We start from the raw sequence: 57,671 nt of genomic DNA on the forward strand, positions 1-57,671 counted from the left end.
ACCCCCTGTGTCAGACTACTTGTCGCCTCTAATTTTCATTAGAGGTAATAAAAATGAGTGTAAAATTCACTGAAGCATTTAAGATACAAGCAGTCCAAAAGGTACTTAACCGATCGGATAACCGTAATATTAAAGATGTGGCTGACTCATTAGGAGTGGGCCTTTCAACCTTAACCCGATGGGTCCGACAAGCCAAAAAGCATGAATTTGAAATGGCTTCAGACGCGGAAATAAAAATGATGTCAAATGAGAAGCGTCCACAAGATTGGACCTTAGAAGAACGATTTGAAATTATCCTCCAGTGTAGCGGCTTAAATGAACAAGCTGTCAATCAATTGTGCCGTGAACGTGGCATTTATCCTCATCATATTGAGCAGTGGAAGACGGATTTTATTACGGGTAAAAAAACGGCGTCAGTCACACCACAACCTGGTGAAATCAAAGAGTTAAAAGTAGAGAACAAAGCCCTTAAAAAAGAATTAAATCGAAAAGATAAAGCACTGGCTGAAACGGCCGCCTTGTTAGTACTCCAAAAAAAAGTCAATGCCATTTGGGGTACAAACGAGGACAACTAATCGAAGAATGTGAGCGTAAAGAGATCCTAAGTTTAATCGAGAAGGCTCAAATCACGGGAGCAACTCAATCTAAGGCATGTGAAATTATTGGGATCACACCGAAAACGATACAGCGCTGGAAATCGCATGACATGACTCATGATCGACGCAAAGATAATCGACGGACGCCAAAAAATAAATTAACAGACTTAGAAAAACAGCGAGTTTTAAATGTTATAAATGATAAGGATTATGCTCACTTACCTCCGAATCAGATAGTACCTGCGTTAGCCGACTTGGGCATTTACCTTGCATCTGAATCGACATTTTATAGAATTTTAAAAGAGAAAAATTTGTTAATTCATCGGAATGCCGATAAGCCACGTAGAAAAGTTGCTCGTCCGCAACCTTTGGTTGCCACGGGTCCTAATCAAGTGTACACCTGGGATATAACGTACCTTCCTACACGTATAAAAGGACTCTTTTTTTACCTTTACATGGTAATGGATATTTACAGTAGAAAAATCGTTGGGTGGCAAGTACATGACAATGAATCCAGTGCCCTAGCGGCCGATTTGATGACAGATATCTGCCAACGAGAGGGTATCGAGTATGGGCAAGTTGTCCTTCATTCAGATAGTAATAATGTCACTGCTTTGTTTTATGGTGGCAATCATTCATTAATGGTTCATGCTTGAAACATGGTACCAACAATGTATTAGGCTTTCTGACCCTCATTCTGATCGACCAATTATGTGTCATTCCTTGGATCTGTCGATTGTCTAATATCCTTGCTTGGTGAGGGCAACCTCGCCTATATTTGTGACTCAAGAAGGGCCTGCTAAATACCTCATTACTGTCATGTCCAAATGTTAGGTTCAGTGCTCTCGTCCATAACGAATGAAACAATGGAGAGAAGTCATGAATAAAATTAACAAAATAGATCGTGAATGTATTGTTGGGGGAGTCGATACTCACAAGGATATACATGTCGCTGCCGTTGTAAATGAGTTAAATCAAGTACTATCTACCGAAAGCTTTCCAACAACTAGGCATGGATATAAAAAAATGCTTATGTGGATGTCATCATTTGGCCGTGTTTCACGGATCGGAATTGAATGCTCAGGTACATATGGCCTTGGTTTACTACGATACATGCAAAGCAGTGGGATTGAAGTGTTAGAGGTTACCGCACCAGACAAATCTGACCGTCGTAAACGAGGAAAAGATGACTCATTAGATGCTGAAAATGCGGCACATGCTGCTTTTAGCAAATTGAGAACAGTTACACCAAAAACAAGAGATGGAATGGTGGAATCTCTTAGAGTCCTAAAAAGTTGTCGAAAAAGTGCGGTATCGGCTCGAACAGTAGCTTTACAAATGATAAGAACAAGTATTGTATCTGCTCCAGATGAGTTACGTGACACCCTTAGGCATATGACTCGAATGAGCTTAATCCGTACGCTTGCATCTACCCGCCCTGACTTAACCAATTACAGAGACATTAGCACTGCGTATAGAATAACTTTAAAATCTCTTGCTCGAAGATATATCGAACTTCATGATGAGATTGCTGATTTAGATAAAATGATTGCAACAATTGTCGAAACATTAGCACCACAATTAATTGAACAAACGGCAGTGGGATATGAATCGGCGGCGCAGCTACTGATCACGTTAGGTGATAACCCAGAGAGACTGCGATCAGAATCGAGTTTTGCTGCCCTCTGTGGAGTTAGCCCTATTCCTGCTTCATCAGGTAAAACTAACCGACACCGATTGAATAGAGGTGGAGATAGAGCGGCAAACAGTGCACTTCATATAATTGCGATTGGCAGACTTCGTATCGAAAAGCGTTCACAAGAATATATTAAAAAGCGCGTAGGTGACGGGTTATCAAAAATGGAAGCGTTGCGATGCTTGAAAAGATATATTGCAAGAGAAATTTACTATCTTCTTAAAAAGAGAAATATGTTGATTAATGCAGTCCAAATTACTTCTTGACACTTAGAAGGGCATCAATGGCAGTCCAATGAAAGGGGCGACTATGTTGGCGACACTACAGGAGTTAGGGATAATGCCTTCGCTAAGTCGCCCTTCTGTAAGCAACGACAACCCGTATTCAGAGTCGCTATTTAAAACTTTAAAGTATCGACCAGAATACCCAGAAAACGCGTTTGAAAATATCACCGCAGCGCGGTGCTGGGTAGAAGGATTTGTGAGTTGGTATAATACTGAACACAGACATAGCGGTATAAAGTTAGTGACGCCAGAAGAACGTCATACAGGCAAAGATATTGAGATTTTATCCGCCCGAGTTATCGTCTATAAAAAGGCACAAAAACGACATCCAGAACGCTGGAGTGGCGACATAAAGAATATGGAACCGATGGGTTCAGTTTACTTAAATCCATCGAACATAAAAGCTGAGGGTAAAGGTTTTATAGCAGCTTAAAAATTAACTAACAGGCGACAAGTAGCTTGAAAATCACCGCTCTTGTTCGACCTGATTTAATATTGGTACAAGATTTTTTTCTGTCCAGCCACCTTTTAGACGTGTTTCAGTAAACTGAATGACTTTAAGACGACGTAATACTTCTTGTTGAGTCTTTTCAGGGAGTGTATCGATGGAAGGAAGATACGATGTATCTTCTTCAAATAAGTCACGAGGTATTTGGGCTGCTAATTCCGCTTCTTGAGCAGAAGCTTCCATTTCATCAATAAAACCAAAAACATCATCAAAGTCTGACGTCATACCTAACACCAAACATAACTATTCAGACCGAAATCAGAACTTCTAATATCTGTTCTAACTCTACCTGACGATAGCCAGCAGAGCGTTGATATAAGAGTTTCATGCTCAGATAGTTCAAAGTATTCAGATACTTCGCGTAACTGCACTTTTTGTTTACGTTGTATAAACCCAAGAACAGACTTTTGAACTTTTGTGACGGTATGCAAACCAGAATAACGATGTAATAGTTTGAGGTTGCTAAAAATAGGGTCAATGCGAATTTGTTTTTCTGTGACTAAAACAAGACGCTTACCTTGTTCTTCAAGTGCTACTCGCTGTTTTTCAGCGAATCGCTGTCTAAAATCAGGTTTTAAGATTTGGCTTGAGTGCTTAATTTCAATAAGAGTAGACTGATCTTTATAATCATCCGCTAAGAAATCGGGCGTATAACGACACTTGCGACCATTAAAGTAGTAATAAAAACCGTGTGGTTGAGATATGTACCCTTTAACATCAGGGTTATATTCGAGGTGAAAGCAAAAATCAAACTCTAAAATCGAGAGGGTTCGAACGACAGCGTCATTCTTCAAGCTCATGAACTTGCAGATGTTGTGAACGTGGGATGATTTTTTTGTTTGGTCGTACATAGTATGATGACTTTTGTTGTAAACCTACAACAAAAAATAGACTATGCTGACTTATAATGCAAATTTGCTAACTTCTTCGCAATTTATGCTAAGTTATTTTGCAAACATCAGATGGGTGGAAGCCCCAGCCACATCCCGGCACACAAGTCACTCGCCCTGGCTGCTTCCTTCCGGACCTGACCAATTAAACAAGGTATTGTTGCGGGAGGACCAGGGCCTCCATAGATTTTTTTTCGATAACGCATTGGTTAACGAGTGCGAAGGATTATCGGCTATCTATTAATGCTTTGCAAGTCATCTGTATCTGAATTATTGCCTTTATTTGTTAAGTGTTCATTTATTGCACGGTAACACTCCGCCGAATAATTGGATCACAATAATTTCTTCTCTCTAAGCGCTTGAAGTACCTCAACTTCACCACAAACCTGAACACTAGTAATGCCTAACGATTTCGCTGCTTGAATGTTTTGTTGGTTATCATCTAAAAACAAAATTTTATCTGCCCTAACAGCAAGCACTTGCAAAGCATGTTTAAATACTTCGGTATCTGGCTTTGCTTTGTGCATGTGGTGGGAAACAAAGATGGTATCGAAATACTCCGCTATTGCGAACTCGTCTATTAGTCGAGGAAAGTGAAGCTCATTGGTATTACTCAGGACGGCCAAATGATAATTTACTCGTAAATCGGTTAGAACATTAATCAAGTTAGGGTATATACCGATAGGCCACTGAACAAAAGCGTCCATAATCTCGTCAGTACTTTGACTTAACATAAACTGGTGTTTAAGTTGAGTAACAAACTCTAATGCGGTTATCTGCCCTTTCTCGAACTGCCGCCCAACATGCGAACTTAACCACTGCTCTACTTGTGCAGAATTATGTTTACTTAACCAGCGCTCCGGTATCGGAGATGGCCCCAAATCCACGACAACTCTTCCTAAATCAAATAGAATAACTTCAAACATGAAAACCTATTTCCTATAGCAAGACTAAACTTGAACAGTATGAATCAATTTTTAGCACAAATCTTTGTGGTCATTCACCAAATTCCACAAGGAAAAGTATCGACTTATGGTGACATAGCAAAAATGGCAGGTTATCCCGGTTATGCGAGGCACGTGGGTAAAGCATTATCAAACTTACCTGAAGGTTCAACTTTGCCTTGGTTTCGAGTAATTAACAGCGCAGGAAAAATATCATTGACCGGTGAAAATTTTAATAGACAAAAAGTTCGCCTTGTTAAAGATGGCGTGGTTGTGAGTGAAACTGGAAGAGTCAATTTAAGGCAATTTAAATGGCAGCTGTAACCCTGCCATTTATGCTATGGTTTTAAATAACTATCAAAACATTATTTAACAGAAACCAACTGCAAATTTAATTGCTGGGTATTTTTATCATCGGTAATCACTAAGTTGACCGTATCGGTGGTAAAACGTAATTTACCGTCAACACGAATCGTTGCTCTTACGCTGTACCGATGATTTGCTTCTATTGTATTAGCGTCATAGCTCAATTCAAAATCGAATGGCACTTGTGCTCCATCGGATGGAAAAGTTTGTTCGGCAATTTTTTTAGCTACCGCATCCATCCTAGACACATCTTCTAACGTGACAGTAATGACCGCTGTTGGTGGTAGTGCAATTCTTTCTCGGTAAGCGATATTACCTTTAATTGCGGTCATCATAACGCCTTTTTTATCCACTGCTTTCTCTACCGGTTCAGTGGTAGTACAACCGAGAAGATTAGAACCCATTATAACGGCCACCATCAGCATTATTATTTTTTTCATAACATTTATCTCTATTCGTTATCTAGTTGCGAGTAAGTATAAGAATAACTTAAAATAAAATCCTGTTAATTGCATATAATTAACAAAACATTGACGGAGATGATATGAGTAAGCCGCTAAATGAGCTTCTACAACTGTTACAGTTAGAACGATTAGAACAAGGACTTTTTAGAGGCCAGAGTGAGCACTTGGGTTTACCACAAGTTTATGGTGGCCAAGTGATAGGACAGGCACTATCTGCTGCAAGATATACCGTGCCCAACGATCGAAAAGTCCATTCATTTCACAGCTATTTTTTATTACCAGGGAATCCTGATAAACCCATTATTTATGATGTGGAAAACCTAAGAGACGGGAAAAGCTTAAGCACAAGACGAGTAAAAGCGGTGCAAAACGGCCGGCCAATTTTTTATTTAACTGCCTCATATCATGGAGATGCAGAAGGGTTCGATCATCAAAATAGCATGCCAAATATTCCTGGCCCTGAAAATTATGCTTCGGAATCAGAACTCGCAAGTCAAATCGCTGACTTTTTACCCGAGAAAATCAAACAAATTTTTTGTGGTGAAAAGCCAATAGAAGTGCGCCCTGTTACGGTGATTAACCCACTTAAACCAGTTAAAGCAGAACCCAAACAGTATCTATGGATCAAGGCCAACGGCAGCGTACCAGATGATCAACTTATCCATCAGTATTTGCTTGCCTACGCTTCTGATTGGGGATTTCTTGTTACAGCAATGCATCCACATAAAACCACGCTAATGACTCCAAATTTTCAAGTGGCAACCATTGATCACTCCATGTGGTTTCATCGACCGTTTAAAATGGATGATTGGTTACTGTTTGCCATTGAAAGTCCAACTGCGAGTAATGCTCGTGGTTTAGTTCGTGGAGAAATATACAATCAACAAGGCCATTTAGTTGCTTCTGCCATACAAGAAGGCGTAATGAGATTTACTAAATAACTTATTAGTTAACGATTCATATAATCGACAGAGCATTCACTGTTATTTGGTTGCTCTGTTTTTTTATTTCATTAGTTCAATAATAGAGCCACAAAATATAATAATTATTACTTTAAGAGAAAATTTTTCTCTTAAAGGTGCAAATCACACTAAACAAAGCAAATTATTACTCCAAAAAAAACACTATTCTTACTGTATACACCGACTTGGTTAAGAATAGGGACCGTTATGAACAAGCATTTATGGAATGATTTTATAAAGATAGTACAACAAGAAGTTACACCAGCTTTAGGTTGTACGGAACCAATAGCGATAGCTTTAGCGGCTTCAATTGCACGACAAAAATTATCGGGACAGCCTATAAAAATATCGGCAAAAGTCTCACCCAATGTAATGAAAAACGGTATAGGCGTCGGTGTTCCCGGTACGGGGATGGTTGGTCTACCAATAGCGGCGGCAATCGGTGCGATTGCGGGCAACCCAAATGCTGGTTTAGAAGTCCTTGAAGATGTAACTTTTGCTGATGTCCAAGCGGCAAAAACGTTGCTCGATAATGGTTCGGTTACGGTTGATGTTGCCGATGTAAGTAATATCCTCTATTCAAAAGTTACCATATATGATGGCGATAAAACCGTGTCAGTGACGATCGCTGATGGCCACACTAATGTCGTTTCTGTCGAAGAAAATGGTATTGCTATTTACGTGCCTTCGCTCAATATCGATCATGACCAAAGCCATCAAGATTCAATCAACCCCTTTGAGTATGCCAATGCGAAAGATATTTTTGATTTTGCTATCCACGCACCGCTATGCGATATCGAATTTATTGAAGCCGCCGGCACATTGAATGATAAATTATCGGTTGAGGGATTAACTAATGATTATGGCTTACAAATCGGTGCAACGTTTCAGCGCAACGTAGAAAGAGGGTTGCTCTCTGGAGGTTTGTTAACCGAAGTATTAACTCGTACCTCTTCCGCCGCTGACGCTAGAATGGACGGTGCAATGTTTGCAGCGATGAGCAACTCAGGATCGGGTAATCAAGGGATCGCAGCTTCAATGCCTGTCTATGTTACCGCCCAGTTTTTAAATGCAAGCAGGGAACAAACTATTCGCTCATTAATGTTAGCTAACTTAATGGCTATCTATATCAAAAGCCAGCAAGATAAACTGTCGGCGCTGTGTGCGACAACAACGGCGGGAATGGGTGCAGTGTCAGGTATGACTTGGCTCTTAGGCGGGAATTTCATACAAATTGGTTACGCTATCTCAAACATGATTGGTGATGTTTCTGGCATTATCTGCGACGGAGCGAAACCGAGCTGCGCGATGAAAGTCTCCTCATCGGCTGGTGCAGCAGTTAAAGCGGCATTAATGGCTATTGATGGCGTAAGAGTAAGTGGCAACGACGGCATCGTTGCAAACGATGTAGAGGAGTCGATCAAGAACCTTTCTGCTCTAGTTAACGGATCGATGAAGCAAACCGATACTCAAATACTCGACATTATGGTTAACAAATAATTAGCTTGGTAACGGCAACGCGGTGGTATATTTAAGAGGCTCCATCGCGAAAGTCGACGTTACATTGGAGATGCCTTCTACACTATTAACCAGTTTTTTATAAAATTGGTCGAAGCGTTTCATATCTTCAACTTGCACTTTCATCATGTAATCATATTCTCCTGCCATACGATAAAACTCCATAATTTCAGGAAATGGGCCGACCGTTTCAACAAAATGCTTGTACCACTCGTGTGAATGATTAGCCGTTTTTATCAGTACAAACGCGGTGAAAAGCAGCCCTAACTTCTCTGGGTTGAGTAACGCAACACGCTTGCTAATTACACCCTTTTCTTCTAGTCGTTTTAACCGTTTCCAGCAAGGAGTAGTTGTTAAGTTAACCGCTTCTGCCAGTTCATTTAAAGAGATCGTACTATCTTCTTGTAGCATCGATAGTAACGTTTTGTCGGTTTTATCTAAGTTCATTGTCTACTTTTCTCTTTAGAGGAAAATTTTTCCTATAAAAACTACTTTTAAAAAAATAATTTTATTTAGAATATTGTAACGAGAAAGATAACAGCAAGCGAATGGCTAGTGTTCCTATTACTTATGCGAATAGGAACACTGCCAACGTGCTTGATTTCTAACCGTGATTTTTTCTCGTCAATGTTTCCATTGAAAGTTGCTTGTTTAGCACATCTTCAACATGTCCTGGAGATTGTGTGGAAGCGGAAATCAATCGATACATGGCAGGAATAACAAACAATGTCACTAATGTGGCAAACGCCATACCAAAGAAAATCACCGTACCAACAGCGATACGACTTTCGTATCCAGCCCCTGTGGAGATAATAAGCGGAACAGAACCGGCTAACGTTGTAAACGCTGTCATTAGAATTGGACGTAAGCGTCGAGCCGAAGCATCAATGATCGCTTTTTCAAATTCGATGCCCTTATCTCGCAACTGGTTGGCAAACTCAACGATTAAGATGCCATTTTTGGTCACCATACCAATAAGCATGATCATACCTATTTGGCTGTAAATATTAAGTCCTTGCTGCATGATGAAAAGACCTAAAAACCCACCAAAAACCCCCATAGGGACAGTAAACATAACCACCAATGGGTTAATGAAACTCTCAAACTGAGCCGCCAAAACTAAATAGGCAACTAGTAGAGCTAAAGCAAAGACAATTAATACTCCTGCTTGGTTCTCTTTATAATCTTTAGATTCACCAGAATAGTCGACAGAAATATCACCCGGGATAAGCTCTATCGCTTTGGCATCAAGAAAATCTAATGCGTCACCCAATGTGTAACCTTCCACTAAGTTTGCAGAAACCGTCACTGCTTTCTTCTTGTTATAGTGAGAAAGACGCGTGGCTGAGGCTATCTCCTCAATTTTAGTAACCGCATCTAACGTCACCAATTCTCCAGAATCTGTACGCATGTATATTTGACTCAGATCGTTGGCGTTATTAAAACTATTCTCGTCTCCACGCAAGTAAACATCATACTCTTCGCCTCTCTCAACAAAAGTAGTCTCACTTTTCCCTCCTAACATTATTTCCAATGTATCAGAAATATCCGTCACCTTAATGTCAAGTTCAGCTGCTCGCTGTTTATCTACAGTAATCACTAACTCTGGCGTTTTTTCCGAATAATTTATTTCAGCCCCTTCCATCATCGGACTTTCTTCGGCTGCATTTTTCAACAACTCAGCCCATTTCTGTAATTCGGGGTATTCTGAACCACCCAAAACAAATTTCACTGGTTCACTCGACCCGCCTCTAAAACCAGGCACAAAAGGGAAAACTCTCGCATCAGGAATACCAGAAAGTGCTTTACGAATAATAGCTAACGCTTCACTAGAAGATTCTTCTCTTACATTCCAATCTTCTAAAATCATAATAACAAAGCCCGTTTCATCACCAGCATTACCACCAAAAGCAGGGGTTTGAATACTGAATGATTTCAATACACCTTTACCTAATAACGGGATTAATTTTTCCTCAACAAGATCCATATTTGCCGCCATACGATTGTAACTCGTGGCATCAGCACCACGCACAAACGCAAACAGCACACCTCTATCTTCTTGTGGCGCAAGCTGTTGAGGAATATTGTCCATCAAATAATAACTGCCTCCAATACAACCAAGAATAATTATCGGAGCAACCAATCTAATTCTCATCGCTTTGCGCAGTAAAAATTTGTAGCCATTTTCTAATTTAGTAAACAGCCATTCTACCAATCGGTTAAAACCATTCGGCTTCCCCTGACTTTTTAGAAACTTACTGGCTAGAACTGGCGTTAGTGTCAATGCAATTAAAGAAGAGAAAATCACCGACATCGACAACAATACCGAGAACTCGGTAAACAATAACCCAACCATTCCATCCATAAAGGAAATAGGCAAAAACACCATCACTAACACTAATGTCGTGGCGACAACGGCAAAACCTACTTCTCGAGTCCCTTTAAATGCCGCAACCAACGGGGATTCGCCTTGTTCGATATGATGAAAGATGTTCTCAACCACTACAATGGCATCATCCACCACTAAACCAATAGACAGAATCAGTGCCATTAAGGTGATAAGGTTAATAGAAAAACCAAAGAAATAAGCCGAAATAAACGCAGAAATAAGGGAGACTGGAACGGTAATGGCTGGAATTAATGTGGCACGTGCTTGACCGATGAATATATATAACACCAGAATAACCAATCCACCGGTAATAAACAGTGTATTGTAAACTTCTGAGATCGATCTATCGATAAACACGGTAGAGTCGTAATCTATCGCTAATCGAGTGCCATCTGGTAAAAACTTTTGTATATCTTCTACTTGTTTATGTACTAATTGCGCTACCTCTAGCGGGTTAGCATCCGATTGCGGCACAATCCCCATACTAACGTTGACTATACCGTCACTTTTAAAGGTCGAGTTTTCATTCTCAGCACCAATGAACACATCAGCAATATCCTTTAAATAGATCGGCGTTCCATCGCTTGCGCGCCTAACCACTAAGTATTCAAAATCACTGGTTTGTGTGTAACTTCTTGCCGTTCTTACTGACATCACAACGGCGTCATTTCTCACTTCACCACCAGGACTTTCTAAGTTTTCTTCTCGAAGTGCAGAAGTGATGTCCGAAACAGTAACCCCACGCCCAGCCATAAGATCAGGTTTAAGCTTTACGTACATAACTTTGTACAAACCACCGGTAATATCAACAGAGCTTACTCCGGTAATTAAACTGAACCTATCAATCAGTGCTCGTTCGATATAATCGGTAAGTTGGGTTCTATCCATTTCAGTAGAACTTAAATTAATATAAACCGACGCTTCTCCACTGCCATTGTTTTTGTAAACCAACGGTTCGTCAGCTTCATCAGGTAAACGGCTTTGTGCTCGTGCTACTGCATCTCGAACGTCACTCACACCGCTATCTAAGTCGTAACCTAGATTAAAAGTAATGGTTATACGTGAAGAGCTATTTCGCGTAGTGGAAGTAATTTCATCTATACCGCTAATACCGGATAATTGGTCCTCAATAACAGAGGTAATTTGGCTCTCAATAATAGTGGCCGATGCTCCCTCATAACGCGTTGTGACGGAAACAACCGGATTTTCAACGTCTGGCATTTCTCTTACCGCCAGCCGGTCAAACGATACAATACCAAACACCACCAGTAGCAAGCTAAGTACCACCGCTGCTACTGGTCTTTTAACCGAAACATCAGATAACCACATTATTTAGCTTCCTTTGCTGTTTTATCTTCTTCCGTGCTGTCTTTTTCTCTATCACTTTTGTCTAGGCTGTCTTTGGCCGATCTAGTTGCTTGTTCTTCAACTAAAGAGCCATCTCGCATGTTAACGATACCTTGAACAACGATACGTTCACCTATTTGTAAGCCTTTAGTGATAACCACTTCATTTTCAATACGAGCACCAAGAACAACTTCGGTTTTCTTGGCTTTATTTTCCGAATCGACAACGTAAACGTAACGCTTGGTACCTGAATATTGCAACGCTTGAACTGGAATAATTGGTGCATCAATTGCTGGGAACTCGATTGTCGCTGACATAAGCATGCCAGGTTTTAATTGATTATTTGCATTGTCGAATTTAATACGAACACGAAGATTCAACGTTTCACTGTTAATACGGGTATCAATGCCGGTGACTTCACCTTCAAAGGTTACTCCTTGCCATGCGCTACTGGTCGCATCAACAATCATTCCGTTAGATAACATAGAAAGAAAACGTTCTGGAACCTGAAGGTCTAAGCGCATACTGGATAAGTTATCCAACGTAAGCAACTCGGTCCCTGAGTTAACCATTTTTCCGCGGCTGAAATCAATAAAGCCGATAGTGCCAGCGAAAGGAGCTGAGATATGTAAATCTTTCAATTGTGCATAAACAGCATCTAAACGAGCGTTGGCGATATCTACACTCGCTTTTTGAGCGTCTATTTCGGTTTGAGTAATCGCGCCCTTTTTGGCTAATCGTTGATATTCGGTGAGTTTTCTTTTTTCATCTCGAAGATAAGCACTGGCTTCTGAAATGGCCGCCTTAGCTTTATCGTCATTTAACTGAACAAGTAGATCACCTTGTCTTACTTTTTGATTAGCTTTTACGTTAATCACATCAATTTTTCCAGAAACCTCTGGGGAGATGACCACCGATTCTTCCGCTTCTAACTTACCAACTAACGTTAACGTTTGCGCAACTTGATGAGTTGCCACTTGTTCGGTAACCACTAATATACTTTTAGGTTTAGAAGAGCGTTGAGGCCCTGCCGCATAACTGGCAGTCGTGGTCGAGGCAATAAATGAAACAATAAAGGCCACTAGTTTGATATTTTTCATGTACATAACTCATAGACGTCGTAAAGCTTGATTCTAGCAAGTAATTTATCATAGCAACGTAAAGTAATGTAAATGTTAACAAAGAAACCCATATGACATGTGCTTGAGATAAAGCAACTCAGCTAAAACAAAACCACTTATTACGCTACAAAAAAGTACAGAATGTCGATTTTCTAGCATCTTTGCTGAAAAAGGCATCAATCGAACTAAAAATCTAATAAAATACTTTACAGCATTAACGAGTTTGCTATTATGCAGCTCCTCGGTTAGAGGCGGTATTGAGACACAAATAGAGAAATTAATATTTACTTTGTTCTTAATACCAAACGGTTAGTATTGGGACTGACCAAGGCACTAGAAAATATTATTTAGTACCTGAATACCCTGGAGGGGTTCCCGAGTGGCCAAAGGGAGCAGACTGTAAATCTGCCGGCTCCGCCTTCGATGGTTCGAATCCGTCCCCCTCCACCATATTTATATTACAAGTTTCGCGAAGCAACGAATTTTGTAATTGACCAATCGCGGTCAAGCAGTTTTAAGGTTACATTTGGGAGTAACCATAGATTTTAAAAAAATCTAAAATACCCTGGAGGGGTTCCCGAGTGGCCAAAGGGAGCAGACTGTAAATCTGCCGGCTCCGCCTTCGATGGTTCGAATCCGTCCCCCTCCACCATATTTATATTACAAATTTCGCTAAACAACGAATTTTGTAATTGACCAATCACGGTCAAGCAGTTTTAAGGTTACATTTGGGAGTAACCGTAGGTTTTAAAAATCTAAAATACCCTGGAGGGGTTCCCGAGTGGCCAAAGGGAGCAGACTGTAAATCTGCCGGCTCCGCCTTCGATGGTTCGAATCCGTCCCCCTCCACCATATATTAAAAGACCAATTCTTCGGAGTTGGTCTTTTTTTTACTCTACTATTTAGGCGACTGTCCCTATTACTATTCTATTTAGACGACTGTCCCTACAACACTTCTATAAGAAAAGCACTTAGAACGGGTGCCTGTCCTTAAAACATTTACCTCCACACATAAAAAAACGCAGCGATGAAACGCTGCGTTTGAACTTGTTACTGACTAAATCGCCTGTATTTTATTCGCAACTTAGCTTACATGGATACACGACACAGCATGCTGGTCTGTCCCTTTAAGCTGTGGTTTTTGTTTGGCGCATTCGTCCGTTGCTATTGGGCAACGTGTGCGAAAAACACAACCAGATGGCGGACTAATAGGTGACGGAAGATCACCTTCAAGCATTTGAATAACTTTTTCACGTTCTAACTTTGGATCTGGGATAGGCACCGCAGACATAAGCGCTTTAGTATAAGGGTGTTTTGGCGTGGCAAATAACTCTTTCCCTTCAGCAAGCTCAACTGCATTACCTAAATACATCACCAAGACACGATCGGAAATGTGTTTTACTACCGATAAATCGTGAGCAATAAAGACTAGACTTAACCCTAATTCTTGTTGTAGCTCTTTTAATAAGTTAACAACTTGCGCTTGGATGGAAACATCCAAAGCCGATACAGGCTCATCACAGATAATCATCTTAGGCTTAAGAATAAGCGCACGTGCGATACCAATACGTTGACACTGACCGCCAGAAAACTCATGCGGATACCGGTTGACTAAGTTTGGTAACAGCCCCACTTTATCCATCATTTCTTTCACGCGAAGTTTAACTTCTTGTTTAGTCAGTTTAGGATAGAAAGTTTGCAAGGGCTCAGCAATGATATCGCCAATATTCATACGTGGATTTAATGATGCCAACGGATCTTGGAAAATCATTTGAATATCTTTACGTGTTTCACGACGTTGAACATCTTGCATTTTGGTCAAGTCTTGACCTAGCCACAATACCTCACCATCGGTTGCTTCAACAAGGCCGATAATTGCACGTGCGAATGTCGATTTACCACAACCCGATTCACCCACCACGCCCAACGTTTCACCTTCATATAGGCGAACATTAACACCATCTACCGCTTTCAGATTTGATGGTTTAGACCATGGCCACGCGGATTTAGAAGCAATGCTGAAATGAACTTTTAGATTCTTGACATCTAGCAGTAATTTTTTCTCTGTATTCGTTTGGTTACTCATTTTTCCCAAGTCTCCCATTCAGAAAAACAGGCACGTTGACGATCATTACCAAATGGCAGCAATTTAGGTGCTTCGGTCATACAACGCTCGGTTACACGGTGGCAACGCTCTTGATACGGGCAGCCAGGAGGCAGTCGAAGTAAGTTTGGCGGATTACCAGGAATAGTCGGTAACACCTCGCCTTCTGTATCTAAACGGGGAATCGCTCGCAGTAATCCTTCGGTGTATGGATGACTTGGTTTGTAAAATATTTCATCAACCGAACCGTATTCCATAGTTCGACCAGCATACATCACTAACACTTTGTCACATGAGCCAGCCACAACACCCAAATCATGCGTAATCATAATAATAGCGGTGTTAAACTCTTTTTTGAGCTCATTAAGCAGGTCCATGATTTGCGCCTGAACAGTAACATCTAGCGCGGTAGTTGGTTCATCGGCAATAAGTAGCTTAGGACGACACAGCAGTGCCATCGCTATCATTACTCGCTGACGCATACCTCCAGAAAACTCATGTGGATACATGGTAATACGTTTACGCGCTTCAGGAATTTTAACCGCTTCTAACATACGAACCGATTCTTCGAATGCTTCTGCCTTGCCCATGCCTTTATGCAGCATTAATACTTCCATTAGCTGGTCGCTAACTTTCATATATGGGTTTAGTGAAGTCATAGGGTCTTGGAAGATCATTGCAATCTGTTCAGCACGGACTTTATTCAGTTCGACTTCTGGCAGATTAAGAATATCTTTTCCTTCAAATTCCGCTTTACCTTTGATAATGCCGTTTTTCGCCAGTAAACCCATAATGGCAAACACAGTTTGAGATTTACCTGAACCAGATTCACCCACAATACCTAAGGTCTCACCTTGTTCTAAGGTGAAATTTAAATCATTAACTGCGGTAACAATACCATCTTGAGTGGTAAATTCGACACGCAGGTCTTTGACATCTAATAAACTCATTTTTCTTTCCAGTATATTTTAAGCGCTATGCTTATCTGTCTTTAGGATCCAACGCGTCACGAAGACCGTCGCCAACATAGTTAAAGCAAAATAGGGTCACGATCATAAAGCACGCTGGGAATACCAACTGCCAAATCGCCACTTCCATAGTTTGCGAACCTTCTTGCAACAATGCGCCCCAACTTGTCATTGGCTCTTGAACACCAAGACCTAAGAAAGATAAAAATGACTCGGTCAAAATCATGCTTGGGATCAACAGTGTTGAGTAAACAGCAACAATACCAAGAACATTAGGCACAATGTGACGGGTAATAATTTTCCAATTACTCACCCCACTAACGTGCGCCGCTTCAATAAATTCTTTACTACGCAAACTTAGTGTCTGGCCACGTACAATCCGCGCCATATCAAGCCAAGCAATCGCACCAATGGCGACAAATATAAGTACGATATTGCGACCAAAGAACGTCACCAATACAATCACCAAGAACATAAATGGAACGGCGTACAATATTTCAAGAATACGCATCATGACACGGTCAGTTCTACCCCCGATATAGCCAGATGTCGCGCCATATAAAGTACCAATTAGAACTGCAACAAACGCACCAAGTACACCAACCATTAACGATATTCGACCACCAATCAGAGTTCGAACATAAAGGTCACGCCCCAAACTGTCCGTGCCAAAAAGATGAGCAGCGGAAGGTGGCTGATGTAACGCATACCAATCGGTATCGTCATAAGCAAACTCAGCAACCATAGGTAAAAATATCACCGCTAAAATCATTACGGTTAGAATAGCAAGACTCACCATGGCTGCTCTATTACGCATAAAGCGAATTCGTGCGTCTTTCCATAAACTGCGACCTTCAATTTCTAAGTTTTCAGAGAACTTTTCGATCGCATCAAGGTTTTCTTTTTTCGTTAACATAATATCCGTACCTAATTAATAACGAATCTTCGGATCAATAGCCGCAAGCAAAATATCAACAACAGTGTTGAATAAGATAAATAAGAAGCCGATTAAAATAGTGACTCCCATTACTAGCGAATAATCTCGGTTAAATGCAGCATTGACAAATAGCTTACCGATACCTGGCAAACCAAAAATGGTTTCAATAACAACCGAACCGGTAATAATACCAACAAAAGCAGGTCCCATATAAGAAACAACCGGTAACATAGCTGGCTTTAACGCATGCTTAATAACAATGTATCGATAGCTCAAACCTTTTGCGCGAGCGGTACGGATAAAGTTACTATTTAATGTCTCAATCATACTGCCTCGAGTAATACGGGCAAATGTTGCCACATAGAGCAGTGACATACCTATAACAGGCAAAAACATATATTGGAATGACCCATCTAGCCACCCACCCGCAGGAAACCAACCTAAATTTATTGAAAATAAATAGATAAGTGCGGGAGCTAACACAAAGGACGGCATGACAACCCCAATCATGGCGGTGGACATTATCATATAATCTACCCAAGTATTTTGCCGCAGTGCAGCAATGGTACCCACCCCAACACCCATAACCATAGTGAAAAGAAAGGCAGCAAAACCAACTTTAGCTGATACAGGTAATGCACCGGCTACCAGTTCATTAACTGTAAAGTCTTTGTACTTGAATGACGGTCCAAAATCACCTTGTAATACGTTGGTCAAATACGTGGTGTATTGTTCAAATACAGGCTTATCTAAGCCGTACTTAGCATTAATATTTGCCATTACTTCCGGCGGTAGTGGACGTTCTGTAGAGAACGGGTTACCGGGAGCAAAGCGCATGAGAAAAAAAGAGATTGTAATCAATACCAATAAGGTTGGAATTGCTTCAAACACTCTTTTTGCGATGAATTTAAACATAAACTCACTCTTTTTAGTCTGTGACAATATTTATAGTAGTAAACAAAAAGACGCTGCATGTGGCTTCACATGCAGTGTCCAATAATTATTATTTTTATATAGAGGGTTTACTCTTTGATATAAAGATCTTTCGAGTAAATTTTATCTTCAGCATTATTCACTGGGAAACCACCAACATTCGGGCTAACTAAACGTGCCTTCACATATTGATAGATAGGTGCGATAGGCATGTCTTTTGCCAGTAACACTTCCGCTTCAGCATACAATGCATTGCGCTCAGTATCATTTGTTGAAAGCAGTGCTTTTTGCATTGTTTCATCATAAGTTGCGCTATTGTACTTAGGATCGTTAGAGCTGTTGTTACTTTGCATCAAAGAAAGGAACGTTGATGCTTCATTGTAATCGCCACACCAACCTGCACGAGTGACATCAAAGTCACCTTGACGACGTGTATCTAAGTACGTTTTCCACTCTTGGTTTTCTAATTCAACTTTAACACCTAAAGATTTTTTCCACATAGATTGAATTGCTGCTGCAATTTTCTTATGGTTTTCAGACGTGTTATATAGAAGCGTAAACTCAAGTGGATTGTTATCTGTGAAACCCGCCTCAGCAAGAAGACGTTTTGCTTCTTCGTTACGTTCTGCTTGAGTCATTTTACCGTAAGCTGGAAGATCAGGGTTAAAGCCAGCAATAATTTCAGGCGTTAGGAAATAAGCAGGTTTTTGACCTTGGCCGAGTAAGAACTTAGTAATAACGTCACGATCAATAGCATAGGATAATGCTTTACGAACACGAACATCGTCAAACGGCGCTTTTACGTTGTTAAAGCCATAATAATACGAACACAAGTTACCTTGAATAGACACTGATTCTGGGTGATCTTTCTGTAAACGCTTAAAGTGCTCGTTTGGTAATTCATTGGTAACGTTAATCTCACCAGAAAGAAAACGGTTCATTTCCGCAACTTGGTTTTCGATAGGAAGATACGTGACTTTGGTTAACACTGTATGAGCATTGTCCCAGTAATTTTCGTTCGGAACCATTTCAATACGTTCGTTCACAACCCACTTGCTCATAACGAACGCACCGTTACCAACAAAGTTTTCTGGTTTCGTCCACTGGTCACCAAATTTTTCTACTGTCGCTTTATGGACAGGTTTCACCGTAGTGTGGCCCATCATCATTACAAAATAAGGTACAGCAGTTGTTAGTTTTACTTCCAACGTATACGGGTCAATCGCTTTTACACCAAGTGTTTCTTTATCAGCTTCGCCAGCAATAATTTCTGCTGCATTCACCATATTGGTCATTTCTAAATACCAAGAGTATGGAGACGCAGTCGCTGGATCAACAGCACGCTTAAAGCTATAGACAAAATCTTCCGCTGTTACTGGATCGCCATTAGACCATTTTGCATTGTTACGTAAATGGAAAATAAACGTTTTGTTGTCTTCAGTTTCCCATGATTCAGCAACACCAGGAATTGTATTGCCATCTGCATCTTGGTTCACAAGACCTTCTAGAAGATCACGAATAACGTGAGATTCTGGCACACCTTCTGTTTTATGTGGGTCAATCGACGCCACTTCAGTGCCGTTACCACGAACTAGCTCTTGGCTCTTAGCAAGTTTAGTTCCTTCAGGAACGTTAGCTGCAAGCGATGAAAAAGAAGTCGCGGCAACAGTTAAGCTAGCACCCAGTAAAAGGGCTTGTGTAATTTTATTTTTAAACATGCAATTAACTCCAAATAATTTTATTTTGCATCCATGACGTCTTAATTAGGGGACTCGAACGATCGGCAGTTTGGGTAAACTAGTACTGTAAAAATCCCAAAGCCCTAAAAAAGATTGCGGAATAAGGTAGCAATAATAAAAATTATTATCCATAAAACGTGATAACTAACGCTTTATTTTCTCGATTACATCAATTTTTCTGATAAGTTGCTTCAAAAACGTACTTACATCACTAACTATCAAACACTTACTATTTATGCGGAATAATAGCTATAAATATTCAAAAATAATGGAACACTAGCAATCAATAAATTATTTAACATAAAGTTATAGGTAAAAACACATTTACTTCCTGCGTATTTATTCAAATCTCACAAGATATTTAATAAAGAAAACACATTATTAATCTGTTGTTTGTATTTTAGTCATCATAATTATTTTATTTTTTATAATGTAAATTAAATTTTACACGTTTAGCGTAAAAACGTAAAAAAACCAAGCGATTAGTCGATTTGGTTTTTTTATATAAAATAGTGGGATTAGCTAGAATTTAAAAAAAGTGCATAAAACAATCAGATCGATATAAAAATAGACAGGTGAGGTTATTTCTCCCATCGAGATGCGGCATTTTGATCGGATTCTTTTGCTTCTATCCAGCGATTTTTTTCACTGGTCCGCTCTTTTTTCCAAAAAGGCGCTTTTGTTTTTAAAAAATCCATAATGAATTCACACGCATTAAACGCGGCTTCTCTATGCGCACTCGTTACGCCAACAAAAACAATTTGATCACCAATATCCAATTCGCCAAATCGGTGTATTACGCGAATGTTTAATAATGGCCAGCGCTGAAATGCTTGATCACAAATATCATTGAGTGATTTTTCTGTCATTCCTGGGTAATGTTCAAGCGTAAGCCCTATCACACTATCACCAAGATTCATGTCCCTAACTTTTCCGGAAAACATGGCAACGGCTCCTGCCGATGTGCCTTCAGCTAATTGAGCATATTCGTCAGCAACAGAAAAATCTTCCGTAATTACTGAAACAGAGTAGTTCATGTTAACCCCCAGTTACTGGCGGGAAGAAGGCAACTTCGTCGCCCTCTTTTATTTCGCTGTCTAAAGCACAAATCGTTTGATTAATCGCGACCAGTAGCTTTGCAGCATCCAACGCAAGCGCCCATTTGTCGCCTTTTTTACATAAATCCGCTCTAAGCTGTTCTGCAGTTGAATATTTGGCTTCGATTTGCAGTTCATCAACAGCAACAATTTCTCTAATCTGAGCAAAAAATAGCACTTTTATCATTATTTCACCTTGATGTAATCGTTGTACTGCGAAATCATTGTTCCACTTTGAAATGACCCGATTTACCACCGGTTTTTTCTAGTAAACGAATTTGACCTATTACCATATCTTTTTGCACTGCTTTGCACATATCGTAAATCGTTAACGCTGCAACGGATGCGGCAGTCAATGCTTCCATTTCCACGCCTGTCTTACCCGCTAATTTGCACAGTGATTCAACTCGAACCAGATTATCTTCCTCAACGGCATGCAAGTGAACTTCGACTTTAGACAAAAGCAATGGATGACAAAGTGGTATTAAGTCCCATGTCTTCTTTGCTGCTTGAATACCAGCAATACGAGCGGTGGCAAACACATCTCCTTTGTGATGGCGGCCGGACACAATTAATTGCAAAGTTTCAGGAGCCATATGAATAAAAGCTTCTGCTCTTGCTTCGCGTACTGTCTCGGCTTTCGCCGATACGTCTACCATGTTAGCTTCACCAGAAGCACTAATATGTGTAAATTTTTGCATAGTATTTGACGGTCCTTAACCGAATAGAATTTAAACCGCTAAATGAGGCATGAAGTTACAGGGACGATGACTTGCATCTAGCTGTTGTTTAATAATTTTAGTCCAGGCTGTTTTACACGCTCCTGTCGAACCAGGCGTTGCAAATATCACAGTATGGTTAGCAAATCCGGCTACCGCTCTAGATTGAATGGTGGAGGTCCCTATCTCTTGATAAGAGACATAACGAAATAACTCACCAAAACCTTCAACTTGCTTGTCAAAAAGAGGCAATAATGCTTCCGGGGTGTTATCTCTTGAGGTAAAACCTGTACCGCCGGTAATAAGTACCACCTGTACATTTTCATCCGCTATCCATTGAGAAACAATGGCACGAATTTTATATTTATCATCAATAACTATTTTTTTCTCCGCAAGATTATGGCCTGCATCTTTAAGTTGATCGGCATAATATTGGCCAGAGGTATCATTGTCTTCAGTTCGAGTATCAGAAACCGTTAAAACGGCGATATTTGCAGGTTTAAATTCACTAACTGCGTGTCCCATTTTTTCACCTATGTTCGATTTTTATCCGCCAATTGAAGCGAGGTGTGGTGTCATTCCCGTGTTGCCATCTTGTAAGAAGTGGCTTACGGATTTACTTTGAAGTTGCGTTTGAATGCGATCCATTAACGCGTCAGCTTGCTCATCTTGTTGTAACAGGTCTCTAAGCTCAACACCTTGATCACCAAAAAGACAAAGGTGTAATTTACCTAAGGCAGACACTCTTAATCGATTACAGCTTTCGCAAAAATGTTTTTCGTAAGGCATAATTAAGCCAATTTCGCCCTGATAATCAGGATGAATGAACACCTTAGCTGGACCGTCATTTGCTTCTCTTACCTTGCTGACCCAGCCTTCTGCTATTAGCTTATTTTGTATACTAACGCCTGACTTGTGGTACTTGCTAAAGAATGAATCCATCTCACCCGTTTGCATCAGCTCAATAAAACGTAATTGAATCGGTCTATCTTTGATCCAATTAAGAAATGCTGGCAATTCTCCGCTATTAAGGTCTTTCATCAAGACAACATTGACTTTGACTTGTTGATATCCTACTTCAAACGCCCTATCAATACCGGACATCACTTTCGAAAATTTATTTTCACCGGTTATTTGGTAGAACATTCTTGGATCAAGACTATCTAAACTAACATTGATATGCGTTAAACCCGCCTTTTGCCAGTTCTCAACTTGTGATTCCATTCGATAACCATTGGTTGTGGTTGCAACCTTCTCTATTCCTGGAGTATCGGCAACCACTTGAATAATTTCATTAAAATCACGACGTAGACTTGGCTCTCCGCCAGTAATACGCACTTTAGAAGTACCGCTATTGGCAAACGCACTAACGATTCGTTTTATTTCAGCTATAGATAAAAAAGACGAGTTTTTCAGCCCAGATGGTTTATAACCATCAGGCAAACAATAGGTACATTTGAAGTTACAGACATCTGTAACAGAAAGGCGCAAGTAATAAAACTTGCGCTTAAATTTATCTTCGAATTGTATCGCCACGGAACACCTTTCCAAACACGGGAGGCTGACTCATTTCTAAGTGAACCCTTGTGGCAATATGCCACTGGCCTTGATCGCTTATTAAAAGTTAATTGTTCAATAAAACATCTCAAACGAATTAAAAACTAAACTTAGCAATAAAGGCTCGGAGTTATGGCTGCTAATCATTGCGTTAGATTAACTGCTGGCCACTAAAATACTTAATTCCTAAATATAATTCTACCGCTAATCACAATTTTTTTGTCACTAAGCACACTTTATTCAAGATATACTACTTAAGATGTAGTCAATGAAATATCGGCTTCGGTACGTGATTTATGCAAAGATAACGTATGGTTATTAGTAGGCTTGGCTATAAAAAACAAGTGTCTAGAAAATTAATATAAGAATAAAACTCGATGAATGTATATAAAAACAAAAAAGTGGTCGCAATTGGTGGCGGGCACGGCTTAGGCCGAATGCTCGCTGCGCTTAAAAACTTTGGTGGTAATGCAACAGGCATCGTTACGACCACCGATAATGGCGGCTCGACAGGACGTGTACGATCTTGTCAAGGTGGCATTGCATGGGGAGATACCAGAAATTGTATTAATCAGTTAATTACCGACCCATCTGTTGAATCAATGATGTTTGAATACCGATTTAAAGGTGCCGGGGAACTTAACGGGCACAATTTGGGTAATTTAATGTTGGTCGCATTAGATAACTTATCGGTACGACCTTTAGAGGCAATACGTTTAATCCGCAACATGTTGAAGGTAGATGTCAATATCGTTCCTATGTCTGAACACCCATCCGATTTAAGAGCTTTGTCATTAAATGGTCAATGGGTAGTAGGCGAGACTAATGTTGACGAAATGCAAACTGAATTGCAGCGATTGGATTTGGAACCAGAAGTTCCCGCAACTAAAGAAGCGTTACTCGCTATCGATACTGCAGATTGTATTATTCTTGGACCCGGAAGTTTCCTAACAAGTATAATGCCACCACTTCTTCTTCCTGAAATCGGTCAAGCTATTTTCAAAAACAAACAAGCTAAGCTAATTTTTATAGAAAACCTATCACCAGAACCGGGCCCTGCTGGAAAAATGACATTAGAGCAAAAATTACAATGGTGTCAGCGAGCATGTCGAGGGCGTAAAGTCGACATCGTATTGGGAGAACAACCTCACCCTGAACTAGAAAAAAATTGGCGATGTATCATTGCTGACTTAGCATCACCAAATAGAGAATGGCGACATGATAGAGATAAGCTAACAGAAGTAATATTGTCGCAGCTTCAATAACTCTTACCAATTACATTACCACAAGAAAGGTGAGATTAATCATCGATTAAAAATCACTGAAATTTAGTACGATTAACTTAGCAAACTCTCGTAGGCTGTTATGGTTTCTTTCAAGCTATTCAGTATTAAATTTTGATAGTAATCTGTTGACACTGGTTGGCCCGTTTTTGATATTGCATCAACCTGTTTTGCTACATTACAAAGATCATCAGCACCAAAACTGGCCGCGCTACTTTTTAATGCGTGGCTCATCTCACTTAAATGTCTTTCTAAATCTTGACCATCATCCAAAATAAGCAAACGATATTCACGTAGTTCACTTAAAAAAATATTTAATAATGTGGGCAGGTTGTCATGGCCAATTTCATTACATAAATTATCTATTTTTTCTGAGTTCATATATGTAATCACTGTCTTTGTTCTCCTAGCTATGACTGATTCAACTCGAGCAAACGCCATCGAACCGATAAAATATCATTTCCACGCTTGGCGTTTTCTATAAATAGTAGATGGACTCACTTCTAAGGCATTGGCTGCTTTAGGTATATTGCCATCAAAAGCGTTAATCGCTTGTTCAATAAACTGTTTTTCTGCTAACCACAGTGGAACGATGTTATCCGTTGATATAGATTTACCCTCTGACAACGTTAGTTCAGCGTTCACTGTTAAATCCAAATTTTCGACTGAACTTTGTTCGTTCGCGTTGTCAGAAGCAATTTCTGTGCTCATTTGATTAAGTGGCGGTGGTAACATACTTAATTCAATTTCTTTTCCATGGTTAAGTACCACTGCATTCCTGATAACATTTTGCAATTGGCGAACATTTCCCGGCCATTCGTAGCCAATAAATCGTTCAATCACATCTGGCGTAAAACGCATAAATGATTTTTCTTCTTCTAGCGAAATATGACCCAATAAAGAATAAGCAATCTCGACCACATCTTCACCTCTGTCTCTCAGTGGGGGAAGATGCAACGGAATGACATACAAACGATAGTAAAGATCTTCTCTAAAGCGGCCTTGTTGTACTTCTTTCCATGGATCACGGTTAGTGGCGCAAACAAAACGTACATCAACACTTTTCATTTTTGATGAACCTACTTTTTGAAACGTACCAGTTTGTATGAATCGAAGCAGCTTAGTTTGCAGATCTAGGTCCATTTCACATAATTCATCTAGAAATAGAGTGCCACCGTTAGCCATTTCAGCTGCTCCTTGACGCTCTGTTGCTGCACCAGTAAACGCACCTTTTACATGGCCGAATAGCTCACTTTCAATCAAGTCTTTAGGGATTGCTGCACAATTAATCGCAATGAATGGTTTGTCTCTTCGCTTACTCGCAGCGTGTATTGCCTCTGCGCATACTTCTTTTCCGGTACCACTTTCTCCGGTAATAAAGATACTCGCTTTACTGGTTGCGGCCGAATCAATAGTTTTGTAAACAGATAGCATCATCTGGCTACTGCCAATAAATCCTTGATAATTGTTTTGACTACGCACGCTTGACATATCTTCACTGCCAACGCTTTTGGTTTTTTCCGCTTTACGAATCGCGTTATTCACTGTGACCCTTAACCTATCGGCTTCACAAGGTTTTATCAGAAAATCTTGCGCGCCATGTCGCATCGCATCAACGGCAGTATCAATTGATCCATGCGCGGTCATAAATATAATCGGCACATCTGGATACAAACGGCTCACTGCATGCAAGACATCCATACCTGTCATATCGGGCAAGCGTAGATCCAATAAAATCAGATCGGGAATTCCCTCCGTTAACATCTCTAAGGCAGCTTTACCTGAACCGACTATTTTTACGTCGATCCCTAATGGGGTAAGAAAAGACTTGTATAAAGCCGCTACTGAAGCCGTATCTTCGACCATCAATAAATATTTTGTTTTAGGAGCAAGATCTAATTTGTTCATAAGATGGCCTTGGCTAATATTTTATATTCTGAATATTTTTAAACTGAGGTGATTTTTTTACATCAACTAACTTTTTTACATCAACCCACCATTTTTTGCATCGACTACCCATCAAGTTGGTCAGCAATTGTGTTGCAATATAAAAATAATTGCATTTTGATATGCAGAATGCAATTTAAAACGAAAATATATTCGCTTCATCGCGATACAATTACTATATGAAAGGATTTTTAAGTTGGCATGATAACTGCTATATAAACTAAGACCCTATTGGGTCCCTAGCCAACTGACGTTGTTAGTGGATCAAATTTCCACAAAATGAAGCCAACCGGAGCGATTCCAGTTGGCTATTTTTTTATCTAATTTTTGTATCCGAGACAGCAACTCTCAATAATTAATTGCCTTAGTATTAATGGCTACACTAATAAAAGAAGTGAATTAGCTATTAGCAATGAACTGCTTCCTTAACGTATCAATTTGATCTCGTTTGTCCGCCGCAAGTTCAAACTCTAGGTTTTGTGCATGCTGGAACATTTCTGTTTCTAATTTGATCATTTCTTTCTCTAATTGCTGAGGAGTGAGAACTTGATAATCTTTAGATGGTTCTGCCACTTTAGATAACGGCACTTGTTTTGACACTCTTTGATTTCGGGTCTTGGCTATATCACCAATTTCCATAATATCTTTGATATTTTTCTTCAACGCTTGTGGCACGATATTATTTTGAGCATTATGCTGTTGCTGTTTGTCTCTACGTCGTTCAGTTTCATCTATTGCCTTTTGCATTGATTTAGTAATTCGGTCGCCATACAAGATAGCCTTACCTTCTAAATTTCGTGCCGCTCGGCCAATAGTTTGAATTAAGGAGCGCTCCGATCGCAAAAAGCCTTCTTTATCAGCATCTAAAATAGCAACCAAAGAGACCTCTGGCATATCGAGCCCTTCTCGCAATAAGTTGATTCCAACTAAAACGTCAAATTCACCTAAGCGTAAATCACGAATTATTTCTACACGTTCTACCGTATCAATATCGGAATGTAAGTAGCGAACTTTTACCTCATGCTCACTAAGATACTCTGTTAAATCTTCGGCCATTCTTTTAGTTAACGTGGTAACAAGAACACGCTCATTTTTGCTACTTCTTATACGTATTTCAGACAGCAAATCATCGACTTGAGTGGCAACAGGCCGCACTTCAATATTTGGGTCTAATAAACCAGTAGGACGAACGACTTGATCGGCGATATCGTCAGCCGATTTCTCTAATTCATAATTGCCAGGTGTGGCTGAAACAAAAATAGTTTGCGGCGCTAATGCTTCAAACTCATCAAATTTCAAGGGTCTGTTATCTAGCGCAGAAGGCAAACGAAAGCCAAATTCAACTAAGGTTTCTTTTCGCGAGCGATCGCCTTTAAACATTGCGCCTATCTGAGGAACGGTAACGTGAGATTCATCAATAACAAGCAAGCCGTCTTTCGGTAGGTAATCAAATAATGTCGGAGGTGGCTCACCCTCTGCACGACCACTTAAATACCGTGAATAATTTTCTATACCAGAACAAAAACCAAGCTCATTCATCATTTCCAAATCAAACTGTGTTCTTTGGGAAATTCGTTGTTCTTCAAGCAATTTATTATTTTCTAATAAATAAGCGGTACGTTGCTTTAATTCCACTTTTATTTGTTCTATAGCCTCAAGAATCTTTTCTCTCGGAGTAACATAGTGGGTTTTGGGATAAATAGTAAAGCGAGGTAAGTCTTTCTGGCTAACCGCACCGGTTAGTGGATCAAAAATGCTCAAACACTCTATTTCATCGTCAAACAGTTCAATACGAACCGCTTCTTGATCCGATTCAGCAGGAAATACATCAATCACTTCACCACGAACTCTAAACTGACCACGCTCAAACGTAACATCATTTCGAGTATATTGAAGTTCAGCAAGCCGGCGAATAATGTCTCTTTGACCAATATGGTCACCTCTGGTCACATGCAACATCATTTTCAGATAGGAATCAGGATCACCTAAGCCATAGATAGCCGATACTGATGAAACAATAATGGCGTCTTTTCGCTCTAATAATGCTTTGGTTGCCGAAAGCCGCATCTGTTCAATATGCTTGTTAACCGATGAATCTTTTTCGATAAAAGTATCGGTAGTTGGAACATAAGCTTCAGGCTGATAATAATCATAATATGAAACAAAATATTCAACCGCATTATTAGGGAAAAAAGCTTTCATCTCACCATAGAGTTGCGCGGCAAGTGTCTTATTGGGAGCAAGAAGAATAGTCGGTCGCTTAGACTGAGCAATAACATTCGCTAAAGTAAATGTTTTTCCTGATCCAGTAACGCCAAGTAAGGTTTGATGCGCTAAGCCATTATCTAATCCATCGAGTAATTTCTGTATCGCAGTGGGCTGATCTCCCGCCGGCTGATAATCGGAAACCAGGTTATATTGTTTGCTCATAGTCTACATTCTTATATTTGGCTTAAATGACGCTGATAATCGTAGCACTCATCATGAGTTCGATCTCGCTTTTAAATAAGATAACCACTTTACAACAACAACGCGATGCCTAATTTATTCCGTAATAAATACCTCATAAAAGTAGTGTTTATTGGTTTACGAATAGAAATCAATACTGAGAAAAGTAATAATTGAACATAAACAAATAAATCTTAAAAAATAAAAGAATAAATGCTCTCTGAGCAGTAGATTAAACTCAATATTTTTGATAGAATCGTCGCCCCTTCGCGCTCCAAACATTTATTTTTCATTTATTTAATCCACTTGTTGTCCCCAATTTAGTGCATATTAAGCACTTTTTTAGTCTATCGCCAATTTGAACACCAAATCATCTCTTCGAAACAAAAGCCATTAATAGCCTTAAATTCAACAACTTAAATGAAAATCACTTTATTTTGATCAATAGAAAATTTATGTTTAATTTTTAGTAAGAATTAATCCACAGACTTATCCACAAAATTAGTGGATAAGTGGCCCGAGCCTTTTATTTACGAGGCATATAGAAAAATCAAGAAAAATCATAAATTTTTTTTTGATAAAGATTTCAATTCTGTATTGACAGTTTAAATCGTCATCGCTAATATTCGGTGCTCAAACTCTTCCCCCTTAGTTCAGTTGGTAGAACGGCGGACTGTTAATCCGTATGTCGCAAGTTCAAGTCTTGCAGGGGGAGCCAAATTAGACAAAAAAGCCACTTAGCTTCGCTAATGTGGCTTTTTTTGCATTAGCTGTCGCCGTAATTGGTAAAAAAAACACCACAAGACAAAAAATCACGCATTTGATTAAAAACCCTTAAGATTCTCGGTTGTTATTAGTGACTCAAAACGAGATAATATAAAATTCACGATCTCCTAATACGTATCATCATGACTGACTACTTACTACTACTAGTCGGCACTGTGCTAGTGAACAACTTTGTGCTGGTTAAATTTCTGGGTTTGTGCCCATTTATGGGTGTGTCCAAGAAGCTGGAAACAGCGATTGGCATGGGCCTAGCCACGACGTTTGTTTTAACACTCGCCTCTGTCTGCGCCTATTTGGTTGAAACTTATATACTTTCACCATTGGGAATAGAATACTTGAGAACGATGAGCTTTATATTGGTCATCGCGTTTGTGGTACAATTTACCGAAATGTTAGTGCATAAAACTAGTCCTACCCTTTATCGGTTGCTAGGAATATTTTTGCCTCTAATAACAACAAACTGCGCAGTGCTCGGCGTGGCACTACTTAACATCAACGAGAACCATAATTTCATAGAATCCATTATTTATGGGTTCGGCGCAGCGGTCGGTTTTTCTCTTGTTTTAATTCTTTTCGCCTCTATGCGAGAACGAATCGCGGCAGCAGATGTTCCTAATCCATTTAAAGGGGCATCTATCGCTATGATCACCGCTGGTTTAATGTCGTTAGCGTTTATGGGCTTTACTGGTTTGGTGAAATTGTAATGACTTCCATCCTTATCGCTATAGTTGCTATTGCTGTACTTGCTGGAATCTTTGGCGCATTTCTCGGTTTTGCATCTATTCGCTTTAAAGTAGAAGCGGATCCAATTGTCGAACAAATTGATGCTGTATTACCACAAACGCAATGTGGGCAGTGTGGCTATCCTGGTTGTCGTCCTTATGCAGAAGCTGTCGCCAATGGAGACAGTATTAATAAATGTACTCCCGGAGGACAAGCCGCTATAGAAAAAATAGCCGAGCTTATGGGGGTAGAACCTGATCTTGAACCTCAGGACGGCGCAGAACCAATCAAAAAGGTCGCCTTTATTCATGAAGATATGTGTATTGGATGCACTAAGTGCATTCAAGCATGCCCAGTTGACGCCATAGTAGGTGGAACCAAAGCACTACATACTGTGATTAAAAGTGAATGTACAGGTTGTGATTTATGTGTTGCACCATGCCCAACCGATTGTATTGAAATGATTCCAATCGAAACCACTACTGCTACCTGGAAATGGAAACTCGACTCCATACCAGTCGTTGATGTTACAGAAAAATCTAAATCAATAGGTTAAAGGAAAAAGATGGTATCGCTAGTTGAACAAATTCGCCATGGTGCACTCTGGAGTTTTCCCGGAGGAATTCATCCACCTGAGAATAAAACACAATCAACGCAAACCGATATAGTCAATGCTAGCTTACCGGAAGAGTTGGTCCTACCGGTTAAACAGCATATTGGTCGACCTGGCGACCTATTGGTCAAGGTTGACGACAAAGTATTAAAAGGCCAACCGCTGACTAAATTCACCGCGAGCTTTATGCTGCCTGTCCATGCGCCAACATCAGGAACAATTATTGCCATAGAGCCAAGAAAAACCGCTCACCCATCGGGCTTAACTGAAACCTGCATTGTGTTAAAACCAGACAATGAAGATGCATGGATATCGCTAAATCCACATCCTGATTTTCAAAATCTCTCGCCAGAAAAATTAATAAACACCATTCGTCAAGCTGGTATTTCAGGGCTTGGTGGCGCCGGTTTTCCAACTGGGCGTAAGATACAATCAGGTATTGCCAAAACAGAAATCCTTATCATCAACGCAGCGGAATGCGAACCTTATATTACTGCCGATGATATGTTGATGCGAGAATACGCAGACGAAATAGTTCAAGGTATTGATGTGCTCAAGCACATATTAAACCCGGAGCTTATCATCATTGCAGTAGAAGATAATAAACCTGAAGCGATCAAAGCGTTAGAAGTGGCGGCGCTCAACGTTGATCTTCTAATTCGTGCAATTCCAACTAAGTATCCTTCTGGAGGCGAAAAACAGTTAATTAAGCTATTAACGAATAAAGAAGTGCCACAGAAAGGTATTCCTGCTGATATTGGAATATTAGTTCAAAATATCGGTACTGTGCATGCCATCAAAAAAGCCGTTATTGATGGTAAACCTTTAATCGAAAGAATCGTTACTTTAACCGGAAATGCATTTAAGCAACCGCAAAATGTCAACGCGAGACTAGGTACACCGGTACAAGCACTATTAAATGAATTTCATTGTCAACCAGACAAAAAACTACCTAGAATTATAATGGGTGGCCCAATGATGGGTTTCACTTTACCCTCTACAGATGTACCCATAACTAAAACCACTAACTGCTTACTGGCCCCGACTAAAAAAGAAATTGCTCATAAACAAAATGAAATTGCCTGTATTCGTTGTGGCCAATGCGCAGAAGTTTGTCCTGCCTCTTTATTACCACAACAGCTATTTTGGTACGCAAAAGATAACAATTTCGATAAATGCGAAGAGCTTCATTTAGCCGACTGCATTGAGTGCGGAGCTTGCGCGTATGTCTGCCCTAGTGAAATCCCACTTGTCCATTACTATCGTCAAGCTAAAGCAGAAATACGTATTAACACAGAAGAAGCCGAAGCAGCCGAACGGGCGAAATTACGTTTTGAAGAGCGTAAGGCCCGCTTAGAAAGAGACAAAGCAGAGAGAGAAAACCGCTTTAAGCAAGTGGCTGAAAACCGACGCAAAGAGATGGCAAAACCTGATAATAACTCTAATGATGCGGTAGCGGCTGCTATCGCCAGAGTTAAAGCTCAGAAAACTTCATCAACTGACGCTCCTGCGGTGAAGCCTGCTGTCGCAGCCGCGATTGCCAAAGCCAAAGCGAGGCAAGCAGCCGCCAGTCAAACAAACCAAGCCACACCAGACAATTCAGAAATGATGAAGCTACGCGAAGAACGTAAACGCCTAGCAAGAGAACGTAAAGCGGAGAAAGTTAACCAAAGTTCTGCCGATAACGAAAAAGAATCCGTAGATAATACCGCGCAAAGTACCGATTCAGCACAAGATAAAAAGAAAGCCGCTGTCGCCGCTGCCATTGCGCGTGCCAAAGCAAAAAAATCAGCTCAAGCAAAACAAGCTGATACCGACGCTGATAGCCCAACCGAGTCATCAACCGAATCTTCTAACGCGGTATCTGACCAACAACAAAGTACCGATTCAGCGCAAGATAAAAAGAAAGCCGCTGTCGCCGCTGCCATTGCTCGTGCCAAAGCAAAAAAATCAGCTCAAGCAAAACAAGCCGATACCGACGCCGATAGCCCAACCGAATCATCAACCGAATCTTCTAACGCGGTATCTGACCAACAACAAAGTACCGATTCAGCGCAAGATAAAAAGAAAGCCGCTGTCGCTGCTGCCATTGCGCGCGCCAAAGCAAAAAAATTGGCTCAAGCAAAACAAGCGGATACCGATACCAACGCCGATAGCCCAACCGAATCATCAACCGAATCTTCTAACGCGGTATCCGACCAACAACAAAGTACCGATTCAGTGCAAGATAAAAAGAAAGCCGCTGTCGCTGCTGCCATTGCGCGCGCCAAAGCAAAAAAATTGGCTCAAGCAAAACAAGCTGATGCCGATACCGACGCCAATAGCTCAACCGAGTCTTCTAACGCGGTATCTGACCAACAACAAAGTACCGATTCAGTACAAGATAAAAAGAAAGCCGCTGTCGCCGCTGCCATTGCGCGTGCCAAAGCAAAAAAAGCTGCAGCAGCAAACAGCACTAACATTAAGGAGAAAGAGTAGTGGCCTTTTTTATTGCCAGCTCCCCTCATGCTCACAATCGAAAGAGCACTAAAGATTTGATGAAGTGGGTTGCCATTGCGGCAATTCCAGGTCTGGTCATGCAAAGCGTCTTTTTTGGTTGGGGAACGCTCATTCAGATGTTACTCGCCATAGTGGCAGCGGTTGCAATGGAAAGCCTTGTGATGCTGTTTCGAAAACGCTCTCCATTAAGCGCATTGCGAGATTACAGTGCTATCGTCTCAGCTTGGTTATTAGCCGTAGCAATTCCACCACTTTCACCATGGTGGATGATGGTTATCGGCTTATTCTTCGCTATTGTAGTGGCGAAACAGTTGTACGGTGGTCTAGGGCAAAACTTATTTAATCCAGCGATGGTTGCATACGTCGTTCTTCTTATCTCTTTTCCTTTACAAATGACCAGTTGGATAGCGCCGCACTCGATCAGCCAAGCAGATATTGGCTTATACGATGCTTGGAAACTTATTTTTACTGGCTTTGATGATGACGGATTTTCGTTACAACAAATAAGAATGGGAGTTGATGGCATTACGATGGCAACACCATTAGATGCCTTTAAGACATCGGTCACACTGAATATACCAAGCCAAGAATTCATGTCTCATGCACCTTTTTCAATTATTGCAGGTGTTGGATGGGAATGGGTTAACTTTTCTTATCTGTGCGGTGGCCTGTTGCTGATAAAGTTACGAGTGATACAGTGGTACATTCCTGCTGGCTTTTTAATCGGTCTTATTACTATCAGTAGCCTTTGTTATGTGTTTTCGCCAGCTGATGTTGGCAGCCCTTTGCTGCATCTTTTTTCTGGTGCAACTATGCTCGGTGCATTCTTTATCGCAACCGATCCGGTTACGGCTTCAACAACAGTAAAAGGACGTTTAGTGTTCGGTTGCCTTATTGGGCTGCTAGTTTATGCAATAAGAACTTGGGGTGGTTTTCCTGATGGGGTTGCCTTTGCGGTTTTGATTGCCAACATGACCGTCCCTCTAATTGATTATTACACCAAACCAAGAACCTATGGGCATTAAGGACAACATATGTTAACCGCGATAAGAAATAACGGGGCAACATTAGCGGTTTTTGCTTGCGCCTGTACCGGGTTAGTAGCACTCACCCACTATTTCACTCAAGATACAATATTGAAACAAGAACAAGAACAATTACGCTCAATTTTAAATCAAGTTATTCCCGAACAATTGCATGATAATGAGTTGTTCTCCGCATGTATTGTCAATCAATCCGATCAACTAGGCAGTACTGATCCACTTCCTGCTTACGTCGCAACCCTACAAGGTAAGCCAAGTGCCATTGCTCTTGAAGCTATCGCACCAGATGGATACAGTGGAAAAATCAAAATTATTGTTGGCATCGACTACGCAGGAACCGTGACTGGAACACGCGTACTTAATCACAACGAAACCCCCGGATTGGGTGACAAAATTGATACCCGTATTACCAATTGGATAGACGGTTTTACCGGACAGAAAGTGACAGGAGAAAATCTCGACAGCTGGAAAGTAAAAAAAGATGGCGGTCAATTTGATCAATTCACTGGCGCAACGATAACACCACGCGCAGTAGTCAAAGCGGTAAAAAATAGCGTAATTTTTTATAACAACAATAAAGACGCGCTATACTCCCAACCAATAGACTGTGGAGAGAATCATGAGTAATACCAAAACATTGGTTCAAAATGGGTTATGGGCGAATAACCCGGTTCTAGTTCAATTACTAGGGCTATGTCCATTACTAGCTGTCTCTTCTACCGTGACCAATGCGCTAGGCTTAGGCATAGCAACCACTCTTGTCCTCGTCAGTTCCAATTTGACGGTTTCATTAGTCAGGGATTATGTACCGAAAGAAATCCGTTTACCTGTCTTTGTAATGATCATTGCTGCATTGGTGACGTGTGTACAATTATTAATGAATGCCTACGCTTATGGTTTGTACTTATCATTAGGTATTTTTATTCCACTTATCGTGACCAACTGCATTATTATTGGTAGAGCCGAAGCTTATGCAGCTAAAAACAAACCAATTCCTGCCATAATAGATGGTTTATCAATGGGGTTTGGCATGACATCTGTTCTTGTCATCCTAGGGTCGCTTCGCGAAGTATTGGGTAATGGTACCTTATTTGATGGCGCAGATTTACTACTGGGTAGCTGGGCAGCTTCAATGCGTATAGAGCTATTTCAGGTAGACAGTAACTTCCTACTGGCTTTGCTGCCTCCTGGCGCATTTATTGGTGTTGGTTTTATCATTGCGTTTAAGAATATTATCGATTCACAAATTGCGGCGCGCAAACCAAAAATTGAAAAACCAGTAATTGAAAGAGTCAGAGTAACAAACTGATTGAGTACAACATTGAAAGTATCTTTAGGTAACCAATGAATAATACCAAGCGAATTGAGATCCTTAAACGATTGCGTGAAAACAACCCGCATCCAGAAACAGAATTACATTGGAACTCGCCTTTTGAATTACTCATCGCGGTATTACTGTCAGCACAAGCGACGGACGTGAGTGTGAATAAGGCCACTGACAAACTGTACCCTGTCGCCAATACTCCCCAGGCGATATTAGACCTAGGTGTCGATGGTGTAAAACAGTATATAAAAACAATAGGGTTATTTAATTCTAAGGCCGAGAATGTTATTAAAACTTGTCGGATGTTACTCGAACAACACGATGGTGAAGTTCCAGAAAATCGCGAAGCGTTAGAGGCGCTGCCCGGTGTCGGTAGAAAAACCGCCAATGTAGTCTTGAATACCGCTTTTGGTTGGCCAACTATTGCGGTAGACACTCATATTTATCGTGTGTCTAATCGCTCTAAATTTGCTATGGGAAAAACCGTAGATGACGTTGAAAAAAAACTGTTAAAAGTGGTTCCAAAAGAATTTAAACTGGATGTACATCACTGGCTAATATTGCATGGTCGTTATACTTGTGTTGCTCGTAAGCCTCGCTGTGGCAGCTGTATAATTGAAGACTTATGCGAATATTCTGCAAAAATAGAATCGTAATAAAATAAGCAAGCAAACTAGATAAACAAAATAGTCTAAAAAATAATGGAGAAGAACAATGTCAAATGGTCGCGTATTACACACGATGTTACGAGTTGGTGATCTAGACCGCTCGATAGAGTTTTATACCAATGTAATGGGCATGAAACTGCTTAGAAGAAATGAAAATAGTGAATATAAATATACGCTTGCCTTTGTTGGATATGGCGATGAATCTACTGGTGCAGTGATTGAGCTAACCTACAACTGGGGCACGACAGAATATGACTTGGGCAATGCATTTGGTCATATCGCAATTGGCGTAGATGATATCTACGTTACCTGTGATGCTATTAAAGCGGTAGGCGGTAACGTGACACGTGAACCCGGTCCGGTAAAAGGTGGCACAACTCAAATTGCTTTTGTTAAAGACCCTGATGGATACATGATCGAATTAATCCAAAATAAACAAGCAAGCCAAGGTTTGGAAGGATAAGCGAACCTAAATATCTAGCGCGAACAAGTCACTGGTTCGCGTCTAGATTTATCATTAAAATATCTTATTCGGATTCAGATAAAACCACATTTTTCAGTGAGTGTGGATGCAATTTTATACACACTCCCGACTTTTTAAACGCTACCGTAGGATTGGCGAGTCGTTCTCCTTCACCTTTAGGACTAGAAAGCTTGGTTTTTACCCCCTGCTCTTCTAAAGCATGCCAACGCTTATTCATAAGCGGGAACTTATTCATGAGCTCTTGTAAAAAATCGTCTGCGGTTGTCGCGTTAGACGGAATCACAAATTCTATATGCTCCCAACCTTGTTGTGGGTACACTTTGCCAACAGCAGGATAAGGTAATTCTAAGCATTCGATCTGCCAACAACCAATCACGATAGGCGATGTAAACTGATAAACAATGATCGGTCGTCCATTAATCTGCGCGCTAGAAATCACCTCACCATAGTCAAGCCAAGCTTGATGAGCCTGTTCGGCTAATGAATGTTGATTAATCCGCAGCGCAATATGGTCAGCTTGTAAATCAACTAAGTCTAGCCCTATTTCGCCAGCTAACACGTGTATTTTATCAACAAATGGTGCGACCTCTGCAAGCATTTGTTCGGGAGTTAACCCTAATTCAGTTAAGCTGTTATCCATTTTATATACACTCATTTCAACCAATTGGCGCTGATATTATCAATAACCGACAAAAAAGTATTAATATTTGTTTTTGTTGCTCTGTTAGCCTCTGTATTAAGTTGGTATTATTACCGCCATTTTATAAACATTTATGTAATACGTTTGCCATTTACCCAAATCAACAATAAAACCGTATTACTGCACAATTCTAAGAATTGAAGGAAGCTCGTGTGAATATCCAAGCACTTATTAACGACAAAGTATCTCAGGCTCTTACCGCCGCTGGCGCACCTCAAGGCAGCCCAGCAGCAGTACGCCAATCGGCAAAACCTCAGTTTGGCGACTATCAAGCCAACGGCGTAATGGGCGTAGCTAAGAAACTAGGGATGAATCCGCGAGAATTTGCTCAAAAAGTGATTGATGTTCTAGAGCTAGATGGCATCGCCAGTAAAACTGAAATTGCTGGCCCGGGTTTTATAAATATATTTTTGAGCGAACAGTTCCTAGCAAGCCAAGCAGAAGCCGCATTAGCCGATCTAAGATTGGGCGTAGCAACCCAACCACAACAAACTATCGTGGCAGACTACTCAGCACCAAACGTAGCAAAAGAGATGCATGTTGGACATTTACGTTCAACCATCATCGGCGACGCGGTTGTTCGCACCTTAGAATTTTTAGGTCACAAAGTTATTCGCGCCAATCACATTGGTGATTGGGGTACACAATTCGGTATGCTCATCGCTAACCTAGAAAGAATTCAGCAAGAGACAGGTGAAGTGTCGATGGAGCTGTCTGATTTAGAAGGTTTCTATCGCGAATCGAAAAAACTGTACGATGAAGACGAAGACTTTGCTAAACGCGCTCGTGGTTATGTGGTAAAGCTGCAAAGTGGCGATCAATATTGCGCAGAAATGTGGAAAAAATTAGTTGATATCACCATGTTACAAAATCAACGCAACTATGACCGTTTAAACGTATCACTTACCCGTGAAGATGTGATGGGTGAAAGCATGTACAACGACATGCTACCGGCTATTGTGACTGATCTAAAACAACAAGGTTTAGCCGTTGAAGATGACGGTGCTCAAGTTGTGTTCTTGGATGAATATAAAAACAAAGATGGCGAAGCAATGGGCGTCATAATCCAAAAACGAGACGGTGGCTTCTTATACACAACGACTGATATAGCATGTGCTAAATATCGCTATGAAACACTTAACGCCGATCGTGTTCTGTATTTTATTGATTCGCGTCAGCATCAACACCTGATGCAAGCTTGGACCATCGTTCGTAAAGCAGGCTACGTCCCAGAAAATGTCACACTGGAACACCATGCGTTCGGCATGATGCTAGGTAAAGATGGTCGTCCGTTTAAAACTCGCGCAGGTGGTACCGTTCGTTTAGCTGATCTGTTAGATGAAGCACAAATTCGTGCCCAAAAACTGATTGAAAGTAAAAATCCAGAATTAGGTGACGCAGAGAAGGAAAGCATCGCCTCTACTGTCGCCATGGCTGCAGTAAAATACGCTGACCTTTCTAAACACCGTACTACCGATTATATTTTCGATTGGGATAACATGCTTGCATTTGAAGGCAACACCGCACCGTATATGCAATATGCTTATACTCGTGTTGCGTCTATTTTTGCCAAAGCAGACATTTCAATGGATAACATTGCTGGTGACATTATTGTTTCTGAAGACAAAGAAAAAGCGCTCATCACCAAGTTGCTTCAATTTGAAGAAGCGGTTCAGTCGGTTGCTCGTGAAGGCCAACCGCATATTATGTGTAGTTACTTATTCGAGCTAGCGGGTCAGTTTTCTAGTTTCTATGAAGCTTGTCCAATTCTAGTGACCGAGAATGAAGCGATTAAGCAAAGTCGCTTAAAACTTGCATCGTTAACGGCGAAAACCATCAAACAGGGTTTATCTTTATTAGGAATAAACACTCTAGAACGCATGTAAGTTGTCACTTGCTAACGTTCTCATCTGTTAAGTAAAAAGTTATATGAAAGCGCTGTGAGTACAGCGCTTTTTATTGGCTTGTTGTTGATAACCGAGTCTGGTTACGAATAACAAATTTAAACCAATTGCTCTCATGTCTACTGCCGATGTACCGCATGTATTATGGTTACATCGAGCTCACAAGAACAAACGCTTCTGCACAATGGTGACGATTATTCCTTACCATAAGAAAGGCATTCAACATAATCGTTTGCTAAATGAGTAAGAAACTGAAAATAGCCGCCCTTCTTTAGTTCAATATCTGTCGCAAGCGGATCTAAAACACCAATATAAACGTCACTCCCTCTGGTTACCGTTTCGATGATAGCGGGTTCAAATTGTGGTTCAGAAAAAACACATTTAACTTCGCCTTTTCTTAGCGCACTACGAATTTGAATTAAGGTCTTAGCACCAGGTTTTCTATCAGGTGACAGGGTAAAATGACCAAGATTATTAAGGTCGAAGTACGATTCAAAATATTCATATGCATCATGGAATACGTAGTAGCCATTAGTTAGGTGAGGAGAGAGCAATGTTTTAATCTGCTGCTCTGTTTGACTTAAATTACTAACAAAGCGTTCTAAGTTGGCTTGATAGACAGCGGCATTCTCTTTATCCAACTCTATTAGTTTGGCTGCAATAGCCTTAGCCGTTTGCTCCGCTTGAATTGGCCCAAGCCAAATGTGTGGATCAAAATTACCATGATTATGACCATCATGGCCCGCTTTACTATACGAACGTAGCGTTATATCGCTTTTGGATAACCACAATGCTTTTTCTGATTCACCAATCACTTTGGTTAAAAAAGGTTCCAAATCTGGTCCAAACCAAACCACTAAATCGGCATTTTTAATTTTGCTTAAATCCGACGGTTTTAAGGCATAATCGTGTGGCGAGGCAGTAGAACTTAATAATAACTCTGGCGTTGAAACACTGTCGGTAATTTCCGTTACAATCAACTGTAATGGCTTGATACTGGTTAAGATCGTCATGGCTTGAGTGGGTAGAGACAGCAATGCCACTACACACAAGCCAATTTTACTAAGGCTTTTCATTTTCACTTCACATAAAGTTGGTTTTAATTTCACAGTGGATGTTATATTATAACAACTTAACTTGTAAATGAGATTTGTTCATGTCCTTGCTTGTGAGCATGAAAGACATTTGTGTTCGATTCGATAACCGCGACGTCTTAAAGAATATCAGTCTAGATATTTATTCCAACGAAATAACCACCATAATTGGCCCTAATGGCGCAGGAAAGTCGACGTTAATTAAAACGATTTTGAACCTAGTCACGCCGGATAAAGGTGAAATTAAAAAGAAAAAAAAGTTGACGGTTGGATATGTCCCACAAAAACTAAAACTAAATGAAACACTACCATTACACGTTGATCGTTTCTTAAAACTGGCCGGTAAATACAACCAACAACAACGTACCGAAGCGTTGCAACTGGTTGGAGCGACACACTTAGCCACCAATGATATGCATCGCTTATCTGGTGGTGAGAACCAACGTGTCCTACTTGCAAGAGCCTTATTGCGTCGTCCAGAATTGCTAGTGTTAGACGAGCCAGCACAAGGCGTAGATGTGCAAGGTCAAATAGAATTATATAACTTGGTTGAAACCATACGTCATCGATTTGGCTGTGCCGTATTAATGATTTCGCATGATCTGCATTTAGTCATGGCAAAAACAGATAAAGTAGTTTGTATTAATCATCATATTTGTTGTTCAGGAGAACCCGAGTCTATTAGTACTCACCCTTCTTATGTCGAGCTTTTCGGCCAACAAGCAAAACATTCGTTAGCGGTTTATCATCACTCCCATCAAGATAAACACGATTTGTCTGGTTATCCAGCCAGTCAGCAAGATTGTTGCTCTGAACAACAAGAGGTAAAGCATAATCATGCTTGAGTTCTTATTACCCGCTATATTTGCCGGATTAGGCATCGCTCTTATCGCAGGACCATTAGGCTCATTTGTTGTTTGGCGACGAATGGCTTATTTTGGCGACACATTGGCACATGCTTCGTTATTGGGATTAGCATTAGGCATCATACTCAATATCAATATTTACTTAGCGCTTATCGTTTGCTGCTTGGCTATCGCCATCATATTAGTGAGTTTGCAAAAAAAACAGTTAGTGGGTACCGATACCTTACTCGGTATTCTCGCCCATAGTTCACTCTCTTTGGGTCTTGTTGCGGTCAGCTTTTTAGACGACGTCAGAATAGATTTAATGAGTTACCTTTTTGGGGATTTATTGTCTGTTTCTGTTTCGGATATTTACTTCATCTATATTGGTGTTGTGATTATTTCAATCATCCTTTATTACTTCTGGCAACCACTGTTATCCACGACAATCAGCGAGGAACTGGCCTCAGTTGAAGGCGTTAATATTGATTTAATGAGATTGATTTTAATGTTGTTGGTTGGAACTGTGATTGCTGTCGGAATGAAATTTGTCGGGGCACTAATCATCACCTCATTGCTTATTATTCCTTCCGCCACCGCCAGAAAATTCTCTCATTCACCAGAAAGAATGATCATACTTTCATCCATTATTGGCTGTGCTTCTGTACTACTCGGCATCAGTCTCTCTTGGTTTTATGATACGCCGGCAGGCCCGTCTGTTGTTGTTTGCTCCGCGGGTATATTTATGCTTTCTCAATTAAAAAAAACCTCCGTATAACAAACCAATTATTTAAAAAATAAAGACTAAAGCTTTTCGCTCGATTGCCGATAAAAAGGCAACGAGCAAGGAGCAAGCATGCAATTAAACGCAATAGATAATTCTGAGACATTCTCAGTTGGTGCGATTAACCAACTACAGATGGGTGAAACCGTTTGTAGAGCGGTAAGCGAAAAAAGACGCGCCGATTTTGCTTTGTTAGTTGCTATGTTTTCAGATGATGTTCGTGATAATACTCCACTAGAACAGTTATCTACCCCGTCGACTTCCGAACACGAACTACACAACCAATTCCAGGTTGCAGCAAGACAGTCGTTACGATCTAACCAAGAAAGCTATACAAAAAGCGCGCATATCGCTAACAACTTTCACCAAGGTGGCATCACTAGCGCAAAACTGCAGCATGGGCTTAATCCAGATGCACTCGCTTATATGACCGAACATACCTATGATCTTGGGGAAGAAGTGTACAATAACATTTCCATTCACACTCAACGTTCACTTACAGCCGCTAAAAAGCCAATTGTTGCTGCTAATGACCTATATCAACACTTGGTAGTCAATACTAGAGAAAGCCAAATAAGCACATCAACTTAACCGTTGGTCTTGACTTAACAGTGTGAGATAAACCTAAGCTTGAACATTTACTCAGGCATAATTATGCATTTCATGATGTTTTTCACAACTTAATTGCTATTTATTACCCACTATTGATTAGGTAGCACCTATTCTAACGAGGCAACAATTAGAGGGTAAAATGGATATAAAAGGCTCTGTTATAGTAATAACGTCTGCTGGCAATAAGCTAGGCAGAACTTTGGTTTCTCATTTTAGTCGTTTAGGCGCAGACGTTATTGCCATAGATACCGATCCTATTCAGCTCAAAAAAATCACAGATGATAATGTCCTTACGTATCTCGTTACGGACTACAATGATCACACTATTCGCTCGCTATTTTCTGATTTAGTCAACAACCGCGGTCTTAACATCGACATACTCATAAACTATTGGCCAAGTACCCCACTACCGATGTTAACTAGCCAAGATACGGCTAACGACTTTTCTAGCCAACTTTGCTTGCTAGCGACACCTATCTTTAGTTTTGGCCAAGCCTGTGCCGAACATATGCGTGACTCATCGAAAAAAAACTTAATAATTAATATGATTACCTTTCCATTTGAAAATCGTGACTTAGGCTTTGAAAGCGCCAGATCGATGGTCTCTGGTTTTACTAAAAGTTGGGCAAAAGAATTAGCGCCTTTTAACATTCGAGTCGGCGGAGTTATCCCAGGAACCGCCCATACAGTGGAATATAATCACTACGCTACTTCAAACAGCGCACATTGGGCAGTTATTCAAGATGAGTTAATACGAAGTACAGAATATATTGTTTGTAATGAATACTTTAATGGCAGAATTATGGCGGCAGAAATTTAATTTAAGCCTATTGCTAAGTATTACGCGCATAAAAAAATCCCTTTGATACATCAAAGGGATTTTTTGTCTTAGAAGAGAAAGAATTACGTGCTAGCGAAAACTCTTACTCATACTTATTTTGCTATCAACAAACTTACTTTTTCTTTTCTGTTTTAGCAGCAGGTTTTTGGTCATCTTTTTTCTTGATAACGGTAGTACCTTCGAAGGTTTCACCTTCAACATACGGTTTACCGTGGAAAGAAGTTAGTAGTACTTCTTTAAGCTCAGAAATTAATGGATAACGAGGGTTCGCACCAGTACATTGGTCATCGAACGCATCCACAGAAATTGCATCAAGTTGTGCCACAAAATCAGCTTCAGCAACTCCAGCTTCTTTTATAGAAAGCGGAATATCCAATGCAACTTTCAACTCTTCTAACCAAGTAAGTAGACGCTCAATTTTTTGAGCGGTACGGTCGCCAGGTTGAGAAAGACCTAAGTGATCTGCAACTTCAGCATAACGACGACGAGCTTGTGGACGGTCGTATTGAGAGAAAGCAGTTTGCTTAGTTGGGTTATCGTTCGCATTATAACGAACTGTGTTCGAGATAAGCAGTGCGTTAGCAAGACCGTGAGGTATGTGGAACGCGTTACCTATTTTGTGTGCCATTGAGTGACAAACACCTAAGAATGCGTTAGCAAATGCTACACCAGCAATGGTTGCTGCATTGTGTACTTTTTCACGAGCAATTGGGTCATTCGCTCCGTTTGCATAACTTGATGGTAGATATTCTTTAAGCATTTTAAGCGCTTGAAGAGCTTGACCATCAGAATATTCGTTAGCAAGTACAGAAACATACGCTTCTAATGCGTGAGTCACGGCATCGTAACCACCAAATGCTGTTAGAGACTTCGGCATATTCATTACTAGGTTTGCATCAACAATCGCCATTTGAGGAGTTAACTCATAATCAGCTAATGGATACTTAGCACCTGTTTTGTCGTCGGTAACAACAGCAAACGGTGTAACTTCTGAACCAGTACCTGAAGTAGTAGTAATACAAACAAGTTCGGCTTTTTGGCCCATTTTAGGGAATTTGTAAATACGTTTACGAATATCCATAAAGCGCATTGCTAGTTCTTCGAAATGCGTTTCTGGGTGCTCATACATTACCCACATGATCTTAGCTGCATCCATTGGAGAACCGCCACCAAGCGCCAAGATAACGTCAGGTTGATAACTTTGCATTTGAGCGGCACCTTTTTCAACAACAGATAGCGTTGGATCCGCTTCTACATCGAAGAAAGTTTGTACTTCCATACCCTGCGCTTTCAACAGGCTCACAATTTCATCAGCATAGCCGTTGTTAAATAGGAAGCGGTCGGTAACTAAAAATGCGCGTTTCTTACCTTCTAAGTCACCAAGAGCGATTGGAAGGCTACCACGGCGGAAATAGATTGATTTAGGTAATTTATGCCACAACATGTTTTCAGCTCTCTTAGCAACAGTTTTCTTGTTGATTAGGTGTTTCGGTCCTACGTTTTCAGATATAGAGTTACCACCCCATGAACCACAACCCAGTGTTAGAGAAGGCGCTACGTTGAAGTTATAAAGGTCACCAATACCACCGTGAGTTGTTGGAATGTTAACAAGAATACGAGCTGTTTTTAGTTTGTCGCCAAAGTAACGGATACGATCAGCATTTACGTCTTGGTTAGTATACAAACCAGATGTGTGACCAATACCACCAATTTCTACCATGGTTACCGCTTGTTCTACTGCATTTTCAAATGAAGACGCGCGGAACATACCCAGTGTTGGAGACAATTTTTCATGAGCGAATTCGTCGTCATAAGACACTTCACCCAAACCTTCACCGACAAGAATTTTAGTATCCGCTGGCACTTTAATACCAGCCATTTCTGCGATGGCAGTAGCAGGTTGACCAACAATTTTAGCGTTAAGTCCGCCATCGATTAGTAGCACTTTACGCACTTTGTCTGCATCGGATTTACTCAGTACATGACCTTTGTGAGTAGCAAAACGCGCTTTCACTTCATCATAAACTTCGTCCATTACGATTACTGCTTGCTCAGAGGCACAAACTACCCCGTTATCAAACGTTTTAGACATTAGGATTGAAGCAACAGCACGCTTAACATCAGCCGTATCATCAATAACAACAGGAACGTTACCGGCACCAACACCAATAGCTGGTTTACCAGAAGAGTACGCTGCTTTAACCATGCCTGGGCCACCAGTTGCAAGGATAAGAGCAATGCCATCATGTTTCATCAGTGCATTAGAAAGTTCAACAGAAGGCTGGTCAATCCAACCAATAATATCTTTTGGTGCGCCCGCTTCAATCGCTGCATCTAAAACAACTTTAGCCGCGTCATTAGTTGAATTCTTAGCGCGTGGGTGTGGTGAAAAGATAATACCGTTACGAGTCTTCAATGAAATCAGAGATTTGAAGATAGCAGTTGATGTTGGGTTAGTTGTTGGAACAATACCACAGATAATTCCTACAGGTTCTGCGATAGTCATCGTGCCCATGCTTTCATCTTCGTCTAAGATGCCACAGGTTTTTTCATCTTTGTATTTGTTATAAATAAACTCTGAAGCAAAGTGGTTCTTAATTACTTTGTCTTCGATAATACCCATGCCAGACTCCGCAACCGCTTGCTGGGCAAGAGGAATACGTGCTTGGTTAGCGGCAAGAGAAGCAGCGCGAAAAATTTTGTCTACTTGTTCTTGAGAAAAAGTAGCAAATTCTTCTTGTGCAGCTTTCACTCGAGCAACTAAAGCATCTAGTTCGGCTAAATTGGTTACAGGCATAATAAATCTCCATAAAATAAAAAATATAAAAAACTCTTTATTAAGACTATTGAAGCTCTTTCAATTCGACAGTGCGTTCAATTTAATAGTGTGATTCTTACAGGAATACACAACAAATCTCGTAGCGCCACCTTGTGCTCTGAAATGAAAGCATTCTACAAACTTAGTAAATAGCTCTTGGGGGTGATTATAATATTTCGAGCCCCGAAAGAAATTGACCCAGATCAGTTCTGATAAGTTAATTACCTATTTATGGTTACTAAATTTCACAAACAACACTAACCTATTGTTTTAAATCAAAAATAAAAACAATTTAAATTACTAAAAAAAGACAAATAAATTGATTAATTGCGACAAAAAACCATGGATAATTCGAACCTTTCACTTTTTGTACAACATTCAAACAGAAGAACATCAAGAACGTGCTACTAATATAGTATATAAGCTGTGATATACATCACCACACTCAGCGATTTTTTTTTGCAAAAACGTGCTTTTGTCTACAATAATTCACTTCAAAATGACTGTCTTTTCATCGTCTCACTTTTGATATTGCTAGCTTAATAAATTGGTAATAAATTTATGTATTTTACTTTCAAGATTATCGATAACCTCAAATCGCCGTGAAATGACGATAATAGACTAAGCTTAGGCGTACATTATCTTGTCTGATATTGTACTATCAAGGTATAGAAACAATTATTGGAAATCATAGTGGAACATCATAATTCGACAGCAGAAACACTGAAGCACAAAACTTATGTGGTCATTTTTGGAACGCATACCTTGGCGGGAAAAGTTTTTGATATCTGCTTGATTATCGCGATCTTACTTTCTTTATTAGTACTGTTGCTCGATTCTGTTGCCGCAATAAATAAAGAATGGACAGACACCTTTAATTTATTGGAATATGGTTTTACTTGTGTATTCACATTAGAGTATTTAGTGCGACTTTGGTGTTCACCCAAGCCAGTCGCTTACGCAAAAAGCTTTTACGGAATCATTGATTTTCTTGCCATTTTACCAACTTACTTAGCCATCCTTTTCCCATCAGCTTCATTTTTGAGTGTCATTCGATTAATTCGGGTGTTGCGGATTTTTCGAATACTAAAGTTAGTAAGATACTTACAAGATTCTAATATATTGCTCAAGTCACTACTTATGTCACGCAGGAAAATATTCATTTTTTTCAGCGCCGTTGCCATTTTAGTCACTATCTTTGGTGCGTTGTTGTTTGTCATTGAAGGCCCCGAACATGGCTTTACCAGTATGCCTCAGAGCATCTATTGGGCCATCGTAACCATTACAACCGTAGGTTATGGCGATTTAGTTCCTCAAACTGAGTTAGGCAAGGCCATTGCCGCCATTACTATGCTGCTAGGCTATTCTATTTTAGCGGTCCCTACTGGCATTATTACTGCAGAATTGCATCAGGAAATGAACTCGCATAAAACCTTAGTTAAATGCCCAAATTGTATGAAAAACGGTCATGAATCTGACGCTATGTTTTGTAAACACTGTGGCAGTGAATTAGCCGATCCTGATAACCGAGTCCATGTAGAAAAGTAAAGTACAGATAAAAATAGTATGGTTAAGTTTTTTCGGCTAACGTTGGACGACGATAAATTCGTGTTGGTCGTCCAACTTTTCCGTGCACTAAAAAAGCGATCAATTCTTCATCATCTACAGCTTTATCTAAGTATCGACGAGCGGTCGTTTTACTGACAGACACCAGCTTAGCAATCGATTCGACCGTATGTTCCACATGCGTATGAGGAAACAACTCAACAATCATAGTAAGTAAAAATGGGTCTATACTCGTGTCTCGTTTTCGCCTTACCCCATCAAAAAGTAATTTATCGATTTCGTCTTGTCGAAAATAGTCAGAATTTGCCAATTTCTCATGGTAAGCATAGAAATCTAACAATCCTTTTTCCAATCTGTGATAATCAACCGGCTTTACAACGTAATCAAATGCACCTGATTTATTAGCCTTGGTTATTGATTCAGTATCGTTAGCTGCAGTGACTAAGATGCAATGGGTCTCACATTGTAATTCTGAGATGAAATCAATGCCCAAACCATCTGGTAAATAGTTGTCGATTAATATTAAATCGACACTATTATTTTTTAAATATTCTCTAGCCTCATTCAAGTTCCAAACCATACCAGAAACTTTAAAATGACTTAATCGTTTAATAAAATAAGCATGCAACGAAGCAATTTCAATTTCGTCTTCAATAATTAAGATATTAATCATTCGTTATCCTTAGGAAAATAAAGACTAAACAAAGTATCACCGTCATCACTATCCAATTCAATATAACCAGAAGCCCGCATAACTAATGAGTTAACTAGGTACATACCGATACCGTGCTCCGTTTTTTCTTGTTTTGTACTAAAACCCATTTGGCATATTGTCGCTAACGACACTTGGATCATAGGTCCGTTATTGGCCACTCGTATGATAGTTTCTGTTTTCGACTCTGAAACGCACACCGTAATTACAGCGTTATCAAAATGTGTAAAACATTCCATAGCATTATCAATCAAATTGCCAAGAATACTGGACAAATCTTCTTCTGACAGCGTACTAGGAATCTGCTCGAAAGCCACTTGAGAGTCATCTACTCGTATACCTTTCTCATTCGCTTTTACTTTCTTACCTAATAGAAGTGCAGATAAGATAGGAAAGTTAGACAATTTTGAAAAACCATCCAATTGACATTGGGTTAATTGACTCTGTTTTAGAGCAACATAAAGTGCTTTATCAATCTGATTCGTTTGTAATAACCCGGCAATAATCGAGAGTTTATTACTTGTCTCATGCCTTAACACTCTAATACTTTCAACATACTGCTTAACTTGACTTAGTTTATCTGAAAGTACTTTTATTTCTTTATGAGATCGAAAGCTATACACCACACCAGTATCGGCTTGATCACTGTTGACCGGTACACAAGTCATAACCAACTCTTGTCCATTAATTTTAACTAATTTATCTACAACCGGCGTGGCTAACACATTGTGCGCATAGTCGTCATCTAGATGGTCAGCTATCTTTTCGCCAATTAGAGTCTGGCAATTAATATTGAGTAGTTCTAATGCCGATTGATTTTCCAAATACACACAGCCATATTTATCGATAGCTAATATCCCCTCATGAATAGCCTGTAAAACACTTTGATTGGTGTGTAGTGTTTGGACCAGCTGCCACGGCTCTAGTTGTTGCATTTGGGAGCGGATTAACTGGGAAAAACCATAAGAGAAAATGGTCGAGAAAACCAACATTCCAAAAATAAAAAAAATCGCTGGTTGTAATAATTGACCGCTCCAAAACTCGAGTGTATCAACCAAATATCCGACTTTAATCATGCCTATAATTTTATTTTGATGATTAAAAATAGGCGTAATATATCGAACTGACGGGCCAAGAGACCCTACACTATGTGATAGATATGATTCCCCATCATATAGCGCTCGGTCTATATCTCCTCCCATTACCGGCAACCCGACTCTTTCTTTAATAGGATGCGCCATTCGAATACCGTTTATATCACTTACGGTTATAAAGTCAGCGTCACTCAATTTCTGTGCTTTGCTTATAAGCTCTGCAACAGCGGATACCTTTCCTGTCTCAACAGCCTCGACTAAACCAGCAGATATAGCTAGTTGAGTTGATTGTATCTTGGCCTTTACTGCCAATTGTTCGCTAATCAACTCGTTTGTATAACTTTTACTAAACCACCACCAGGTCAGTGCCCCTACAACAAAAACGGCAATTAACAAAAAAAACAGCTGTTTTGTGAAAGACAAATGAAGCTTTTGAACGTTAATCAACATATTGTCATATTACTCCAAGTCATCTCGACACCGCGCTGTCGCACTATACCTATTTGTATTACTTCCCATACCCTGTACCTCAAGATAACGCATTACTGCAGACGTTACGGAACATTCGGTCAATTATTTTGATACATATCTAATTTGGTTTTTTTACTGTTTTTATTAATTCAATCAAATAAATTTCATCAAAATTTCATTAATCATTGGGCAGAACCTAAACAAAAAACAATGAACAATCTCGACTGAAGTTTTTTTGATTTAAAGCAGTTATCCAAAGCGATGCAAACGATATTTTCTTAAAAAAACAGGAGTAATTTTATGAAAACATCAAGTAACACCCGCTTAATCGCCCTTCTCATCATAGGCGCGATATTGTGGTTTATACCTTCCCCTGAGGGGCTAGATAGTAATGCATGGCACATGATGACTATTTTTATAGTTACCGTATTGAGCTTAATTGTCGCCCCACTTCCTCTAGGAGCAATGGCACTTATTGGACTATGCGCAAGTACTCTTTTAGGGGTGCTTCCAATACGCACGGCTCTTTCGGGTTTTGGACACCCTACAATTTGGATGATAGCCGCTGCATTTTTTATCTCTCGGGGTTTTATCTCTACTGGCTTTGGACTTCGAGTTGGCTATTGGTTTATATCTAAATTAGGCAATAATTCTTTAGGACTTGCTTACGGATTAGTTTTTACTGATTTACTGTTTGCGCCAGCAACACCAAGCACAACAGCTCGGTGTGGTGGTATTATTTCACCATTATTTCGTTCCGTCGCCAGTGCATACGATTCAGATCCTAGCAAAGGAACACAAAATAAAATAGGCGCTTTCTTAGTTCAATGCATATTCCAATGCAATGCTATTACGTGCGCGATGTTTTTAACCTCTATGGCCGGAAACCCATTAGCTGCAGGTTTTGCAAAAGAACAAGGTGTGACTATTAGTTGGGGCGACTGGGCGTTAGCGGCATCGCTACCCGGCATCATCTGCCTTATTGTTATACCACTTGCTATGTACTATGTTTTCCCTCCGGAATTGAAAAAGACTCCTGAAATGCGAGATCTCGCAAAAACGAAACTACAGCAACTCGGCAGTATGTCTAAAGATGAATGGTTTATTTGCGGTACTTTCGTCAGCATGGTCACTTTGTGGGTGCTCGGTCCAACGCTCTCTCTTCACTCAACCGTTACGGCTCTATTAGGATTGGTGTTTCTTCTCATAACACGCACAATTACTTGGGATGCTGTCCTGAATGAAAAAGAGGCTTGGCATACCATTACGTGGTTTGCCGTATTAGTAATGATGGCAACCCAACTCAACAATCTTGGCTTCATTACGTGGTTAGGTAACATCATTGGAGACTCGTTACTTGGCTTCAATTGGATGCTAACGTTTGTCATTTTACTCTTGGTTTATTACTACATTCACTACTTGATGGCGAGTGCAATGGCCCATATTAGCGCTATGTATACCGTGTTCTTAATGATAGCGATAGCAGCCGGAACCCCTCCTTTATTGGCAGCGATTGTATTGGGTATATTCAGTAATCTTTACATGTCGACCACACACTATTCATCTGGTCCGGCACCTATACTGTTTGGTGCAGGATTTGTATCCCTTAAACAGTGGTGGAAACTGGGCTTTATCTTTTCTCTAATCGTCGTACCGATATTTATTGTTATCGGTGGTCTATGGTGGAAGTTAATTGGTCTTTGGTAAAACTTGGCAAGACTACAACCACTCGCTAACGGATCTCAAGTAATGGATTCGGTAAGATTAAAATGGTCCAAAACTAAATAGAGCGCCAAATATTGCATAAATTTGGCGCTCTATATTTTTATCGTAATAATTCAAACTAGAATAGTGATTGAAATTATTTTGATTCGAGAATAATACGTAACGTTCTGCGAAGTGGTTCTGCAGCGCCCCATAATAGCTGATCTCCAACGGTAAACGCGTTTAGGAAATCGTTACCCATGGTCATCTTGCGCAGGCGACCAACAGGAACAGATAATGTACCTGTTACTTGCGCTGGGCTTAATTGCTCTGCAGTAATATCACGCTCATTTGGAATCACTTTTACCCAATCATTATGCGATGCGATAATATCTTCGATCTCATCCATTGGTACATCTTGTTTCAACTTAATAGTCAATGCTTGTGAGTGACAACGCATAGCACCAATTCGTACACAAGTACCATCAATTGGAACTGGACTGTCTTGCAAACCTAAAATTTTATTAGTCTCAACCGTAGCTTTCCACTCTTCTTTGCTTTGGCCGTTATCGCGTTTAACGTCAATCCATGGAATTAACGAACCAGCTAAAGGCACACCAAATTGATCGGTTGGGAAAGAAGAGCAGCGAATGGTCTCTGCAACTTTACGATCGATATCTAAGATCGAACTGGATGGGTTAGCTAATTCAGAAGACACTGAATCGTTAATAACCCCCATTTGTGAAATCAGTTCACGCATGTTTTTCGCACCAGCACCAGATGCAGCTTGGTAAGTCATGGCACTCATCCACTCGATCATGCCTTTTTCATACAAGCCACCTAACCCCATTAACATCAAACTAACGGTGCAGTTACCGCCAACAAAAGTATTGGTTCCGCTAGCGATACCTTGCTGAATTTGCTTCAGGTTAACAGGATCTAATGCAATGATGGCATCGTCTTTCATTCGAAGTGTTGATGCAGCGTCTATCCAATACCCTTTCCAACCTGCTTGGCGTAGAGCTGGAAAGACTTTTTCTGTATAACTGCCGCCTTGGCATGTAATAATCGCATCGAGCTGTTTTAAGCTGTCTATATCGAACGCATCTTGCAGTAAACCTGCTTCTTTTCCTAGATTAGGAGCCGGTATACCTATTTGAGATGTACTATAAAACACAGGTTCAATATGATCGAAATCTTTCTCTTCTACCATACGCTGCATTAATACAGAGCCGACCATACCACGCCAGCCAACTAAACCTACTCTCATCATTATTCTACACTCCGTGTTAATTCGTTAGTTATTCGTCATCATTAATTATTTACACATAAGAAAACAAGTTTTTTTTCTATCAATATGAAAATACCCTACTCGATACATCATTTCTATAGCCAAATTCATTGAAATTGTCCCGAGCTTATTCGAATCGTATTGACCAAAGCGATGTTCAAGTGAAATACGTATTTTTGTTCATTTGTTATGTGTTGTTTTTGCGCGTTAGTTGATCTTTGAGATTTGGTGGAATGCCTTTAATAGTCAACGTATCCGTTTCTGGATCATAAAATACTCGTTCGCCTAAAAGTAGACTATCAAAGTTAATAGAAAGCCCGCCACCAGCCCCGACATATTTGGTTAGCTTTCTTACGGTTGTGCGATCCGCTGGAAACGTTTCTTCCAATTGATAGCCTCGATCTTGTGTGTAGTCGAGAAAACTGGTTCCATCTGTACTGACAGGCAATTCACCTGAGAGCTCTTTTACTTCTAATTCTTCATTGGCTTTGATTTGATCAGTGCAATAGTCAAAGACTTGTTTCTTATAGTTGGTGGTTTCCTCTTTATCAAGCTGTACATCAGCACAATAATCATCCACCGCCTGCATCAAGACTAAATTCTGTTGTTTTACATCTAGTCCAACTTCTGCTTGCAGGAAATCTAAGAAAAAATCCGCAACTTTTCGTCCAACTCTTCCCTTGATATAGGATAAATATCGATTCGATTCGGAATTTGTTTCAAAAGTAGATAAGTCAATTCGTGCTGCGATATCCATTTTATTAATGTCCAAATAATCGGTTGCACCAATATTAAGCCCTTCCGTTACCTTCAAGCTTTGATTAGATGGCAACAAGGCAACAAACAAATACTCCGTCGCAAGTGATTGGTATTGCGCCAAAACCAAAATGCCTTCATCAGCAAAAGGGTACTTTATGAGCTCACCTTTAAGTCGTTTGGCACAATTTTGAGAAAAATCGTAAAAATTTTCGTTTCCTTGACGTAGTTGTTGCAACCAGTGCTTAAAATGACTGTCTGATTGGAATGCGCCAAAGCCTTTTCCTGCTTTTGCATTAAAAACACGATGAAGTTCTGAAACTAGATCTTGAGTGAAGTTATTGTTTTCAAGCGATTCGGTGCGGTATTTGACCGTCAGTTCATCCTGATCGTTTTTTGCAAGCTGATGTAGGATGACATTTGATATATTTAGGCTCATAGTGAATAAATTATTGTTTCGATTTCAGTTGTGATGAAGAGTAGGTTATCATAAGCCGCTTTTACTATCATTATTAGAGTTACTATGCCGATTACATCAAAATACAGCGATGACCAAATAGAAGTTATTCTTACTGAAATCGCGGCAGTTTTAGACAAACATAACGCAAGTTCAGAGCTTTCTCTTATGATTGCAGGTAATATTGCAACTAATGTTTTAAACACTAATGTCCCTGCGTCACAGCGTAAGGCCATAGCAGAAAAATTTGCGCAAGCGCTGCTTTCCTCTGTGGAAGAAGGCAAAGCTCATTAAAACAATTCATTAATACAATAAGAACGAAAAATACATGGTAGATAGTGGAAAAACATATGGTGAACGAGTATCCCAACTAGTTAGTTGGGGCCACTGGTTTGCTTTTTTCAACATAATTGCCTCTATGTTGATAGGTACGCGTTATATAAGCCAATCCCCTTGGCCTGAAACTCTATTTGGTCAACTTTATTTAGTTGGTTCATGGGTAGGTCATTTCAGTTTCTTAATTTTCGCTCTTTACCTACTGATTTTATTTCCACTTTCTTTCATTATTCCATCAAGAAAACTGTTTCGATTTATTGCCGTCTGTTTCGCCACTGTTGGTTTGACCTTGTTATTGCTTGATACACAAGCTTATCAGCAAGTTCATTTACATCTCAACCCTGCAGTATGGGAACTATTATTAGAAAAAGACCAGAGTAATATTGCGACAGAACTACAACAACTATTTATTGTTCTGCCGATTATATTTTTACTACAACTTGCTCAGTCTGAATGGATTTGGCGTAAACATAGAAAGCTCAAACATAAACGAATTGGTCGCTCTATCACGACCTTATTTTTTGTCTGTTTTGTATCAAGTCATCTTGTTTATATTTGGGCGGATATTACTTTTTATAAACCTATTACAGCGCAAAAAGCTAATTTTCCATTGTCGTATCCGATGACAGCACGAACGTTTATGCAAAAACATGGGCTAATCGATACTGAAGAATATAATAAACGCTTAGAAGAAAACGAGAAGTTAACGGAATTAATCCGCTATCCTGTAGAACCATTAACGTATGATAGTAAAGCCAAAAATTATAATGTAGTTATGATCATGGTAGAAAGTTTACGAGGTGACTTTGTAACTCCTGAACTTATGCCGCAGCTAAATGAATATGCTAACAACAATTTGAGGTTTACCGATCACTACAGTTCAAATAATGACGCTGGTAGTATTTTTGGCCTATTTTATGGCATACCAAGTAACTATCAAAAAAGTATCATTTCTCAACAATTACCACCGATACTATTAGATGAAATGACCAAGCGTAAGTATTCGTTTGGTTTATTTAGCCATGATAAAGTCGGTGACGATAACACCAGAGAGGATAGTGACCGTTCTAGAGAGTTTATTTTTAAATCTACCAGTCAATCTATCACTTATACGAGCAATAATGACGCCGATAATGGTGATGCGGATGATGGGTATGCCAATAATAGTGGTGATGTAACAACTCTCTTAAATTGGTCCTCTTGGTTACAAGAACAAGCCAAGACACCTTGGTTTAGTTATGTTGAGTTATCCACTCTAAGTAACTATGAAGAGTACGATAACAATGCGTTTGAAGGTACGCCAGAACAGAGGCTGAAAGACGCGTATTCTCTAGCGGCAGAAAAAACCGATCGTCTATTAGCGACGGTATTCGAAACGCTTGAACAGCAACAATTATTAGACAATACCATTGTGATTATCACCTCTAATCATGGCGTGGAGTTTAACGAGACAAAAACAAACAGTTGGGGAGCAAATAGCAACTACAGTCGCTATCAACTTAATGTGCCTTTAATCATGCATTGGCCGACTAAACGCCCTGAAATATTCACTTATAAAACCAGCCATTTCGATTTGTCTGTCACTTTATTACAAGATTTATTTGGTGTGTCATCTAACCCACAAGATTACAGTAGTGGTCAAAGTCTGCTAAATCAATCATCACGCAAATGGATATTAGCGGGCAACCAAAACAACATGGCCCTTATCACTGGTAACTATACGACAGTGGTCGATCAATACGGTAACTATAAAGTTTATGATAATAATTACCAACGTGACAAAGATTCTAAGACCAAATTGTCTATATTGATGCTCGGATTGTCGGAATTAAAACGTTTCTACAACGATTTTTGATTAGCATTAATAGTAATTGAACAATGTTGCCGCTAATTTAATTAAGTTAACACTGACAAACTAAAGAATTTAATAAAATTAGCACTCAGTTGGATAAAAATACATCAAACAACATTATCAGGGGTTTACAAGCAAAACTAACCCCTATATTATTCGTACCACACGGAGAGATGGCTGAGTGGCCGAAAGCACCTGACTTGAAATCAGGCGACGGGCGACCGTCCTAGAGTTCGAATCTCTATCTCTCCGCCACATTAAAAAAGCCCACTGCATGCAGTGGGCTTTTTGCTATTTGTTACTCATCAATAGCGTTCTGTTTCTTGTGACTATATGTCACTTTCTAATATGTGCTTACCTATTACTCACGGCTATTATTGGTTATTCACATGTTTTTGCTTGAACATCACAGGATCCTCAATATAAGCCGCAACACAATTTGCACATATGCAAGACTCCCGTTGTAACTCTAATGGGACTAATTGCTGCAATTGTGCAGGTATCATTGTTACATTACACCAACATGCGCTTGGGTCACTCACCATACAATTATTGCCTTTTTTACAAAACGGGCAAATTTGGTCATCATTCATAGGCAACTCTCTGTTATCAAAAGCTATATCGTTTGTTAAACACGATATAACTTTTTAAAGGTAGTCTTTGTTGTTAAAAAATCTTTGTAGTGAAACATTATTTTTTGCTCTAAATCCGTACTGCAGCGGATTCAACTAATTAGTTACTCAAGCCAATAGCAACAGATAGACTGAACGTCAGATGATAGCATTTAATCATGTTCGTTTATGCTATCGTTGAATTTAAAAAGTTTGCCTCCATATTTTCTGTTATGAATCCTATTTTCGACTCACAAAATCACGTT

At 40.0% G+C, this 57,671-nt stretch carries 50 protein-coding genes, 5 tRNA genes, 1 other RNA gene, 2 pseudogenes and 1 riboswitch; of the genes and pseudogenes, 29 read left to right on the top strand and 29 right to left on the bottom strand.

Annotated features, from left to right (window positions below; all coding sequences use genetic code 11):
* Positions 1-53 precede the first annotated feature (53 nt).
* From ACLKML_RS07375 to ACLKML_RS07385, 3 genes and pseudogenes are all read left to right on the top strand, one after another.
* Positions 54-1,201 (top strand): annotated as a pseudogene (locus ACLKML_RS07375) (transposase); the annotation flags it as partial.
* 274 nt (positions 1,202-1,475) lie between these two features.
* Positions 1,476-2,558: an IS110 family transposase gene (locus tag ACLKML_RS07380; RefSeq protein ID WP_413282512.1), complete on the top strand. Its 1,083-nt coding sequence runs from the start codon at positions 1,476-1,478 to the stop codon at positions 2,556-2,558.
* 16 nt (positions 2,559-2,574) lie between these two features.
* A pseudogene (locus ACLKML_RS07385) lies at positions 2,575-3,009 on the top strand (transposase); the annotation flags it as partial.
* A 33-nt stretch (positions 3,010-3,042) separates the two neighbouring features.
* Here ACLKML_RS07385 and ACLKML_RS07390 read toward each other — a convergent pair.
* From ACLKML_RS07390 to ACLKML_RS07405, 4 genes are all read right to left on the bottom strand, one after another.
* Positions 3,043-3,309 (bottom strand): hypothetical protein, encoded by a 267-nt coding sequence (locus tag ACLKML_RS07390; protein WP_413284768.1) that lies wholly within the window; start codon positions 3,307-3,309, stop codon positions 3,043-3,045.
* A gap of 2 nt (positions 3,310-3,311) precedes the next feature.
* On the bottom strand, positions 3,312-3,935 hold the full coding sequence (locus tag ACLKML_RS07395) for a Tn7 transposase TnsA N-terminal domain-containing protein (protein ID WP_413284769.1): 624 nt from the start codon (positions 3,933-3,935) through the stop codon (positions 3,312-3,314).
* 119 nt (positions 3,936-4,054) lie between these two features.
* Positions 4,055-4,151: signal recognition particle sRNA small type (gene ffs / locus ACLKML_RS07400), an RNA gene on the bottom strand.
* Positions 4,152-4,306: 155 nt separating this feature from the next.
* Positions 4,307-4,900 carry an HAD family hydrolase gene (locus ACLKML_RS07405; RefSeq protein ID WP_413284770.1) on the bottom strand — a complete coding sequence of 198 codons (594 nt, stop codon included), beginning with the start codon at positions 4,898-4,900 and terminating at the stop codon, positions 4,307-4,309.
* A 39-nt stretch (positions 4,901-4,939) separates the two neighbouring features.
* Here ACLKML_RS07405 and ACLKML_RS07410 point away from each other — a divergent pair, with 39 nt between their 5' ends.
* Entirely contained in the window at positions 4,940-5,242 is a 303-nt protein-coding gene (locus ACLKML_RS07410) for an MGMT family protein (RefSeq protein WP_413284771.1), read from the top strand.
* Between the two features lie 41 nt (positions 5,243-5,283).
* Here the strand turns inward: ACLKML_RS07410 and ACLKML_RS07415 are convergent, their stop codons facing one another.
* Complete coding sequence (locus ACLKML_RS07415; RefSeq protein WP_413284772.1) at positions 5,284-5,724, bottom strand: YbaY family lipoprotein; 441 nt, start codon at positions 5,722-5,724, stop codon at positions 5,284-5,286.
* A gap of 104 nt (positions 5,725-5,828) precedes the next feature.
* On the opposite strand from ACLKML_RS07415, the gene tesB reads away from it, so the two are divergent.
* Complete coding sequence (gene tesB / locus ACLKML_RS07420; RefSeq protein ID WP_413284773.1) at positions 5,829-6,689, top strand: acyl-CoA thioesterase II; 861 nt, start codon at positions 5,829-5,831, stop codon at positions 6,687-6,689.
* A gap of 228 nt (positions 6,690-6,917) precedes the next feature.
* Positions 6,918-8,210, top strand: a complete 1,293-nt coding sequence (locus ACLKML_RS07425; RefSeq protein WP_413284774.1) for a serine dehydratase subunit alpha family protein — start codon at positions 6,918-6,920, stop codon at positions 8,208-8,210.
* On the opposite strand, the gene ACLKML_RS07430 is transcribed toward ACLKML_RS07425, so the two are convergent.
* The 3 genes from ACLKML_RS07430 to ACLKML_RS07440 form a co-directional block, all read right to left on the bottom strand.
* A complete protein-coding gene (locus ACLKML_RS07430; RefSeq protein WP_413284775.1) occupies positions 8,211-8,675 on the bottom strand; it encodes an Lrp/AsnC family transcriptional regulator in 465 nt (154 codons plus the stop codon).
* 157 nt (positions 8,676-8,832) lie between these two features.
* A complete protein-coding gene (locus ACLKML_RS07435) occupies positions 8,833-11,946 on the bottom strand; it encodes a multidrug efflux RND transporter permease subunit (RefSeq protein ID WP_413284776.1) in 3,114 nt (1,037 codons plus the stop codon).
* Positions 11,946-13,064: an efflux RND transporter periplasmic adaptor subunit gene (locus tag ACLKML_RS07440; protein WP_413284777.1), complete on the bottom strand. Its 1,119-nt coding sequence runs from the start codon at positions 13,062-13,064 to the stop codon at positions 11,946-11,948. The genes ACLKML_RS07435 and ACLKML_RS07440 overlap by 1 nt, the downstream gene beginning before the upstream one ends.
* A gap of 386 nt (positions 13,065-13,450) precedes the next feature.
* Between ACLKML_RS07440 and ACLKML_RS07445 the strand changes: the two genes are divergently transcribed.
* The 3 genes from ACLKML_RS07445 (at position 13,451) to ACLKML_RS07455 (ending at position 13,937) form a co-directional block, all read left to right on the top strand.
* Positions 13,451-13,535, top strand: a tRNA-Tyr gene (locus ACLKML_RS07445).
* Positions 13,536-13,652: 117 nt separating this feature from the next.
* Positions 13,653-13,737: transfer RNA gene (locus ACLKML_RS07450), tRNA-Tyr, on the top strand.
* 115 nt (positions 13,738-13,852) lie between these two features.
* Positions 13,853-13,937, top strand: a tRNA-Tyr gene (locus ACLKML_RS07455).
* A gap of 232 nt (positions 13,938-14,169) precedes the next feature.
* Here the strand turns inward: ACLKML_RS07455 and oppF are convergent.
* The 10 genes from oppF to moaA form a co-directional block, all read right to left on the bottom strand.
* On the bottom strand, positions 14,170-15,171 hold the full coding sequence (gene oppF, locus ACLKML_RS07460; protein ID WP_413284778.1) for a murein tripeptide/oligopeptide ABC transporter ATP binding protein OppF: 1,002 nt from the start codon (positions 15,169-15,171) through the stop codon (positions 14,170-14,172).
* A complete protein-coding gene (locus ACLKML_RS07465; protein ID WP_413284779.1) occupies positions 15,168-16,139 on the bottom strand; it encodes an ABC transporter ATP-binding protein in 972 nt (323 codons plus the stop codon). Before ACLKML_RS07465 ends, oppF begins: the two co-directional genes overlap by 4 nt.
* Before the next feature lie 31 nt (positions 16,140-16,170).
* A complete protein-coding gene (oppC, locus tag ACLKML_RS07470) occupies positions 16,171-17,073 on the bottom strand; it encodes an oligopeptide ABC transporter permease OppC (RefSeq protein WP_413284780.1) in 903 nt (300 codons plus the stop codon).
* Positions 17,074-17,088: 15 nt separating this feature from the next.
* Positions 17,089-18,009 carry an oligopeptide ABC transporter permease OppB gene (oppB, locus tag ACLKML_RS07475; RefSeq protein ID WP_413284781.1) on the bottom strand — a complete coding sequence of 307 codons (921 nt, stop codon included), beginning with the start codon at positions 18,007-18,009 and terminating at the stop codon, positions 17,089-17,091.
* 107 nt (positions 18,010-18,116) lie between these two features.
* Positions 18,117-19,745 carry an ABC transporter substrate-binding protein gene (locus ACLKML_RS07480; RefSeq protein ID WP_413284782.1) on the bottom strand — a complete coding sequence of 543 codons (1,629 nt, stop codon included), beginning with the start codon at positions 19,743-19,745 and terminating at the stop codon, positions 18,117-18,119.
* A 602-nt stretch (positions 19,746-20,347) separates the two neighbouring features.
* Positions 20,348-20,803: a molybdopterin synthase catalytic subunit MoaE gene (gene moaE / locus ACLKML_RS07485; protein ID WP_413284783.1), complete on the bottom strand. Its 456-nt coding sequence runs from the start codon at positions 20,801-20,803 to the stop codon at positions 20,348-20,350.
* Position 20,804: 1 nt separating this feature from the next.
* Entirely contained in the window at positions 20,805-21,050 is a 246-nt protein-coding gene (gene moaD, locus ACLKML_RS07490) for a molybdopterin synthase sulfur carrier subunit (RefSeq protein ID WP_413284784.1), read from the bottom strand.
* 34 nt (positions 21,051-21,084) lie between these two features.
* A complete protein-coding gene (moaC, locus tag ACLKML_RS07495; protein WP_317715378.1) occupies positions 21,085-21,564 on the bottom strand; it encodes a cyclic pyranopterin monophosphate synthase MoaC in 480 nt (159 codons plus the stop codon).
* Between the two features lie 30 nt (positions 21,565-21,594).
* Entirely contained in the window at positions 21,595-22,107 is a 513-nt protein-coding gene (gene moaB / locus ACLKML_RS07500; RefSeq protein ID WP_317715379.1) for a molybdenum cofactor biosynthesis protein B, read from the bottom strand.
* 21 nt (positions 22,108-22,128) lie between these two features.
* A complete protein-coding gene (moaA, locus tag ACLKML_RS07505) occupies positions 22,129-23,118 on the bottom strand; it encodes a GTP 3',8-cyclase MoaA (protein WP_413284785.1) in 990 nt (329 codons plus the stop codon).
* Positions 23,107-23,281, bottom strand: a riboswitch (molybdenum cofactor riboswitch). (Overlaps the previous gene by 12 nt.)
* 235 nt (positions 23,282-23,516) lie before the next feature.
* Here moaA and ACLKML_RS07510 point away from each other — a divergent pair.
* On the top strand, positions 23,517-24,404 hold the full coding sequence (locus ACLKML_RS07510; protein ID WP_413284786.1) for a YvcK family protein: 888 nt from the start codon (positions 23,517-23,519) through the stop codon (positions 24,402-24,404).
* Between the two features lie 72 nt (positions 24,405-24,476).
* Here the strand turns inward: ACLKML_RS07510 and ACLKML_RS07515 are convergent, their stop codons facing one another.
* The 3 genes from ACLKML_RS07515 to uvrB form a co-directional block, all read right to left on the bottom strand.
* Positions 24,477-24,803, bottom strand: a complete 327-nt coding sequence (locus ACLKML_RS07515; protein WP_413284787.1) for an Hpt domain-containing protein — start codon at positions 24,801-24,803, stop codon at positions 24,477-24,479.
* Positions 24,804-24,878: 75 nt separating this feature from the next.
* Positions 24,879-26,330: a quorum-sensing sigma-54 dependent transcriptional regulator LuxO gene (gene luxO, locus ACLKML_RS07520; protein WP_413284788.1), complete on the bottom strand. Its 1,452-nt coding sequence runs from the start codon at positions 26,328-26,330 to the stop codon at positions 24,879-24,881.
* A 438-nt stretch (positions 26,331-26,768) separates the two neighbouring features.
* Positions 26,769-28,799, bottom strand: coding sequence for an excinuclease ABC subunit UvrB (gene uvrB / locus ACLKML_RS07525; protein WP_413284789.1), 2,031 nt, complete (start codon positions 28,797-28,799; stop codon positions 26,769-26,771).
* 660 nt (positions 28,800-29,459) lie between these two features.
* On the opposite strand from uvrB, the gene ACLKML_RS07530 reads away from it, so the two are divergent.
* The 9 genes from ACLKML_RS07530 to gloA all read left to right on the top strand — a co-directional run bounded on the left by ACLKML_RS07530 (position 29,460) and on the right by gloA (position 36,936).
* Positions 29,460-29,535: transfer RNA gene (locus ACLKML_RS07530), tRNA-Asn, on the top strand.
* A 190-nt stretch (positions 29,536-29,725) separates the two neighbouring features.
* Positions 29,726-30,307, top strand: a complete 582-nt coding sequence (rsxA, locus tag ACLKML_RS07535) for an electron transport complex subunit RsxA (RefSeq protein ID WP_413284790.1) — start codon at positions 29,726-29,728, stop codon at positions 30,305-30,307.
* A complete protein-coding gene (gene rsxB, locus ACLKML_RS07540) occupies positions 30,307-30,882 on the top strand; it encodes an electron transport complex subunit RsxB (RefSeq protein WP_317715386.1) in 576 nt (191 codons plus the stop codon). The genes rsxA and rsxB overlap by 1 nt, the downstream gene beginning before the upstream one ends.
* A 9-nt stretch (positions 30,883-30,891) precedes the next feature.
* Positions 30,892-33,417 carry an electron transport complex subunit RsxC gene (gene rsxC / locus ACLKML_RS07545; RefSeq protein WP_413284791.1) on the top strand — a complete coding sequence of 842 codons (2,526 nt, stop codon included), beginning with the start codon at positions 30,892-30,894 and terminating at the stop codon, positions 33,415-33,417.
* Positions 33,417-34,463 (top strand): electron transport complex subunit RsxD, encoded by a 1,047-nt coding sequence (rsxD, locus tag ACLKML_RS07550; protein ID WP_413284792.1) that lies wholly within the window; start codon positions 33,417-33,419, stop codon positions 34,461-34,463. The genes rsxC and rsxD overlap by 1 nt, the downstream gene beginning before the upstream one ends.
* Positions 34,464-34,472: 9 nt before the next feature.
* Entirely contained in the window at positions 34,473-35,108 is a 636-nt protein-coding gene (gene rsxG / locus ACLKML_RS07555; RefSeq protein ID WP_413284793.1) for an electron transport complex subunit RsxG, read from the top strand.
* Positions 35,101-35,790, top strand: a complete 690-nt coding sequence (locus ACLKML_RS07560; protein ID WP_413284794.1) for an electron transport complex subunit E — start codon at positions 35,101-35,103, stop codon at positions 35,788-35,790. Before rsxG ends, ACLKML_RS07560 begins: the two co-directional genes overlap by 8 nt.
* 35 nt (positions 35,791-35,825) lie before the next feature.
* A complete protein-coding gene (gene nth / locus ACLKML_RS07565; RefSeq protein WP_413284795.1) occupies positions 35,826-36,461 on the top strand; it encodes an endonuclease III in 636 nt (211 codons plus the stop codon).
* A 58-nt stretch (positions 36,462-36,519) separates the two neighbouring features.
* Complete coding sequence (gene gloA / locus ACLKML_RS07570; protein ID WP_317715392.1) at positions 36,520-36,936, top strand: lactoylglutathione lyase; 417 nt, start codon at positions 36,520-36,522, stop codon at positions 36,934-36,936.
* A 64-nt stretch (positions 36,937-37,000) separates the two neighbouring features.
* Here gloA and ACLKML_RS07575 read toward each other — a convergent pair whose 3' ends face one another.
* The gene (locus ACLKML_RS07575; RefSeq protein WP_413284796.1) at positions 37,001-37,597 is read right to left on the bottom strand and encodes a VOC family protein; all 597 of its coding nucleotides are present in this window, start codon (positions 37,595-37,597) and stop codon (positions 37,001-37,003) included.
* A gap of 212 nt (positions 37,598-37,809) precedes the next feature.
* On the opposite strand from ACLKML_RS07575, the gene argS reads away from it, so the two are divergent.
* Positions 37,810-39,543 (top strand): arginine--tRNA ligase, encoded by a 1,734-nt coding sequence (gene argS, locus ACLKML_RS07580; RefSeq protein WP_413284797.1) that lies wholly within the window; start codon positions 37,810-37,812, stop codon positions 39,541-39,543.
* 212 nt (positions 39,544-39,755) lie between these two features.
* On the opposite strand, the gene ACLKML_RS07585 is transcribed toward argS, so the two are convergent.
* Positions 39,756-40,637, bottom strand: coding sequence for a zinc ABC transporter substrate-binding protein (locus ACLKML_RS07585; RefSeq protein ID WP_413284798.1), 882 nt, complete (start codon positions 40,635-40,637; stop codon positions 39,756-39,758).
* A gap of 80 nt (positions 40,638-40,717) precedes the next feature.
* On the opposite strand from ACLKML_RS07585, the gene znuC reads away from it, so the two are divergent.
* The 4 genes from znuC to ACLKML_RS07605 all read left to right on the top strand — a co-directional run bounded on the left by znuC (position 40,718) and on the right by ACLKML_RS07605 (position 43,716).
* The gene (gene znuC, locus ACLKML_RS07590; protein WP_413284799.1) at positions 40,718-41,500 is read left to right on the top strand and encodes a zinc ABC transporter ATP-binding protein ZnuC; all 783 of its coding nucleotides are present in this window, start codon (positions 40,718-40,720) and stop codon (positions 41,498-41,500) included.
* Positions 41,493-42,278, top strand: a complete 786-nt coding sequence (gene znuB / locus ACLKML_RS07595) for a zinc ABC transporter permease subunit ZnuB (protein ID WP_413284800.1) — start codon at positions 41,493-41,495, stop codon at positions 42,276-42,278. Before znuC ends, znuB begins: the two co-directional genes overlap by 8 nt.
* Positions 42,279-42,356: 78 nt before the next feature.
* Positions 42,357-42,875, top strand: a complete 519-nt coding sequence (locus ACLKML_RS07600) for a VC2046/SO_2500 family protein (protein WP_413284801.1) — start codon at positions 42,357-42,359, stop codon at positions 42,873-42,875.
* 160 nt (positions 42,876-43,035) lie between these two features.
* The gene (locus tag ACLKML_RS07605; protein WP_413284802.1) at positions 43,036-43,716 is read left to right on the top strand and encodes an SDR family oxidoreductase; all 681 of its coding nucleotides are present in this window, start codon (positions 43,036-43,038) and stop codon (positions 43,714-43,716) included.
* Between the two features lie 133 nt (positions 43,717-43,849).
* Here the strand turns inward: ACLKML_RS07605 and adhE are convergent, their stop codons facing one another.
* On the bottom strand, positions 43,850-46,534 hold the full coding sequence (adhE, locus tag ACLKML_RS07610; protein ID WP_413284803.1) for a bifunctional acetaldehyde-CoA/alcohol dehydrogenase: 2,685 nt from the start codon (positions 46,532-46,534) through the stop codon (positions 43,850-43,852).
* Between the two features lie 714 nt (positions 46,535-47,248).
* On the opposite strand from adhE, the gene ACLKML_RS07615 reads away from it, so the two are divergent.
* Positions 47,249-48,103, top strand: coding sequence for an ion transporter (locus ACLKML_RS07615; protein ID WP_413284804.1), 855 nt, complete (start codon positions 47,249-47,251; stop codon positions 48,101-48,103).
* A gap of 22 nt (positions 48,104-48,125) precedes the next feature.
* On the opposite strand, the gene ACLKML_RS07620 is transcribed toward ACLKML_RS07615, so the two are convergent.
* Positions 48,126-48,794, bottom strand: coding sequence for a response regulator (locus ACLKML_RS07620; protein WP_413284805.1), 669 nt, complete (start codon positions 48,792-48,794; stop codon positions 48,126-48,128).
* Complete coding sequence (locus tag ACLKML_RS07625) at positions 48,791-50,377, bottom strand: GHKL domain-containing protein (RefSeq protein WP_413284806.1); 1,587 nt, start codon at positions 50,375-50,377, stop codon at positions 48,791-48,793. The genes ACLKML_RS07620 and ACLKML_RS07625 overlap by 4 nt, the downstream gene beginning before the upstream one ends.
* A gap of 321 nt (positions 50,378-50,698) precedes the next feature.
* Here ACLKML_RS07625 and ACLKML_RS07630 point away from each other — a divergent pair, with 321 nt between their 5' ends.
* Positions 50,699-52,105: an anion permease gene (locus tag ACLKML_RS07630; RefSeq protein WP_413284807.1), complete on the top strand. Its 1,407-nt coding sequence runs from the start codon at positions 50,699-50,701 to the stop codon at positions 52,103-52,105.
* A gap of 154 nt (positions 52,106-52,259) precedes the next feature.
* Here the strand turns inward: ACLKML_RS07630 and asd are convergent, their stop codons facing one another.
* On the bottom strand, positions 52,260-53,372 hold the full coding sequence (gene asd, locus ACLKML_RS07635) for an aspartate-semialdehyde dehydrogenase (protein ID WP_413285853.1): 1,113 nt from the start codon (positions 53,370-53,372) through the stop codon (positions 52,260-52,262).
* A gap of 208 nt (positions 53,373-53,580) precedes the next feature.
* Complete coding sequence (gene yejK / locus ACLKML_RS07640; protein ID WP_413284808.1) at positions 53,581-54,588, bottom strand: nucleoid-associated protein YejK; 1,008 nt, start codon at positions 54,586-54,588, stop codon at positions 53,581-53,583.
* Positions 54,589-54,672: 84 nt separating this feature from the next.
* Between yejK and ACLKML_RS07645 the strand changes: the two genes are divergently transcribed.
* The 3 genes from ACLKML_RS07645 (at position 54,673) to ACLKML_RS07655 (ending at position 57,049) form a co-directional block, all read left to right on the top strand.
* A complete protein-coding gene (locus ACLKML_RS07645; protein WP_413284809.1) occupies positions 54,673-54,900 on the top strand; it encodes a YejL family protein in 228 nt (75 codons plus the stop codon).
* A 34-nt stretch (positions 54,901-54,934) separates the two neighbouring features.
* The gene (locus ACLKML_RS07650) at positions 54,935-56,797 is read left to right on the top strand and encodes a DUF3413 domain-containing protein (RefSeq protein ID WP_413284810.1); all 1,863 of its coding nucleotides are present in this window, start codon (positions 54,935-54,937) and stop codon (positions 56,795-56,797) included.
* Between the two features lie 164 nt (positions 56,798-56,961).
* Positions 56,962-57,049, top strand: a tRNA-Ser gene (locus ACLKML_RS07655).
* A 119-nt stretch (positions 57,050-57,168) separates the two neighbouring features.
* Here the strand turns inward: ACLKML_RS07655 and ACLKML_RS07660 are convergent.
* Complete coding sequence (locus ACLKML_RS07660; protein WP_413284811.1) at positions 57,169-57,387, bottom strand: cysteine-rich CWC family protein; 219 nt, start codon at positions 57,385-57,387, stop codon at positions 57,169-57,171.
* Positions 57,388-57,671: the final 284 nt, after the last annotated feature.

The organism is Vibrio sp. MA40-2, assembly GCF_047302445.1.
GTDB lineage: Bacteria > Pseudomonadota > Gammaproteobacteria > Enterobacterales > Vibrionaceae > Vibrio.

Excerpts from the sequence above, each read along its gene's own strand:
- ACLKML_RS07650 (WP_413284810.1), top strand. The coding sequence starts at position 54,935 with ATGGTAGATAGTGGAAAAACATATGGTGAACGAGTATCCCAACTAGTT.
- nth (WP_413284795.1), top strand. The coding sequence starts at position 35,826 with ATGAATAATACCAAGCGAATTGAGATCCTTAAACGATTGCGTGAAAAC.
- asd (WP_413285853.1), bottom strand. The coding sequence starts at position 53,372 with ATGAGAGTAGGTTTAGTTGGCTGGCGTGGTATGGTCGGCTCTGTATTA.
- ACLKML_RS07405 (WP_413284770.1), bottom strand. The coding sequence starts at position 4,900 with ATGTTTGAAGTTATTCTATTTGATTTAGGAAGAGTTGTCGTGGATTTG.
- luxO (WP_413284788.1), bottom strand. The coding sequence starts at position 26,330 with ATGAACAAATTAGATCTTGCTCCTAAAACAAAATATTTATTGATGGTC.
- rsxA (WP_413284790.1), top strand. The coding sequence starts at position 29,726 with ATGACTGACTACTTACTACTACTAGTCGGCACTGTGCTAGTGAACAAC.
- moaE (WP_413284783.1), bottom strand. The coding sequence starts at position 20,803 with ATGAACTACTCTGTTTCAGTAATTACGGAAGATTTTTCTGTTGCTGAC.
- ACLKML_RS07645 (WP_413284809.1), top strand. The coding sequence starts at position 54,673 with ATGCCGATTACATCAAAATACAGCGATGACCAAATAGAAGTTATTCTT.
- ACLKML_RS07480 (WP_413284782.1), bottom strand. The coding sequence starts at position 19,745 with ATGTTTAAAAATAAAATTACACAAGCCCTTTTACTGGGTGCTAGCTTA.
- ACLKML_RS07515 (WP_413284787.1), bottom strand. The coding sequence starts at position 24,803 with ATGAACTCAGAAAAAATAGATAATTTATGTAATGAAATTGGCCATGAC.
- ACLKML_RS07575 (WP_413284796.1), bottom strand. The coding sequence starts at position 37,597 with ATGGATAACAGCTTAACTGAATTAGGGTTAACTCCCGAACAAATGCTT.
- ACLKML_RS07600 (WP_413284801.1), top strand. The coding sequence starts at position 42,357 with ATGCAATTAAACGCAATAGATAATTCTGAGACATTCTCAGTTGGTGCG.
- ACLKML_RS07425 (WP_413284774.1), top strand. The coding sequence starts at position 6,918 with ATGAACAAGCATTTATGGAATGATTTTATAAAGATAGTACAACAAGAA.
- gloA (WP_317715392.1), top strand. The coding sequence starts at position 36,520 with ATGTCAAATGGTCGCGTATTACACACGATGTTACGAGTTGGTGATCTA.
- oppF (WP_413284778.1), bottom strand. The coding sequence starts at position 15,171 with ATGAGTAACCAAACGAATACAGAGAAAAAATTACTGCTAGATGTCAAG.
- rsxG (WP_413284793.1), top strand. The coding sequence starts at position 34,473 with ATGTTAACCGCGATAAGAAATAACGGGGCAACATTAGCGGTTTTTGCT.
- ACLKML_RS07660 (WP_413284811.1), bottom strand. The coding sequence starts at position 57,387 with ATGAATGATGACCAAATTTGCCCGTTTTGTAAAAAAGGCAATAATTGT.
- ACLKML_RS07380 (WP_413282512.1), top strand. The coding sequence starts at position 1,476 with ATGAATAAAATTAACAAAATAGATCGTGAATGTATTGTTGGGGGAGTC.
- ACLKML_RS07560 (WP_413284794.1), top strand. The coding sequence starts at position 35,101 with ATGAGTAATACCAAAACATTGGTTCAAAATGGGTTATGGGCGAATAAC.
- rsxB (WP_317715386.1), top strand. The coding sequence starts at position 30,307 with ATGACTTCCATCCTTATCGCTATAGTTGCTATTGCTGTACTTGCTGGA.
- rsxC (WP_413284791.1), top strand. The coding sequence starts at position 30,892 with ATGGTATCGCTAGTTGAACAAATTCGCCATGGTGCACTCTGGAGTTTT.
- znuB (WP_413284800.1), top strand. The coding sequence starts at position 41,493 with ATGCTTGAGTTCTTATTACCCGCTATATTTGCCGGATTAGGCATCGCT.
- oppC (WP_413284780.1), bottom strand. The coding sequence starts at position 17,073 with ATGTTAACGAAAAAAGAAAACCTTGATGCGATCGAAAAGTTCTCTGAA.
- moaB (WP_317715379.1), bottom strand. The coding sequence starts at position 22,107 with ATGGGACACGCAGTTAGTGAATTTAAACCTGCAAATATCGCCGTTTTA.
- ACLKML_RS07585 (WP_413284798.1), bottom strand. The coding sequence starts at position 40,637 with ATGAAAAGCCTTAGTAAAATTGGCTTGTGTGTAGTGGCATTGCTGTCT.
- ACLKML_RS07440 (WP_413284777.1), bottom strand. The coding sequence starts at position 13,064 with ATGAAAAATATCAAACTAGTGGCCTTTATTGTTTCATTTATTGCCTCG.
- moaC (WP_317715378.1), bottom strand. The coding sequence starts at position 21,564 with ATGCAAAAATTTACACATATTAGTGCTTCTGGTGAAGCTAACATGGTA.
- ACLKML_RS07605 (WP_413284802.1), top strand. The coding sequence starts at position 43,036 with ATGGATATAAAAGGCTCTGTTATAGTAATAACGTCTGCTGGCAATAAG.
- ACLKML_RS07435 (WP_413284776.1), bottom strand. The coding sequence starts at position 11,946 with ATGTGGTTATCTGATGTTTCGGTTAAAAGACCAGTAGCAGCGGTGGTA.
- oppB (WP_413284781.1), bottom strand. The coding sequence starts at position 18,009 with ATGTTTAAATTCATCGCAAAAAGAGTGTTTGAAGCAATTCCAACCTTA.
- ACLKML_RS07390 (WP_413284768.1), bottom strand. The coding sequence starts at position 3,309 with ATGACGTCAGACTTTGATGATGTTTTTGGTTTTATTGATGAAATGGAA.
- adhE (WP_413284803.1), bottom strand. The coding sequence starts at position 46,534 with ATGCCTGTAACCAATTTAGCCGAACTAGATGCTTTAGTTGCTCGAGTG.
- uvrB (WP_413284789.1), bottom strand. The coding sequence starts at position 28,799 with ATGAGCAAACAATATAACCTGGTTTCCGATTATCAGCCGGCGGGAGAT.
- ACLKML_RS07415 (WP_413284772.1), bottom strand. The coding sequence starts at position 5,724 with ATGAAAAAAATAATAATGCTGATGGTGGCCGTTATAATGGGTTCTAAT.
- ACLKML_RS07625 (WP_413284806.1), bottom strand. The coding sequence starts at position 50,377 with ATGTTGATTAACGTTCAAAAGCTTCATTTGTCTTTCACAAAACAGCTG.
- znuC (WP_413284799.1), top strand. The coding sequence starts at position 40,718 with ATGTCCTTGCTTGTGAGCATGAAAGACATTTGTGTTCGATTCGATAAC.
- ACLKML_RS07395 (WP_413284769.1), bottom strand. The coding sequence starts at position 3,935 with ATGTACGACCAAACAAAAAAATCATCCCACGTTCACAACATCTGCAAG.
- yejK (WP_413284808.1), bottom strand. The coding sequence starts at position 54,588 with ATGAGCCTAAATATATCAAATGTCATCCTACATCAGCTTGCAAAAAAC.
- ACLKML_RS07620 (WP_413284805.1), bottom strand. The coding sequence starts at position 48,794 with ATGATTAATATCTTAATTATTGAAGACGAAATTGAAATTGCTTCGTTG.
- ACLKML_RS07410 (WP_413284771.1), top strand. The coding sequence starts at position 4,940 with ATGAATCAATTTTTAGCACAAATCTTTGTGGTCATTCACCAAATTCCA.
- ACLKML_RS07630 (WP_413284807.1), top strand. The coding sequence starts at position 50,699 with ATGAAAACATCAAGTAACACCCGCTTAATCGCCCTTCTCATCATAGGC.
- tesB (WP_413284773.1), top strand. The coding sequence starts at position 5,829 with ATGAGTAAGCCGCTAAATGAGCTTCTACAACTGTTACAGTTAGAACGA.
- ACLKML_RS07510 (WP_413284786.1), top strand. The coding sequence starts at position 23,517 with ATGAATGTATATAAAAACAAAAAAGTGGTCGCAATTGGTGGCGGGCAC.
- ACLKML_RS07465 (WP_413284779.1), bottom strand. The coding sequence starts at position 16,139 with ATGAGTTTATTAGATGTCAAAGACCTGCGTGTCGAATTTACCACTCAA.
- moaD (WP_413284784.1), bottom strand. The coding sequence starts at position 21,050 with ATGATAAAAGTGCTATTTTTTGCTCAGATTAGAGAAATTGTTGCTGTT.
- ACLKML_RS07430 (WP_413284775.1), bottom strand. The coding sequence starts at position 8,675 with ATGAACTTAGATAAAACCGACAAAACGTTACTATCGATGCTACAAGAA.